Raw genomic sequence first — 50703 nt, 5'->3', positions numbered from 1 at the left:
CACGTGGATGAGCGCCGTCTGAAGTCATACCGGTTGCTCCGAATGAAAAGGGGTTTGGTCAAAAAATCGCCCCATGAGCCGTAAATTATGTATTATATATCAGATAGTTAGTTCCTGTACAGCGTCTCAAGTTTTTCGTTTTGGTCACCAATCGTGACGGTCTGAAGCCTGTCACTGTCAAACGCAGTGCCCGAGAACACGACCTCATGCGTCCCGGAAGGAACGGCGAGCTGATAACCGCCCGCATCTGATGTTCGGGTTTCCAGGCCTAAGTCGGGCAGGCTGATGGTGATATTGTCTAAACCTTCGCCTGGGGTGTAGAAATCATTATCATCGAAATCCTCATATACCACGCCTCCCAAGAAGACCTCGTCGCCTGAAGCGGCAAAGTTTTGGGTGATCATTGAAGTTTGAAAAGTCGCCTGGTTAGACGTGAACTCACCCAACGACTGACCGATACCGATCTCGCGGAAATCCTCGTTCAGGAGATTTCCCCGATGCCCCGGGCTGCGGAACAACCCTTCGTGCTGATCCAAAATGAAATCAGTGAGATCGCTCGGAAGCGCGCTCGTGGTTCCTGTCCAAGACAAATTTTCCCCCCAAGTCCAGGGCAAAACGAATGCATAGCCTGCAGCCTCCATCCGATCACCCGCCGATGATCCACCTTCACCCGTGTGACTGAAGATATCAGACGCCAGCATCCAGTCGCTATGAGCGCGCGCAGCGTCGATCAGTAACGAATGACTAAACACGGGTTGCATGGGAAGACCAGACAGTGTGCCGGCAGCTAAACCATCGTTCAGGTCATCGATATCATAGCGGGCAGCTTCTGCTAGAGGATCGGTACGAGCACGATTTACTAACTCGAGCATGAATTGCTCGTAAGACGTATGCTCGATGGTCTGTGCTGGCTCATCAGTGCCAAAGACCGCCTCCGAAGTCTGACTCTCGTCAACGCTTAGCGTGCTGCCGGCAACGCTGAGGCCGTCGGTGAAGGGTGTCCCGCCAAGGGTGATCTGATTGTCGACAACAGCGAGCTCCATGAAGCCGTCGGCGAAGATCAGGAGGCTGGTCTCGGTGGTGGAGGCGTTGAGCGAGGCGGTAAGGTTCCCAGCGGTGTCACGCACCTCAAGGGTGGTCCCGTTGCGGGCAAAGGTGAAGCCAGTGCTCATGCCTTCGAGATTGAGCGTCGTGGCAGGATCGACGTTGTCGACGCCGGCGCCGATGGGAACATTGAGGCTTTTGCCAGCGCTATTGCCCAACAGCGTCAGTACCAGCCCTGCGCCGAGAGTAAAAGTCTCTGGACTCGTATCGGTCAGCGTCAGGAAGGCGTTTGTTGTCTCACTACCAGGCAGGTCATTGGTGCCACTGAAGATTCCGCTGGAGGTGAGCGTGTCGTTGAGGGTCAGCGCGCTGCCGCCGATGTGCTCACCGTCGTTGAGCACGCTGCCGCCGATGGCGATGCGGTTGTCTTCGACCGCTAGCTGCACGGCGCCATCATGAAAGCGTAGACTGGAGGAGGTGGTGGTGGAGGCACTCAGGGAGGCAATCAGGCTGTCATCTCCCGCATCGCGCACTTCGATCGTGGTGCCGTTGCGTTGCAGGTTGTACTCAGCACTGGCGCCTTGGAGGTTGACGGTGGTCTCCGGATCGACTCCACGGGCGGCAGCTCCCGTGGGAATGTTGATGGTCTTGCCGGCAGTGGTTCCGAGGATCTGGGCATCCAAGCCCGGAGCCAGGAAGAATTCATTCGGTGTGGCGTCAGTCAGGGTGTAGAAAGCGGTGGGGGTATCGATGGGCGGAGACTGTGGATCATCGCGATCCGTCACGGCCGCATCCTTCTCTGCAAGGTAACGCATCGCTGCGTCGGCAAACCATACGCTATTCGAGCCCATTCAACTTCTCCGTATTTCAAGATTGCGCCGTTGTTGAGGTCCCGCACGGCTCATGGGCTCAACACCGCGCCTATCGTACCGCTTTATCCTCTGGCGGTCGCAACCGGAGCGACCCCCTCGCCCAACTGCTGCATTATGTAGTGCGTGACAGAGAAGCCAGTTTAGTTATTTCTCGGCTGGCCGCCGAGATCGCACGCACCTCCGAGGGGCTCGATATCGCCGTTGAGGAGGAACACTGGAACGTCTTTGCGCAGGTCGACCAGGTGCGCTTCTGTGCCATGCTGCTGGTGTTGGCCCAGGGCGTCGACCTGAAGCGGCTGCGCAAGACCCCCCGCGGACCGAAGAAACCGCGTACGCCGCGAACCAAGCACACCGGCAAGCCGCATGTCTCGACGGCTAAACTCTTGGCGGGAGCGCTCGGCCTCGGCCCCTCCTGCGGATCACCTTAAAAGGGCTGGTGCTGGGATCTAAAGATGGGAGATGTCCGTAGGCGCTAGGAGTGCTCGCGGTGCTGTAGCCATTCGCGCAGTGCCGCGTTGGCTCGCGTCTGCCAGCCTTTGCCGGTCGCGCGCAGTCCCGCGAGCACGTCCGGGTCGAGTGGGATGGTGGCTGGGATCTTGGTCGGTGCCTTGCGTGGACCGCGCAAGAGGCGTTGTTCAGCTAACGCGGCCTTGACCGCTTCCGGCCCACCACCCGCGACGAAGACCGCGTTCTCCCAGAATTCAGGGTCAAGCGGCGGGTTATCTGGGTCGAACACGGCCTCCTCGGGAGCCGCATCGATCATCGCCTGTATCTGCTCAGGGCTGAAGCTGTTTGAAGAAGTCTCGGGTTTCACGCTTGTCACCATATCGCAGAGAGATCAACTGCAGGTCGTCGTCCCGTTCGGTCCAGACGAGCACGATGACGCGGCCGTGAAGTACGCCCAGCGTCTTAAACCGTGGCTCGCCGTAGGCTTCGCGAGTGTCCTGCTCGGTAAAGATCGGTCCATCGAAGATCGCCTCGGCTTCGGCAAAGTCCAAGCCGTGCTTGGCGAGGTTGCTGCGCCGCTTGGCGTCATCCCAGGTGATCATGTCTAGACCTGTCTTAAGAGCCTTCCGGATGCCATGATCTCGTTCCCTATTTGCTCGTTGCTCAGTCTGAGGCAATCCTAGGGTACTGGCGTCAGAGCGAGCCCGCGCGGAAGATAATCAAAGCACCTTCGCCAGCAACGCCTCCGCCGCGAGCGGTTGCTCCGGCAGCGGGATGCGCACCGTCCAGCCATCGCCCGGGGCCACCTCAAGAGGTCGGCCATCGGTCGCGCTCAGCTGTTCGAGCCGAAAGCGCCACAGGCCCGCCGGGGTGATCCATTCCAGCTCATCACCGGGCGCGAAGCGATTCCGCACCCGCACCTCGGCCAGACCGCTGGCGGTATCGATCCGCACGAACTCACCGACGAATTGGCGGTGCGCGCTGACCGAACTGCCGGCGGCATAGTTTTGCAGCTCCGAGGGGGCATGTCGGCGCAGGAAACCCTCGGTGTAGCCACGATTGGCCAGACCGTCGAGTTCGTCGAGCAGGTCGCGATCGAAGCCCCGTCCGGCGGCGGCATCATCGATCGCCCGGCGATAGACCGAGGTCGCGCGCGCGGTGTAGTAATGCGACTTGGTGCGGCCTTCGATCTTGAGCGCATCGACGCCGATGGCGCTGAGACGCGCGACATGCTCGACCGCGCGCAGATCGCGCGAGTTCATCACATAGCTGCCATGCTCGTCCTCGAACATGGCCATGTATTCGCCAGGCCGCTCGGCCTCTTCCAGTAGCCAGACCTGATCGGCCTCGGGATGGCGCTCGGGCGACGCCACCGGCTGCCCCATCCGATAGGACCAGCGGCAGGCATTGGTGCAGCTGCCCTGATTGGCATCGCGATGGTTCAGATAGCCCGAGAGCAGACAGCGACCGGAGTAGGCGATGCAGAGCGCACCGTGGACGAAGACCTCGAGTTCCATCTCCGGGCAAGCCTCGCGAATCGCGGCGATCTCATCGAGCGAGAGTTCGCGCGACAGGATCACTCGCCGCAGCCCCTGCTGCTGCCAGAAGCGCACCGCCGCGGCATTGGTGGTATTGGCCTGCACCGAGAGGTGGATGGCGACCTCGGGCCAACGCTCACGCACCAGCAGGATCAGCCCCGGATCGGACATGATCAGCGCATCCGGCCCGAGCGCGATGACCGGCTCCAGATCGGCCAGGAAGGTGCCCAGCTTGGCACCGTGCGGCATCAGGTTCGCGGCCAGATAGAACCGCTTGCCGGCGGCGCGCACCGCAGCGATCCCTTCGGACAAGGCAGCGAGCGAGCCGAACTCGTTATTGCGCACCCGCAGACTGTAGCGCGGGATGCCGGCATAGACCGCGTCGGCGCCATAGGCAAGCGCGTAGCGCAGGTTGCGCAAGGTTCCCGCCGGGGCGAGTAGTTCCGGCGCCCGGATCGGAGTCGAAGCCAGCGTGGAACCACCCGATCGGTCGTGCGCGGACATCATTGCAAGGTGATCTCGAAGCGCAGCGGCTTGGCACCGCCGACGAGCAGATCGCGCAGCACGGCGACCGGCATCTGTTGGCCGGGCTGGCTGTCCATCAGCGCAATGCGGATATCGGCATAGGCGTCGATCGCGACATCACCGATCGCGATGATGCGATCCCCCGCCTTGAGGCCGGCCTCACGCGCCCCGCTCTGCTGCGCGAAGCCTTGCACGGCAACGCCCTCGCCCTCCGAGTCGGTATCCAACATCACCCCCATGAGCCCGATCTGCGGCAGATCGACCGGGCGCGGATAGAGCAGGTAATCGGCCATCGCCGGATCGAACGGACGCTGCCGGCCGCTCATCACCACCGACATCGACACCGGCAGACGCCGCTCGACCCGCTTCGGGATGCCGCGACCGTACTCGACATGACCGGTACCGGCGAGCACGATCAGCTGCGACTCCGGATTGTCCCGCAACCAACGCACGGCGCGTTCGGCCATGCCCTCGTCCCAGAGCAATTGCACCTCGAGGAAATGCTCGAACGAGGCGTCATCGCCCTTCGGATGCAGCTCGAAGATCCGCTTCAGGTGGGCCAGATACGCGGTATCCTCGCGATCGATCTCGGTCGGGATCAGCGCGGTCTCCTCGGCAGTGAGAGAGGCGATCCCACCATCGCCGACCTGATCGGTGATCTCGCGCGGCAGGTTGAGCGCGATCAGCGCGATACCTTGCTCGCGCGCATAGCGTAGGATCGGGCGATAGAGCCGGTAATCGAAGCGCCAGCGCTCGAAGTATTCGGTCTCGCGCAGCAGTTGCGTCTCGCTGAGATCGCCCGCAATGTAGGCATCGAGCTGGTCCTGGAACGGTTGTTGGAAGCTCTCCATACCGATCGCGATCGGGTGGCCGCGCTCGTGTAGACCGCGAATGATCGCAAGCTGATTGAGATGATCCTCGTAGCGGTCATGCGTCTCGCCGATGAACACCACCCGGTCATCGGCAAGCTGCTCGATGAGGTCATCGAGTTCACCGAGACTGGAGACATCGAGCACCTTGGTCTGCGGATCGGTGTCGTCAGCGCTGGCGACCGACACGCTGCTGATCGCTAACATCAGCATCAGCACCAGCGCCTTCGGCAGGGAGGTCGGAATTCGAGAGAATAGAGGCGATCGCAGCGTCATTGTGATCTCTTGGGTTGGGCCTGAGGTTCGAGCCGTTCGCACTCGACGCGCTGGGCAACATCGATTCATCTTCTCAAGTGACAGCGACCATGCAAGATTCCAACAGGTTCCGATGGCTGGCAGGCGTCTCGCTCGGCGCCCTCTTGGGCCTCGGCCTGCTCGGGCTGAGTGTGCTCCCGCTTGCGGCGGCCGAGACGAGCGCCTCCACGCCGGTCGTCGAGCATGCGATCGAGGTGACGCTCGATCCGAACGCCGGCACCTTGAGCGCCACTGACTACCTGAGCCTCCCGCCCGATGCGCCAGCCACCCTCTTCGTGCAACTGCATCGGGCGCTGGAGCCCGAGATCATCGCCGGCGATGCCCAACTGGAGCCGGTGGCGAGACGCGGCCATCTGCGTCAATATCGGCTCGAGACCGACCCCGAGCCCGGCGGCGCGCGGGAGATCAGGCTGCGCTATCAAGGCCGCATCCGCCACGATCTCGATGCCGTGCGCGAAGGCATGGGCCGAGAGCGACAGCAGTCGCTCGGCACCATCAGCCCGGAGGGCGTCTTCCTGAGCGGCCACAGCGGCTGGTATCCGCGCGTGCTGGGGACGCTCGAAACCCTCTCGCTCAGGGTGAGTCTACCCGCCGGTTGGCTCGCGGTCTCGCAGGGCGAGGGTCCCAGTATTGAAAGAGACGATGAGCGCGTGCGCGTCGGCTGGCGCGAGACGGCACCCCAGGACGGGCTCTATCTGATCGCGGCCCCGTTCACGCTCTATCGCGAGCCCACCGAGGTCGCCGAGGCCCAGGCCTTCCTGCGCCGCGCCGACGAGGCGCTCGCCGCGCGCTACCTCGAGGCCACCGCGACCTATCTCGCGCGCTACAGCCAGCTGATCGGTGACTATCCCTATGCCAAGTTCGCGCTGGTCGAGAACTTCTGGGAGACCGGTTATGGCATGCCCTCGTTCACCCTGCTCGGCCCCCGGGTGCTGCGGCTGCCGTTCATCCTGCATTCGTCCTATCCACACGAGATCCTGCACAACTGGTGGGGCAACGGCGTCTATGTCGACCATGCGCAGGGCAACTGGAGCGAGGGGCTGACGGCCTATCTGGCCGATCATCTGAATCAGGCGCTTGCCGGCAAGGGCAGCGATTATCGCCGAGACCAGCTCAAGGCCTACGCGGACCATGTCCGCGACCACCAGGATCAGCCATTGAGCGCCTTCCACGGCCGCCACGGCGCCGCCTCGCAGGCGATCGGCTACGGCAAGGCGTTGATGCTCTTCCACATGCTGCGCATCCAGCTCGGTGAGCAGACCTTTGTGCGAAGTCTTCAGCGCTTCTACCGCGATAACCGCTTCTCCGAAGCCAGCTGGGACGCGATCCAGGTTGCCTTCGAGGCTGAATCCGGGGCGGATCTCGACGCCTTCTTCGAGGCCTGGACGACGCGCCCCGGCGCCCCCCGCTTGGCGCTCGCGGCGGTCACCGTGGAGCCGCTCGAAGACGGGCGCTGGCGCCTGAGCGGTCGGCTCGAGCAGACCCAAGCCGCCGAGCCCTTCCCGCTGCCGGTGCCGATCGCGCTGCTCGATGAGACCGGCGCCGCCAGCGAGCTGCGGGTGACGATGGACGCGCGCGAGGCGAGGTTCTCGACGATGCTGGATGCGCGCCCAGCCCGGATCGCCGTCGATCCGCGCTTCGATAGCTTCCGCACGCTGGCCGAGGGCGAGGCGACCCCGACCCTGAGTACCCTGTTTGGGGCCGAGCGCGGGCTGATCCTGGTGCCGAGCGAGGCACCGCCCGCGCTCCGCGCCGCCTATCGGCAACTGGCCGAGGCCTGGCAGCGCGGTCAGGCGGGCTGGTCCGTCGCGCTCGATAGCGAGCACGAGGCGTTACCCTCGGATCGAGCGATCTGGCTGCTGGGTTGGAGCAACCGTTGGCTGCCCACGCTGGCTGCGATCGGTGCCGAGCAGCGCACCTTCGCGCTCGATCCCGCGCGGCGGCGCTTCAGGCTGCTCGATACCGACTATGCGGAGCAAACCCCTGTGCTCAGCACGCGTCGCGGCCCGCAGGCCTTGGGTTGGATCGGCGCCGACAGCGCCGAGGCGGTCATCGGCCTGGCGCGCAAGCTCCCCCACTACGGCAAATACGGCTATCTGCGCTTCGAAGGCTCGGCGCCGACCAACGTCGGCAAAGGTCAATGGCCAGCGGGCGAGTCGAACCTGACACGCTGGCTCTCCGAGGCGAGGCCGCCACTGGCCTATCCAAGCCGCCCGAGCTTGCTCGATGCCACGCCTGGGCACCCTGCGGCGAGCAGCGCGGCGCCATCCAATCCTTGACCTAGACCGCTTTCACGAGCCGATTCGTGCTGCTAGGCTCGAATCGAAAAAACCAACCACTGGAGGTTACATCAATGTCACGCATCGTCATCCTCGGCGCGGGCATCTCAGGCCACACCACAGCACGCTGGCTCGGCAAGTGGGTCGGCCAGGAGCACGAGATCGTCGTCGTCTCGCCGAACGAGACATGGAACTGGATCCCATCGAACATTTGGGTCGGCGTCGGTGAAATGACCGAGGGCCAGGTCACCTTCCCGCTCGCACCGGTCTACGACAAGCTCGGCGTCGTCTTCAAGCAAGCCAAGGCGCTCTCGATCCACCCCGAGGGCGGTGATGCCGCCGATCAACCCTATGTGACCCTCGAATACACCGAGGCGGCGCGCGCCGGTCAGAGCGAGACGCTCACTTACGATTACCTGGTCAACGCGACCGGCCCCAAGCTCAACTTCGGCGCCACGCCGGGACTGGGTCCAGATGAGGGCTACACCACCTCGGTCTGCACCCCGGGCCATGCGCTGCATGCCAATGAAGAGCTACAGGCCAACATCGCGGCGATGAAACGCGGCGAGACCCGCACCTTCGTCATCGGCACCGGCCACGGCATGTGCACCTGTCAGGGCGCGGCCTTTGAGTACATCTATAACATCGAGCACATGTTCCGCAAGGAGAAGATCCGCGACAAGGCGCGCATGGTCTGGATCAGCAACGAGTACGAACTCGGTGACTTCGGCATGGGCGGCGTGCATATCAAGCGCGGCGGCTACATCACCAACGGCAAGGTGTTCGCCGAGTCACTGATGGTCGAGCGCGGCATGGAGTGGATCGTGCGTGCGGCGGTCAAGCGCATCGAGCCCGGCAAGATCCACTACGAGATCCTCGACGGCAGCGAGCACACGCTGGAATTCGACTTCGCGATGCTCATACCGCCCTTCGCCGGCCAACCGATGAAGGCCTACGGCAAGGACGGCGGCGACATCACCAGCGAGCTGTTCGCGCCCAATGGCTTCATGAAGGTCGACGGCGACTACACGCCCAAGCCCTATGAGGAATGGCACAAGGACGATTGGCCCAAGACCTATCAGAGCCCGCGCTACGAGAATCTATTCGCGATCGGCATCGCCTTCGCGCCGCCGCACCTGATCAGCAAGCCGATGAAGAGCGCGAACGACACCCCGATCAACCCTGCACCACCGCGCACCGGCATGCCCTCGGCGACCATGGGCAAGGCCGTCGCCGAGAGCATTCGCGACATGCTCGGCGGTGCCGCAGAGCCCACCCATACCGCCTCGATGGCCGAGACCGGCGCTGCGTGCGTGGCCTCGACCGGCATGGATCTCTTCCAGGGCTCGGCCGCCACCATGACCGTGTTCCCGGTGGTGCCCGACTACGAGACCTATCCCGAGTACGGTCGCGACATGAACCTGACCTTCGGCGAGATCGGCCTTGCCGGGCATTGGATGAAGTACATCCTGCATCATGTCTTCATCTATCAGGCGAAGATGAAACCGGGCTGGTCGCTACTGCCGCACTAAGCATCCTGCCTAGTCCGATATGCCCACGACCCTCAATAGCGAGATATCCTGATGAGCAGCGAAGCAACCACGAGCGCGGCCGCCGCCTCGGCCAAGCCGAAGAACAAAGAACCCTATCAGCAGGCCTATTACCCGCCGGTCCCGACGGGCTTCACGCGCTATATGCGCACCAGCCTGCTGTGGCAATTTTGGCGGTTCATCGTCATCAATCTGAAGATGTTCAAATTGATGTTCAGCTCGCACCACTAACTGCCAAAACTCATCAGCCATCGACAAGGCCTGAGCATGGAGTCGCTCAGGCCCCATCGACCCATCAAGAGATGCGCTGGTAGTAGAGATTCTGCGGATGCTCGGCCTCGGCGAAGAAATACCAGCGCTCGGCAAGCAGGCCGACATACTGGATCGCGAAGGCGACGATGGGCAGGGTGGCCGACTCCATCGCATAGGCCAAGATCACCAACGCCACGGGTACCGGGAACACCAGGACCAAAAAGGCATTGCGGATCAGCGCCAGGGTCGCCGGATTCTGATGGTGGAAGAACTCGCGGGTATTGAATGAATCGGCCGAGAAGCCTTGCGAGGTCTGCTCGATGCGCGGATGCCAAACGCCAATCGCGGTCTGCAGGCTGCTCTTGTGCTTGAGCGAGGCATTGCGCAGCAGCGAGGCCAGACGCGTGGCCAAGCCGAGGAGCGTGGCGATCACCGCCCAAGTGCCGAAGAACCCGACCAAGGTGTTGCCCAGCAGCGCGGAATAGGCCGCAGCCAACATGAACCCCGAGGCGGTCCCCAGAAAGGTGAAGTTACCGATCGTATAGGGTGAACTCCACTCCTGCAGGAACTTGACGCTCGCGTAGATCATGCCGGTACTGATGAACAGCGCCAGCGCCACCAACACGCCGAGCAGACCGAGCACGAAGGTGGGGTCGATCGGCAGGGCGCCATCGCCGAGGACGATCAGCGGCCGCGTCCAGCCGGCCCAATGGAACACCCCGTAGAGAAACACGATCCCCATCATCACCGGCAGCACGATGACCTCGCGCGAGAGCCAGGAGGTACGCCACATCGAGGCGGCCCGCCAGGCCCGCTCGGGGCGCCCGAGATGGAAGAACGAGGCGGCCAGGCCGCCGATCAGCAACGCCAGCGACAGCGCGCTGCCGAGCGCATAGAACGAGGCCGGCTGCGCTTCGACCAGATGAATGGTCGAATACAACTGCCCGGTGAACAGGGCGAGGAACAGTCCTTGGCCGGCGCCGATGAGCGTGGTCAGGAAGATAACGGAGAAAGCTGGATGCATGGTTCTGATATCGCGTTTCAGGTTGCGTAAAGCGCGCTCGGGCTACCAAGAGACGTCGTCGAGCGTCTCTTCTCCGGAGTAGACGGTGATGTCTTCCTTGGTGAGCGGATTATTGGAACGCTGCAGGTCTTCTTCAGTGACGTGCATGCGGGTCTTTTGCCGCGGCAGATAATGATTGGCCGGCTTGGTGCCCCACTCCGGCATCAGCGCATAGCCGCCGCGCTCGCGGATCGCGATCGAGACCTCGGAGTCCGGATCATGCACATCGCCGTAGAGGCGCGCGTTGGTCGGGCAGGCGATCACACAGGCCGGCTTGCGTTCGGCCTCGGGCAGGGTCTGATCCGTGATGCGGTCGATGCACAGGGTGCATTTCTTCATCACCTGCTGCTGCTCATCGAGTTCACGCACGCCATAGGGGCAGGCCCAGGAGCAGTATTTGCAGCCGATGCACTTGTCGTAATCGACCAGCACCACGCCGTTGTCCTCACGCTTGTAGGACGCCCCCGTCGGGCAGACCGGGACGCAAGGCGGGTCTTCGCAGTGCAGGCAGCTCTTCGGGAAATGCACCGTCTCGGTGCTCGGGAAGCTGCCCACCTCATAGGTCTGCACCCGGTTGAAGAAGGTGCCGGTGGGGTTGGCGTCGTAGGCGTTCTCATCCACCATCGGGCCGGCCCAACCGGAGGTGTTCCATTGCTTGCAGGAGGTCACGCAGGCATGGCAGCCAACGCAGACGTTCAAATCGATGACGAGGGCGAGTTGGGTCATGGATCTATCGCGGGTAATGCTGGCCCGGAGGCTTGATGGTCGCCGGTGGGCGCCCGCTCCTGGTTCGGAACGCACGCGCCACCGGCCTGTCTTGTCGGCGTCGGCGCCGTCTCACTTGCGGCCGAACAGGCCAGCGACATAGGCCTGCCAACGCTGCCGGGGGCGGTTGAGCTGACCCGGCAAGGGCTTCATGGTCGCGAACTGGGGCTCAGAGGCCTGTCCCTCCTGCTGCTCGACTTTCTCGATGCGCACGCGCACGTCATACCAGGCCGCCTGGCCGGTGAGCGGATCGGAATTGGACAGATGCTGGCTGCCGTCGGCCGTGGTCAGCGGCAGCTCTTCGCCGATGAGGTGATTGAGCAGGAAGCCCTTCTGCGATTCATCGGCCTTCGCGCTCAGCCCCCAGGCACCGGAACTCTTGCCGATCGCGTTCCAGGTCCACACGGTGCCCGGCTCGACCGCCTCCGAGAAGCGGCACATGCACTTGACACGGCCCAGATGTGACTCAACCCAGATCCAGTCGCCATCCTCGATGCCATGCACTAGCGCCATCTGTGGATTCACGAACAGATAGTTGTGGCTGTGGATCTGGCGCAGCCAGGCGTTCTGACTGTCCCAACTGTGATACATCGCCATCGGCCGCTGGGTCAGCGCATTGAGCGGAAAGCGCTTCTTGTCGATGCGCTGGGTCTCCAGCGGCTCGTAGTAGAACGGCAGCGGATCGAAGTAGGTCTCGATGCGCTCGCGGTAACGCTCCGGCGGTTGGCGCCCGGGCCACTTGCCCTGGGCGGCGGCACGAAAGCGCTGCAAGACCTCGGAATAGAGGTGCAGGGTGATCGGCTCGGCCCAGCGCGTCAGTCCATGCGCCCGCGCCCAGTGCAGGTAGCCCTTGTTCCAGTTGCGCATGAACTGGTAGCTGCGCGGCAGCTCGTGATGGAAGACGCAGCCATTGGCGGCATACTGCTCCCACTGCTGCGGGTTGGGCTCGCCCTTGAGGTACTTGTCGCCGAATTTGCCGCGCCAACCGGCGAGGAAGCCGATCCCGGAGCCCGGCGAGGTCTCGTAGTTGACCACGAAGTCGGGATAGTTCTTGTACTTCGCCGTGCCATCCTGGTTGGTGAACGCCGGCAAGCCGATGCGCGCACCGAGTTCGATCAGGACATCCTGGAACGGCCGGCTGTCGCCCTTCGGCGGCAGCACCGGCAGGCGCACCGAGTCGACCGGGCCATCGAACTCCGAGATCGGCCGATCCAGCATCGAGAGCACATCATGGCGCTCCAGATAGGTGGTGTCGGGCAGCACCAGATCGGCGAAGGCGACGGTCTCCGAGGCGAAGGTATCGCAGACGACCAGGAACGGGATTTTGTACTCCCCGTTCTCGTCCTGATCGGCCAGCATCTCGCGCGTCGCCACCGTGTTCATCGCCGAGTTCCAGGCCATGTTGGCCATGAACAGGAACAGGGTATCGATCGGATAGGGATCGCCGCGCCAGGCATTGGTGATGACGTTGTGCATCAGACCATGGGCCGCGAGCGGATATTCCCAGGAGAAGGCCTTGTCGATGCGCACCGGCTCGCCGTCATCGTCGACGAACAGATCCTCGGGTTTCGCCGGCCAGCCCAGCGGCAAGCCGTCGAGCGGGGTGTTCGGCTGCACCGCCTCCGGGCCGTGCGGTGGCTTCGGGCAGGGCGGGATCGGCTTCGGGAACGGCGCCTTGTGGCGGAAGCCGCCGGGGCGATCGATGGTGCCGAGCACGCTCATCAGGATGCTCAGCGCGCGGATGGTCTGAAAGCCGTTCGAGTGCGCCGCGAGGCCGCGCATGGCATGGAAGGCGACCGGGTTACCGGTGACCGTGTCGTGCTCCTTGTCCCAGGCGTCGGTCCAGCTGATCGGCAGCTCGATCTTATGATCGCGGGCCATCACGCCCATCTCGTGGGCGAGGCGGCGAATGGTGTCGGCCGGAATCCCGGTGATGCCCTCGGCCCAATCCGGCGTGTAGGACTCGACCCGCTCCATGAGGAGCTGGAACGAGGTCTTGACCGGCGTGCCGTCCTTCATCGTGAAGCTGCCGAGCATGCGCGGATCGGCCCCCTCGGCGTGGGTCAGCACTTCACCCTGGTTGCGATCCCACCAGAACTTGTCTTGCGGATCGGTGCAGCCGCGGGTCACCTCGACGCTCTCGTCGCGGTAGAACATGCCGTGATCGTCACGCGCCGGGTCGTCGATGACCAGCTCGGCGGCATTGGTGTACTGGATCAGGAAGTCGCGGTCGTAGAGGCCGAGCTTGATGATCTCATGGGTCAGGGCCATGAACAGCGCGCCATCGGTGCCGGGCTTGATCGGCACCCATTCATCGGCGATGGCACCATAGCCCGAGCGTACCGGGTTGATCGCGATGAAACGCCCGCCCTCGCGCTTGAACTTGGAGATGGCGATCTTGAGCGGGTTCGAGTGGTGATCCTCGGCCGTGCCGATCATGATGAAGAGCTTGGCGTGGTCGAGATCCGGCCCGCCAAACTCCCAGAACGAACCGCCGATCGAGTAGATCATGCCGGTGGCCATGTTGACCGAGCAGAAACCACCGTGGGCGGCATAGTTCGGGGTGCCGAACTGCTTGGCGAACATGCCGGTGAGCGCCTGCATCTGATCGCGGCCGGTGAACAGCGCGAACTTCTTCGGGTCCTCGGCGCGCAGCTTGCCGAGCCGCTCGCTGAGCAGGGTCAGCGCCTCGCCCCAGGAGATCTCCTCGAACTTCGACTCACCGCGCTTGGCGTTGGCCTTGCGCTTCAGCGGCTTGGTCAGGCGCGCCGGCGAGACCTGCTTCATGATGCCCGACGAGCCCTTGGCACAGAGCACGCCCTTGTTGAGCGGATGGTTCGGATTGCCCTCGATGTAGCGGACCTGCCCATCGCGCAGGTGCACGCGGATACCGCAGCGACAGGCGCACATGTAGCAGGTGGTCTCTTTGACCTCGGTCCGGCCAATCTCGGCATCGTGGTGCACAGCAGGGTCTTTCATGGGGGTGTCGTTCGTCTGGCCTCGGGGAATGACACGATATTCTAATAGTTGAGAAGCCCGAGCGGTACGCGCCGAGATCAATGACAACGCTGTTGCTGTTGGGGAAATCCAACCTCGTCGACGACGGCTTACGCCAGCGCTAAAGCGCTCGCCCCGGACCCGCTGACACCTATAACCCCTTGTTAAACAAACAACCGAAGGCGTTTCCCGCATCCATGATCAGCGCCTGGAAAGCCAAATCATAGACAAAAATCAAGGTTTTAGCGGCGCGCACAGGGTATGCTATCCGCATGATTTGAATTCCTTTATGGACTGATAAAGGTTTTTTGACGGCTAGATCGAGCACGGCGGCGAGACCATCTGCCGCTTCTGATCAGACCTCACTCGCCCCCGCGCTGCCGGCAACTTCGGCTGAGCAGACAGCGCTCACAGGCCGGTGTACGCGCGCGGCAAACCTCCTTGGCATGGCGCACGATCAATGCGTGATATTCATTGAAGCAGGCCGTATCCGGCCCGATGGCCCCCTCGACCTGCTGGCGAATGCGCTCATAGCCCTCATCCCCGTCGATCATCCCGAGACGGCGAAACAGCCGTCTTGTATAGGCATCGACGACGAACACCGGCCGCTCGAAGGCATAGAGCAGGATATCGTCGGCGGTCTCGGGGCCGATGCCGTTGATCGCCAGCAGCCAGTGCCGCAGCGGCTCGGTGGGCATGGCCGCCAATGCGGCCTCGCCACCAGCCTCGATCAGCGCCGCGCAGAAACAGCGCAACCGCCGTGCTTTCACGTTGTAATAACCGGAGGGCCGAATTAGCTCAGCGAGCACCGGCTCGGCAAGCCCGAGCACCGGCTCCGGCCTGAGCGGGATCCTTGCCCGCAACTGATCCAACGCCCGCTCGACATTCGTCCAAGCGGTATTCTGAGTCAGAATGGCGCCGAGCATGACTTCGAACGGCGTTTCGGCGGGCCACCAGCGTTGCTCAGCATACGCCGAGCCGAGACGCTCATAGAGCGCCCGAATGGCCCCATCGCCACGCTCCGCGAGCGAGTCAGCCAGGCCCAAAGCCCCATCGGGATCGGTCTCGCGGCTGGTCGTGAGGCTGGTGTCCCACACGGGCGCTCGACTCAAAGCGACTGCCCCTTGCGGATCACCACGATGCCCTCATCGGAGACCGCGAAGCGCTCGGCATCGGCGCGGCGATCCTCGCCGACGATGGCGCCCGCCGGGATCACCACCTCCTTGTCGCAGATGCAGCGCCGGATGCGCGCATTGGCCCCCACCCGCACACCCTCGAACAGGATCGCCTCGTCGACGATCGCGCCGTCCTCGACCTGCACCTGTGGATAGAGCACCGAATGGCTGACGCCGCCGCCACGGATCACGGTGCCGGCCGCCAGCATCGAGTTGACGAAGATGCCCTCGTTCCCGGAACTGGGTCCAGGCACGGTGCGCGCCGGTGGATACTGCCCCTGATAGGTCAGGATATGCCAGTCGGCCTGATAGAGATCCAAGGGCGAATCGGCCTTGAGCAGATCCATGTTGGCGCGAAAGTAGGCATCGGTGGACCCGAGGTCGCTCCAGTACCGATCCTGACTGACGCGCCCGCGCTCGCCGCCAAAGCCATAGGCGACCGGCGGGCTCGGCGTGAACGCACGGCCATCGAGAAACGGCGACAGGAGCTGGGTGACCAGATCCGCGCCTGACTCCATGCTTGACTCCATGCCTGCCGCCATCTCCGCCTCACCGGCCTCGGCCAGGGTCTCGAGCCGTTCGAGCAGCAGGGCCTTGTCGATCAGCACCACGCCCATCGTCGAGCGGTAGGCATCGCCCGCCTCGGGCGGGGGGCGCATGGCGATGATCCGCCCCTCGGCATCGACCTCCACCGCCATGCCGCCGCTGGCGGTGCCGGGTCCGGCCTGGCGCAGCGGGCAGCTGATGCCCCCGCCCTGCTCGCGGTGGGAGCGGATCAGCTCGGCATAGTCCATGCGATAGACCAGCCCGCCATCGAGCAACAACAGGCTATCGGCCGGGCTGCGCTCGATCAGGTAGCGATTCTGGCGCAAGGCATCCATTGCATTGCGATACCAGTCGCTGTGATAGCGCATCTGCGGCGGTACGGCGGTGATGAACTCACCCAACTCGGCGTTGAACAGCGACCAGCCATCGCGCAGATGCTTATGCAGCGAGTGTGATTTGTACTGGGTCAGCACCAGCACCTGGCGCAGCCCCGAGTGCAAGCAGTTGGCCAGGGTGAAATCGATCACCCGATACTTGCCGGCCACCGGCACGGCGGCCTTGCAGCGATGCTCGGTCAGTGGCGCGGGCGCGCCACGCTCGGCGGCGAATACGAAGGTGAGCGTCTTCGAGGGCATGAACGATTCTCGGGTGTTTGGACAACGACACCCGCATCACCAGCTGAGCTGCGTCATCCTGGCGCATACGGGCGGGTAGACGCCCCACATTGGGGCAAAAATCCGCCGATCAGCAAGCGGCCTGCCCGATTGAAAGCGACTTAGCCGGTGCGCGCAAGCCCGAGCCGGTCGTGCGCGACATTCGGCTGCGGTGCCAGGGCCTCGAACAGCAGCGACTGGCCCGACATCGCCTCCGCAGCCGGCAGCCCCATCAGTTCGAGCACCGTGGGGGCCACATCAGCCAGGGTTCCGCTCGGTCGCAGCACCCAGCGCTCCTTGTCCACCACCAGCAACGGCACCGGGTTGGTCGTATGCTGGGTGTGCGGCGCATCCGTCTCGGGGTCCAGCATCATGTCGCAATTGCCATGATCGGCCGTCAGCAGCGCCGAATACCCATTGGCCGTGGCCGCATCCAACACGCGACCGGCCTGCTGATCGACCACCTCGACCGCCCGCACCACAGCCTCCATATAGCCGGTATGGCCGACCATATCGCCATTGGCGAAGTTGACGACGATGAAGCCGTAGCGCCCGCTCTCGATCGCCTCGACGACGGCGTCGGCCACCTGCACCGCGCTCATCTCCGGCTTCAGGTCATAGGTCTTGACCATCGGGGACGGAATCAATCGATGCACCTCGCCGGCGACCGGCTCCTCGTTGCCACCGTTGAAGAAGAAGGTGACATGGGCATATTTCTCGGTCTCGGCGCAGTGAAACTGCTCGATCCCCTGCGCGCTGATGACCTGATTCAGGGTGATGGTCGGCACCTCTGGATCGAACGCATGCGCGAGCCCGAAGCGTTTGTCGTAGACCATCATGCAGGTCAGGTCAGCGCGCGGCGCCTGGCCCCGATCGAAGCCATCGAAGGTGTCCAACGCGAGCGCGGCGGCGATCTGCCGGGGCCGATCCTTGCGGAAGTTGAACAGCACCATCGGATCATCGGCCTCGAGCCCCCGCCAATCGCCGATGACGCTGGGATGGATGAACTCATCGCCCTCGCCTGCGGCATAGGCGGCATCGATCGCCGCGCGCGCGCTCGAGGCAGCGCGCCCCTTGCCAAGCACGATGGCCCGCCAGGCGCGCTCAGTGCGGTCGAAACGCCGATCCCGGTCCATCGCATAGTAGCGCCCGCTGACGGTGACGATGCGCCCGCCCGCGCCGTCGAGCGCCTCCTCGATCTCGCCGAGGCCGTTGAGCACCGACTTCGGTGGGGTATCTCGCCCATCGGCGACCAAATGCACCAAGGGGGTGACCTGCTCGCGCCGGCACAGCTCGATCAGGGCCAGCAGGTGGCGCGCGTGGCTATGCACGCCGCCCTCGGAGACCAGCCCGAGCAGTTGCAATGGTCGGCCCTTGGCTTTGGCCCTGTTGATCGCCTCGAGGAAAGCCGCGTTCTCGAAGAAACGGCCATCGGCGATCGCATCGTCGATCAGCACAAGGTCTTGGCGCAGCAGGCTGCCGCTGCCGAGCGTCATGTGCCCGACCTCGGAATTGCCCATCTGTCCGGTCGGCAGGCCGACGCCACTGCCGGAGGCGTTCAGTTGCGTGAACGGATACCGAAAGAAGTATTCATCGAGCCGTGGTGTCCTCGCCTGGGCGATGGCATTGTGGAGCTTGCTCGGGTTGATGCCGAAGCCATCGAGGATGACCAGGACAACCGGGCGCCTCGGGGTTGCCGACTCTGCGGTGGTAGTCATGATCGAAAAACCTTGGGTTGCGGGATGTCTCGGAGGATGTCTTGGAACATGAAGCAAACGGCGTTCCTTTTCTACCCGGGTTCGATGACAGCGACGAGACCACGGGGGGCAGACACCTCAAGTGCGCGCGTGCTGACCCAAGAGCGCGGCCTGCACCATCAGGCGTTTCATCTCCGCCACCGCGCCCTCGAGCCCCGAGAACAGCGCGCGCGCGACGATGGCATGACCGATGTTGAGTTCACGCACGCCGGGCAAGGCGGCGATCGCCTCGACGGTCGGGTAATCGAGCCCATGCCCGGCGTTGACCTGCAGCCCAAGCGCCTGCCCTCGCGCCACCGCCTCGGCGATGCGCCGCAGCTCCTCGGCGCGCGCCGCCAGCGAGCGGGCGTCGGCATAGCGACCGGTGTGGATCTCGACCACCGGCGCGCCGATCTCGGCGGCGGCCTCCAACTGCACCGCCTCGGCATCGATGAACAGCGACACACGCACACCGGCGTCGGTCAGCCGCGCGGTCTGCTCTTTGAGCATGTCGATATGGCCGGCGACATCGAGCCCGCCCTCGGTGGTCAGCTCCTCGCGCCGCTCCGGCACCAGGCAGCAGTCGCTCGGCCGCACGGCGCAGGCGATCTCGACCATCTCCGGGGTCGCTGCCATCTCCAGATTCATGCGCGTCTGCAGGATGCCCTTCAGCAGATGCACATCGCGATCCTGGATATGGCGTCGGTCCTCGCGCAGATGCAGCGTGATGGCATCGGCGCCGGCCTGCTCGGCGACCAGCGCGGCCTGGATCGGCTCCGGGTAACGGGTGCCGCGAGCGGCGCGAATGGTGGCGATATGATCGATATTGACGCCGAGTTGGATCGGCGCCCCGGTTGGCTCTGACATGATGGTTCCTGCGGTTGAGAATGGAGATCGAGCGATTGAACGGCAAACGGGTTGAGCGCGCACCGCCGGACGGTGCGCTGAGTGGATGACGGACAAGCGGTGGCGGATGGCAACGCGCCTCAGCCCGGGCGCCGGCGAAACAGCTCGCGGCTGCGTAGCGGCTTCGGCCCCAGATGCGGCGCGAGTGCCGCGCGCATCAGGCCGCGCGCCGCACGGCTCTCGCGCGGCGACAAGGCCGATCCAGCGGCGAGGCGTTGCAACGTGGCGCCGCTGACCAGCGCCGCTGGCGCGAGGCTCGACGCCACGACAGGCACCGGCTCCGGCACCGACTCCCACCTCGGGTCGAGCAGCGGCTCCAGCCCCACGTCGGGCCTGTAACCATAGTATCGACTCGGATCGATCGGCGCGCCATGACGATCCCGGCGCAGATCCAGCGCGTAGCCGAGTTCTTCCAGCAAGCGCAGCTCGAAACGGCGCAACACCGCGTCCATGGGCTCGGTCGCCAGATCCGCCAGCGCCTGCTGGTAGAACACGAACAGGGGTTCCTGGGGATCATCGCGCGCGAGCAAGCGCATCAGCAGCTCGTTCAGGTAGAAGCCGCAGTAGAGGCGCTCACCGCTGAGCGCGATCGCCGGGGCGGCGGCCTCGGCGCGGGTCAGGGTCTTCACCTCGCCACGGCCGACCCAGTGCAGCCAAAGTGGCTGAAACGGCTGCAGCAGCGAGGCCAGCGCACCACGCCCCTTCGGCGCCGCCTTCGCCCCCTTGGCGAGACAGGCCAGGCGACCGTGCTCTGCGCTGAAGACCTCGAGCAGCAGACTGCTGTTGCGATAATCCCGGCGGTGCAGCACGAAACCGCGCTTGAGTGCCTGCGCGCGCATGGCCAAGGCGGCCCGACGACCCTCGCCAGGGGCGGCGGCTCAGTATTCGCCGTAACCGAGGCTCGCGAGCGCGGCCTCGTCACTGCTCCAGCTGTCCTTGACCTTGACCCAGACCTCGAGATGCACGCGCCGGCCGAACAGTTTTTGCATCTCCAGCCGCGCCTGTGAAGCAGCCGCCTTCAGCGCCTCGCCGCGATGGCCGATGATAATCGCCTTTTGGCTCTCACGCTCGACCCAGATCAGCGCATGGATGCGCGCCCTGGGGTCTTCGGCTCGATCCGTCCCCTTCGATGGCCCTGCCTGGGTCTGCTCGAGGGTGAAGGACTCGATCTCGACCGTGGTCCGATAGGGCAGTTCCTGGCCATAGCGCTGCATCAACTGCTCGCGCAGCAGCTCGGCGGCGAGGAAGCGCTCCGAGCGATCGGTGAGCTGATCGGGCGGGAACAGCGGTTCGCCCGCCGGCAAGGCGGCCAGGATCTCGGCCTCCAGCGGCTCCACCTGATGCCCCTTCAGCGCCGAGACCGGGACGATCGAGACGAAGGCATGGCGCTGCGACAGCGCTTGCAGGAAGGGCAGCAGGCGTGACTTATCGGTGATGCGATCGGTCTTGTTGACGGCGACCAGGGTTGGCGTGCCGGCCTTGGCGATCTCGGCCAGTGCCAGCGCGTCCTCATCGCTGAACTGCAACGCCTCGACGACGAACAGCACCAGGTCGACATCGGCCAGAATGGCGCGCGCGGCCCGATTCAGATAGCGATTGAGGGCATTGCCACCGCGTTGATGCAGGCCCGGCGTGTCGACATAGAGGATCTGGCCGCAGGTCAGGGTCGAGACGCCGAGGATGCTGTGGCGCGTCGTCTGCGGCTTGTGCGAGGTGATCGCCAGCTTTTGCCCAAGCAGCCGGTTGAGCAGGGTCGATTTGCCGACATTGGGGCGACCGATGATCGCCACATAGCCACAGCGATGAGTGCTGCGGTCGGGGGGGGGCTGCACGGTAGCGACGGCCGCATTGGTGGGCGCAGCGACCTGATCGTCCAAAGGCTCATCAAGCGGTTCATCCAGAGGCTGGCTCATGCGATCAATTTGTCTCGGTCAAAAGGGCAAGCATGGTCTCGGCCGATTGCTGCTCGGCTCGGCGCCGGCTGGAGCCATCCCCAAGACATTCCCGGCCGTCATCGGGCAGCCGGCAGCGCACCTCGAAGCGTTGCGCGTGCTGCTCGCCGGTGACCGCGGTCACCTCGTACTCGGGCAAGGTACGCCGCCGCGCCTGCAGCCATTCCTGCAGCCGGGTCTTGGGGTCCTTGCGCGCCTCCTGATTGGCTACATCAGCCAACGATTCGGCGAAGACCTCGAGGATCATCTGCTTCGCCCGCGCAAAGCCCTGATCCAGATAGATAGCGCCGATCAGCGCCTCCAGCGCATCCGAGAGCACCGAGTCGCGCGCATGGCCGCCGGAGCGCAATGCCCCCGAGTCCAGACGCAGATAATCGCCGAGATTGAGCGCGCGCGCGATCTTGGCGAGCGCCTCGCGATTGACGAGGGTCGCGCGACGCCGGGTCAGATCGCCCTCGCTGGCCTCGGGGAAGCGTTGCAGCAGCACCTCGGCGATGACGAAACCGAGCAAGGCGTCACCGAGGAATTCGAGGCGCTCATTGTTCACCGGGCCCGCGCTGCGGTGAGTCAGAGCCTGCTCGATCAGCGCCAGCGAGTCGGGTGGGTGACCGATGAGCGCCATCGCCAGGCGCTTGGGATCAGATGTCATGGCGGACTCAATGAATCACATCGCCAATGCGGTCGAACGCGATCGGCAGACCGTCACGATTGCCATCCCAGCTCATCCAGATCGCGAAGGCCTTGCCGACCAAGTTCTCCTCGGGCACGAAGCCCCAGCAGCGGCCGTCGTTACTGTTATCGCGGTTATCGCCCATGACGAAATACTGGCCCTCGGGCACCGTCACCGGGCCGCGCGCGAGCACGCCGCAGGAGCGTGGGAAATCACCCGTGCGCGGATTGATCAGGATCTCGTGCTCGTGTTCGTCGTTGACCTGTTCGACAGCCTCGATCAGCCCGGTTGGCTGTTCGTTTTCCCCGACATAGTCGCCGAGCGGGGTCTGCTCCAAGGGCTCGCCGTTGACATAGAGCGTCTTGTCGCGATAGTGAACTTGATCACCTGGCACCGCGATGACGCGTTTGATGTAGTCGACCGACTCATCGCGCGGGAAGCGGAACACCATCACATCACCGCGCTCGGGCTCGCCGATGTCGACGAATTTCTTATTCAGCACCGGCCAGCGCAACCCATAGGCGAACTTGTTGACCAGGATGAAGTCGCCGACCAGCAAGGTCGGCATCATCGAGCCCGAGGGGATGCGAAAGGGCTCGACAACGAACGAGCGCAGCAGCAGCACGACCAGAATCACGGGGAAGAACGAGCGCGCGTACTCCACCAGCACCGGCTCCTTGTAGCCGCCGCTCTGGGCTGAGGCGCTCTCCGCCGCAGTACGGGCAGCGAGACGGCGACGACGCTTGGGCGCGAACAGCAGCGCATCCAACAGCCAAATGCCGCCGGTGAGAAAGGTCGCGGCAACGAGGAAGGTCGGGAAGTCGAAGCTCATGGCGCGGTGGCGTCTCCTGGTCCTGTGACGGCGCTTTGAACGCCGCACGCAGCACGACGATCAGGTCTGGGATGCAAAATCGGTCAATTATCCTTGCTGGACTGAAGCACCGCAAGGAAGGCCTCTTGCGGGATCTCGACCCGGCCGACCATCTTCATGCGCTTCTTGCCGGCTTTCTGCTTCTCGAGCAGTTTGCGCTTACGCGTCACATCACCGCCATAGCATTTCGCTGTCACATTCTTGCGCAGCGCCTTGACCGTAGTGCGGGCGATGATCTTGGTGCCGATCGCGGCCTGGATGGCGACCTCGAACATCTGCCGTGGGATCAGATCCTTCATCCGCTCGGCAAGCTCGCGGCCGCGATGGACCGAGTTGGAGCGATGCACGATCAGCGATAGTGCATCGACCCGCTCGCTATTGATCAACAAGTCGAGTTTGACCAGATCGGCCGCCTCGAAGCGCTTGAGTTCGTACTCGAACGACGCATAACCTCGGCTCACCGACTTCAGCCGGTCGAAAAAGTCGAGCACCACCTCGTTCAGCGGCATCTCATAGGTGACTTGGACCTGACCGCCGAGAAACTGAATATTCTTCTGTACCCCGCGCTTCTCGACGCAGAGGTTGATCACGCCGCCGAGTAGATCCTGGGGAACGAGGATATGGGCCTCGATGATCGGCTCGCGGATCTCTTGAATCTTGGTGGTCTCCGGCAAGTTGGTCGGGTTATCGACATTGATCACCTCGCCATCGTGCAGCACTACCTCGTAGATGACCGTCGGCGCCGTGGTGATCAACTCGAGATCGTATTCGCGCTCGAGCCGCTCCTGGATGATCTCCATGTGCAGCATGCCGAGGAAGCCGCAGCGGAAACCAAAGCCGAGCGCCTGCGAGGTCTCGGGCTCGTAGAACAGCGCCGATTCGTTGAGCCGCAGCTTGGCGAGCGCGTCGCGCAGACCCTCGTAGTCGTCGGACGAGATCGGATACAAGCCAGCAAACACGCGCGGGCGAATCTCGCGGAACCCCCCGAGCCGCTGGCTCGCTGGGCGATCAACGCCAGTGATGGTATCGCCGACCGGCGCCCCATCAACTTCCTTAATGCCGGCGGCGACGAAGCCGACCTCGCCTGGGCCGAGCTGCTCGCGAGGGGTCTTCTTCGGCGTGAAGATGCCAACATTATCGGCCTGATGCGCGCGACCAACCGACATGACCTTGATCTTGTCGCGACGCTTCAAGGTGCCCTCCTTGACTCGGATCAGCGAGACGACGCCGACATAGGGATCGAACCAGGAGTCGATGATCAAGGCCCGCAAGGGTGCATCGGCATCCCCGACCGGCGGTGGCACCTTGGCCACCAGCATCTCCAGCAGTTCCGGGATGCCAAGGCCGGTCTTGGCGCTGACCCGCAAGGCATCCTGCGCATCCAGGCCGATGATCTCCTCGATCTCGTTGATCACCCGTTCCGGCTCGGCCGAGGGCAGGTCGATCTTGTTCAGCACCGGCAGCACCTCGAGACCGAGGTCGATGGCGGTGTAGCAGTTAGCAACGCTCTGCGCCTCCACGCCCTGCGCCGCATCGACCACCAGCAGCGCCCCCTCACAGGCCGCGAGCGAGCGCGAAACCTCGTAGGAGAAGTCGACATGGCCGGGCGTGTCGATGAAGTTCAGCTCGTAGACTTGCCCGTCCTTAGCCGGGTAATCCAAGGTCACGCTCTGGGCCTTGATAGTAATCCCGCGCTCGCGCTCCAGATCCATGGAGTCAAGCACCTGAGCGGACATCTCACGATTGGTCAAACTGCCGCAATGTTGAATAAAGCGATCGGCAATCGTCGACTTACCGTGGTCGATATGGGCGATGATGGAAAAATTACGTATATGACTGAGGTCGGCCATCGGCGGCTGTGATCCTTGGCTATCCGAGCAAAAAGGCAGGTAAGATTATTCTGGCGGCAAGCGCAACGCATAGAACATGCGTCCATCGCCCCGTTGCACGAGCACGGCCACCGACTCTCCCGCCGGCGCCGTGTCCACGAGCCGCTCGAACTGAGCCAAGTCCCGAACCTGCTCGTCGTGGAAGTTCAGGATGAGATCACCAGCGCGCAGACCGGCCCGTTCGGCAGGCCCGGTCTCGACGCGATCGACCAGAACACCACCTTCCTCGAGCGCGAGCAACTCGCGTTGATCATCCGGCACCTCCGTGACTACCAGGCCCAGCCGATTAGCCGCCGGCGCCGATCCATTACCGGACTGAATAGAGGTCATCTCGTCCTCGGGCAGTTCCGCCAAGGTCACCGCCACGGTACGCCGTTCGCCATGGCGCAAGAGTTCAACTTCCACCGTGACATCGACCTTGGTCACCCCAACCAACGGCGGCAGATTACTCGAGGTCGGGACATCGATGCCATCGAACGTCAGGATGATGTCGCCGGCGCGCAGTCCCGCCTTCTCGGCCGGACTATTGGGCAGCACCTGCGAGACCAGCGCACCGGTCGGATGCACCAGGCCGAAGGGTTCGGCAAGATCACGGGTTACGTCCTGGACCAAGACGCCGAGCCAGCCGCGACTGACCCGCCCCTTCTCCTTGAGCTGCTCGACCACATCGATAGCCACATCGATCGGGATCGCGAACGAGAGCCCCATGAAGCCGCCCGTGCGGCTGTAGATCTGCGAATTGACGCCGACCACCCGTCCTGAGAGGTCGAACAAGGGCCCACCCGAGTTGCCTGGGTTGATCGCCACATCGGTCTGGATGAAGGGCACATAGTTCTCGGAGGGCAGCGAGCGCCCCTTGGCGCTGATGATGCCCGCTGTGGCCGAATGCTCGAAGCCGAACGGGGAGCCGATCGCCAGCACCCATTCTCCCACCTCGATGGCCGATGAGTCTCCGAGTTCGACCGCCGGCAAGTCGGCCGCCTCGATCTTGAGGAGCGCGATATCGCTGCGCTCGTCGGCGCCGATGACCTGGGCGACGAACTCACGGCGGTCGCTCATGCGCACGATGATCTCATCGGCGGCCTCGACCACATGGGCATTGGTCAAGATGTAGCCATCCGGGCTCAGAATGAAGCCCGAGCCCAACGAGCGCCCTTGCTCCCCGTCCTCGGGCAAAGGACCGCCTTCCTCGCCGAAGAAACGGCGAAAGAAGTCGTACAGTGGGCTGTCTTCCGGCAGGCCATCCTCGGCGCCGAAGTCCTGCGGCCCCAGCCCATAACCCTGCTTGCTACTGATATTGACCACCGACGGGCCACAGCGCTTGACTAGGGGGATAAAGTCCGGGAGCCCGGACACCATCTCAGACGCCGCCTGTTCGCTAGCGGGCTCAGCGGCCCGCCCGATCCCCTCCGCAAGGCTCGATTGCCCCAAGGCGAATCCGAGCACACCAACGGTAGCGAGGATGAACAGGAACAGAGACCGATGATGCATGCGGGTCCTAGAGCAAGACGATAGACGGATGAAGGCCGATGGAAACCAACAACGATAACCAGGCACCATAACAGATGCGGGCTTTACCCACCGCACCGCTTGTAGACTAGTGCATGTTCGCGAGGCCCACCGGAAGCGACTGAGTGACGCGCCGCAGCAACACCGCGCGCCAACGCGGATCGGCGGCGAGTCGTCGGCTATAGAGACGCGTGCCGAGCAAACCGACGACAAAGCCAAAGGCACCGAACAGCAACGGTAGCCCTTGATCGGCGGACTGATCCGCGATCATCAGGTCGCCGGCGATGGCGCCGGCCAAAAGGCCAGCCAACGGCATCATATAAGCCGCCAGGGCAGCCTTGAGCAGCGCCGACTCCGGCATACCGATGACAACCTCATCACCTGGACGGGCAGCGACCTTATTAGCGAGGAGTAAACGCTGTGGTCGTCGGCCGAGCACCTGATCAAGCAGCGATACACCACAGCCCGAACGGGCGTTACAAGCATGACAGCCCGAACGGCGCATAATCTCGACCTCGGCGATGCCAGCTTCAATCGAGGTCACGATGGCATGTTCTTCTATCATGGTTGAGTCCTGAGCGCATCGGCAATGGCTTGAACGGTTGGCAGGGGTGCTTCCCCGACCACGGTAACCTGATGCCCATCCACGAGACGCCCCGCCGCATGCACGGCACCGACGCGTTTGTACCCCGTAAAGCCATGCTCCTGATCGGGCTCCACATAGACCGATACCGTCGAGAGTCCATCGCTGATCATGAACCAGCGTCGTCCCCCCTCAACCTGAGCCTCCGCCTGGGCGCGAGGCGGATCAGCGGCGACGAGCCGGTACCCAGCGGGTAACGCCGTAAAGTGCCAAGGGGCTGCATCAACGATTTTCGAGGGATCGGCTGGCGTTGTCGAGGTCGCCGTCTGGGCGCTCAAGGCCGCAACCGGGCGCGTTCTCTCCGGGGTGCTGACAAGCGCTTGCTTGTCAGCCTCCTCGAGAAACTCGATCTCGGTGAACATCACCTGCTCGATCGGGATCGCAGCGCTATCCATCAGGTCGGTTTTCAACGGCAGACCGGTTTCCTCGTCAACGAAGAAACGATAACCATAACGCAAGTCGTCCCTGGGAATAATACCCACGACCCGGGTATCACGACCAGCGATACGCGAACGCCCGAGCAGGTGGATGAGATAATGCGAGCGCAGCCGTTCAATATCGAGCGCGCCTGAATGCAGGGTCGCCGCCGATGCCGGATGCCGCGGAACCGAGATGGCACGTGCATCGGGTAGGACGCAGGTCACCGACTGATGGCCGCGGGCAACAGCCCGGATCGGTCCACTCAGCGCCAACAGGCTCTCGCGGGTCTGACCGCCATCGATACGATGGGCAATGCGCAGCGTCGATAATTGATGGCCATTCAGGTAGACTAGGGTGCCTTCGTATTCGCGCTCCGACAGCGCCTTCGCCATGCGACCGAGCAGCTCGAGCGAGGAACGCTCCTGGCCGCTATCGACAGCACCGACCGGTAACGCAAGCCAGCAGACACCGACAACAATGATGAGCAAGCGCGTATCGCGCGGTAACAGCCGCCACATCGGATCAACGCAGGCCACTTTGACCAACCACGGCGGCATACGGAATAAAGCCAGTCAGCCCCGAGGCCGAGGCGCGCTCGCGATGATCCACTAACAGGGCATCCAGCGCGGTCGAACCAGCGGGCTCCTCCATCGTCCAGCGCTCGACCACCTGTGCATCGGCTTGCGCATCATCACTGCCAGCAGGCTCGGCAGTACCCTGCTGGGCGATGTTGCGGGCCATGCCGGGCGACTCCATGGCCGGGCCGCTCAAGAGCCCCGGGCCCACCAGAACAGCAACGGCAACCAGGCTGGCGGCGATGGCCAGGGCCGCCGCCGGGCGGTTGATCGAGGCCGGGACGCGCTGGCGCCGCGCTGGGCGCATCGGCACCGGCTCGGTCGCCAGCGCCGCCGACACCCGCGCGCTGATGGTACGCGCTGCGGGCGTTGACGTCTCGCCACGCAGCACCTGACCAATGAGCAGGCCGCGCTCAAAGCGTGCACGGAGGGTGGCGTCTTGTTCGAGCGCGCTGATCGCGACCTCGAATCCGCCAGGACCGGGCTCGCCGTCGAGCAGTGCCGTCAGATGCCAGTGGTCCGGTGTTGCTGTTGTCATGATGTCGCCTTTGCTCGTCAGTCATTCATGATACGGATTCAGCTCGAGGCCATGCTACGACCATCAGGCCTCGAGCAGCGGCCGGAGCCGTTTATCAATTGCCTCCCGCGCCCGGAAGATCCGCGAACGCACCGTTCCGATCGGACACTCCATCGCCATGGCGATCTCTTCGTAGCTCATGCCATCGATCTCTCGAAACATGATCGCCGCGCGCAGATCATCGGGCAGCGCATCCAGCGCCTCCTGCACGGTGTTGGCGATCTCATCGCTGAGGGCCTCACGCTCCGGGGTCGCGCTGTCGCGCAGTCGCGCGCCCATCTCCATCTGCTCGGCGAGTTCGGCCTCGACATCATCCCCGGGCGGCCGCCGGCTCTGTGCGACCATGTGGTTCTTCACCGTATTGATGGCGATGCGATAGATCCAGGTATAGAACGCCGACTCGCCACGAAAGCCGGGCAGCGCTCGATAGGCCTTCAAGAACGCATCCTGGGTCACGTCCAGGACCTCGGCGCTGTCGCGCAGATAGCGCCCGATCAGCGCGGCGATCTTCTGCTGATATTTCAACACGAGCAGATCGAATGCCCGTCGATCTCCGGCCTGCGCGCGCTCGACGAGCGCTTGATCGACCTCGCGCTCAGTCACGTGGCCTACCCCATGCTCGTCGATCCTTGCTCACCTGGCGCATTGACACCACCCCTTCGATGAAAGTTCTATGTTCAGGGCGTCGCGCCTTGATGTATCGCAAGGCGATGCGACGCGTCATGAATTGCCCGTTGGCTTGCCGATTCATATCGGTCTAATCTAATCTTTGTCCATGCTCAGGCATAGACAAGCCCAAACAGAAGCCCCGCAGCCATGCCTCACCTCAACCACCACGACGTTCTCATCATCGGCAGCGGCGCAGCGGGCCTCGGTCTCGCGCTGCGGCTGCCGGACAACCTTTCGGTCGCCGTGGTCTCCAAACGCGAACTCCAGGAAGGCAACACCCTCTATGCCCAGGGCGGCATCTCGGCGGTGCTCAACGCCACCGACTCCATCGACGCCCATGTGCAGGATACCCTCAAGGCCGGTGACGGGCTCTGTGATGAGGCCATCGTGCGGCTGGTCGTCGAGCGCGGCCCGGATAATATTCAATGGCTCCTCAACGCCGGCGTTCAGTTTACCCGCGACGACAGCGCGGCCAGCTCCAGCGGGTATCATCTGACACGCGAAGGCGGGCACACTCATCGTCGCGTCATCCACGCCGCCGATGCCACCGGCCTCGCGGTCGAGACCACCCTGACCAGCCTGGTGCGCGCGCGCGCCAACGTCGAGCTGTTCGAGCATCATGCGGCGGTCGATCTGATCACCGATCGCAAGCTCGGCGGTCGCGAGAACCGCGTGCTCGGCGCCTATCTGCTCGACAACCGCGACAACCAGGTCAAGACCTTCCTGGCCCGCTTCGTGGTCATCGCCAGCGGCGGCGCCAGCAAGGTCTACGTCTACACCAGCAATCCGGACGTCACCACCGGTGACGGCATCGCCATGGGCTGGCGCGCCGGCTGCCGGGTGGCGAACATGGAATTCATGCAGTTCCATCCGACCTGCCTCTACCACTCCAAGGCCAAATCCTTCCTGATCAGCGAAGCCCTGCGCGGTGAAGGCGCCAAGCTGCTGCTCACCCATGGCGATCGTTTCATGCCGCGCTTCGATGCGCGCGCCGAGCTGGCCCCGCGCGACGTGGTGGCGCGCGCGATCGACCACGAGATCAAACGCACCGGGAGCAAATTCGTCCATCTGGATATCTCGCACCGCCCGGCGGCGTTCATCACCGAGCACTTCCCGACCATCCACGCGCGCTGTCTCGAACTCGGCATCGACATCACCCGCGAGCCGATCCCGGTGGTGCCCGCCGCGCACTATACCTGCGGCGGACTGCTGGTAGATGCGCGCGCGCGCACCGATCTCCCCGGCCTCTATGCGATCGGCGAGACCGCCTACACCGGGCTGCATGGCGCCAACCGGATGGCCAGCAACTCCTTGCTCGAATGCCTGGTCTTTGCCGAACTCGCGGCCAAGGACATCGCCGCACGCGCCACCGACTGGGCCACGCCGCCCGAGGTGCCGGCCTGGGACGCCAGCCGCGTCACCGAACCGGATGAGGCGGTGGTGATCTCGCACAACTGGGAGGAATTGCGCCGTTTCATGTGGGATTATGTCGGCATCGTGCGCACCAACAAGCGCCTGCAACGGGCCAAGCGCCGGGTCGATCTGCTGCGCCAGGAGATCATCGAGCACTACAGCAATTTCCACGTCGAGGCCAACCTGCTCGAGCTGCGCAACCTGGTCGATGTCGCCGACCTGATCATCCAGTCCGCGCAACGCCGCCGCGAGAGCCGGGGCCTGCACTACACGCTCGATTTTCCGCAACAAGACCCGAGCCAACTGCGCCCGACGATCCTGATCCCGAACCGTTATCGGCCCCGCAGCGGGGATTGGGCATAAATGGGTGGTGCAACGGCAGCGATCGCCGCCTGCCCGAGCGCCAGACCGCCATCGTTGGCCGGCACGCGCGTGTGCGTGAGCACCTGTAGGCCGCGCGCGCGCAGGGCCTTGAGCGTCGCCTCGAACAGCGTGCGATTCTGGAACACGCCACCCGAGAGCGCGACCGTCTCCAGCCCGTGCCGCTGCGCCGCGCGCGCCGCCAGCTCAGCGACGGTCTCGGCAAGGCCGGCATGAAAGCGTGCCGCGATCATCGCCGCCGGTACCCCCGCCGCCAAATCATCGAGCAGGGCCGACCACATCGGCGCCGGGTCCAGTTGCCAGGGCTCGGCACGCGTGTCGATCGCGAACGCATAACCGCCCTCGCCCAGCGCGCGCCGCGCCAGGGTCTCGAGTTCGATCGCGGCTTGCGCCTCATAGGCGATGCCATCGACGCAGATCCCGAGCGCGGCGGCGAGCGCATCGAACAGCCGCCCGACCGAGGTGGTGCGCGGCGCATTCACGCCCTTTTGGATCATCTCCGCGAGCAGGGCGATCGGTCGCTCCCGTAGCGCGCGCAGCGATTCCAGGTCGCCCCAACGCTCGACGCACTGCGGCCAACCGAGGCTGCTCTCGAGCTGGGCATAGAGACAGCGCCAGGGCTCGCGGATGGCGCGCTCGCCACCGGGCAGAGCGAACGGGCGCAGATGGCCGATCCGCTGCCATTGGCGATAGTCGCCGAGCAGGCATTCACCGCCCCAGATGGTCTGATCCGCTCCATAGCCCAAGCCATCGAAGATCACCCCGATGACCGGACCGGCGTCGAGCGGCCACTCGGCGTCGGCCAGAACGGCGCCCAGATGCGCGGCATGGTGCTGCACCTCGACCAGGCGAGCACCGGTCTCGGCGGCCAGCCGGCGCCCGAGCGCAGACGAGCGGTAGTCGGGATGACAGTCGACGGCGATGATCTCGGGCGCGTGTTCGAACAGCGCCTGATAGAGATCCACCGTGCGCTCGAACTCACGCGCGGTGCGCGCCTCCTCGAGATCACCGAGGTGTTGCGACAAGGTCGCCTGCCCCTGGCTGAGCAGACAGAGGCTGTTCTTCAGCTCACCACCGAGCGCCAGCACCCTGGGCGCGGCCTCGAAACCGGCCGCGAGCGCGAGCGGCATCGGCGCCGCGCCGCGTGCTCGGCGCAGCCAGCGCGTGCGAACCTGGATCACGCGCGCCACCGAATCATCGACCCGATTGACGATCTCGCGGTCATGGAGCAGCCAGGCATCGGCGATCCCAGCCAGTCGCGTCAGCGCATCGGCATTGTCGATGCACTGCGGCTCGTCGCTCAGATTGCCGCTGGTCATCACCAGCGGCCGATCCCAGTCCTGCAGCAGCAGCCGATGCAACGGGCTGTAGGGCAGCATGAAACCCAGGGCTGACTGGCCCGGCGCGACCTCGGCCGCAACCGGACCTGAGGTCTTCGCAGCGCCATCCACCCGTTGGTCCAACAACACGATCGGCGCCACCGTCGAACTCAGCAGCTCCGCCTCGGCCGGGCTCAGCTCGCAGAGCGCGCGCACCACGTCCAGATCCCGCGCCATCAGCGCGAAGGGTTTGGCCGCGCGTCGCTTGCGCTCGCGCAGCGTCGCCACCGCCGCTGGATTCGTCGCATCGCAGGCCAGATGAAAGCCGCCAACGCCCTTGATCGCGACGATGGCGCCGCGCTCGAGCAGCCGGCTCGCAGCCTCGATCGCATCGCGCGGCGCACGATCAGCCGCAGTGGCCGCCGCAGCCTCCGCAAAGCCAGGCGTCTCGTCATCAGCTGCGACTACATCAGGCTTCAAGCCATCGGCTGCCAGCAGGTCGCGGCCCTCGGCATCGGTCAGCCAGACCTTAGGGCCACAGACCGGACAGGCATTCGGCTGGGCATGGAAACGCCGATCGGCCGGATCGGCATACTCGGCGGCGCAGGCCGGACACAGCTGGAACGCGGCCATGCTGGTGTTGGCGCGATCGTAAGGGATCGCGCGGATGATGCTGAGCCGCGGCCCGCAGTGCGTGCAGTTGGTGAAGGGATAGCGATAACGCCGATCGCCAGGATCGGCGATCTCAGCCGCGCAGGCCTCACAGGTTGCGGCATCGGCGACGACGCCGGTGCGCACTAGACCCGCCTCGCTCTCGACGATGCGGAAGCTGTCCGGCGCCGGCGCCTCGCAGGGTCGTCGCTCGATGCCATCGATGCGCCCAAGCGGCGGGCACTCGATCATCAGCGCGTGGCAAAAGGCATCGATCTCGGCACTGGTGCCCCAGAGCCGGATCAGCACGCCCTCGCCGTCGTTGCAGACATCGCCGGCGAGCCCAGCAGCGCGCGCCAGGCGCCAAACCGTGGGCCGGAAACCCACCCCTTGCACCAGACCACGCACCCGGATCGACTCGCCTTCGGTCTCGGTGTGCAGACGCAGTCGCTGACTCGATGAATGGTGATTCGACATAGCCTCGCGCTCGTTGCGGGCGAGCATAAAAAACGCGGTAACAGCGCTGAGCCATTACCGCGTTCTCGAAGATGGTCCGGGCGGCAGGATTCGAACCTGCGACCCCCACAACCCCATTGTGGTGCGCTACCAGACTGCGCTACGCCCGGAAAGCTGACCAGCATACCCCCAGAGACGATCGGGGTCAATGCGGCCGACGGCGAAGATCATGCAACACCTCTTCGAGTTCGATCCGCACCTGCTTGATGATCTGATGCGCCTGGGTGCTGTCCTTCTTCGCCGATTCGCCACTCAACTGTTGGCGAGCACCGCCGATGGTGAACCCTTGTTCATAGAGCAGCCCTCGAATCCGGCGCACCATCAGCACATCATGATGTTGATAGTAACGACGGTTACCGCGCCGTTTCACCGGCTTGAGCTGGGGGAATTCCTGCTCCCAGTAGCGCAGCACATGGGGCTTGACATCGCAGAGTTCGCTGACCTCACCAATGGTGAAGTAACGCTTGGACGGGATCGGTGGCAGCTCCTTGAGGCTAGCGCTCGGGTCCGACATAGGCTTCGACCCGCGATTTCAATTTTTGTCCGGGCCTGAAGGTGACCACGCGCCGCGCGGTGATCGGAATCTCCTCTCCGGTCTTCGGGTTCCTGCCCGGGCGCTGCTTCTTCTCGCGCAGATCGAAATTGCCGAACCCGGAGAGCTTCACCTGCTCGCCTTCTTCTAGGGCGACGCGGATCTCCTCGAAGAACATCTCGACCACATCCTTGGCCTCGCGCTTGTTGAGCCCAAGCACCTCGAACAGATGCTCCGCCATGTCCGCCTTGGTGAGTGCCATAGACCTACTTTGCTCCTCTAAACCCATTCAGGTGCGCAGCCGAGCGCCGAGCGTTTGTTCCAGCCGCTCGATCACGCGCTGCACCACGGCGTCAACCTCGGCATCCACCAGTGTCTGAGAAGATGCCTGTAAAATCAATCCGAAAGCCAGACTTTTTCGACCCGACTCGATGTGTTCGCCTTGATACTGATCAAACAGGATCAGTTGTTTGAGGAGATCGCCGGCGGCCTCGGTCACGGTTTGGCGGACCTGTTCGAACGACAGCTCGGCGGGCACCAGGGTGGCCAGATCACGGCGAATCGATGGAAACCGCGACAGCGGCTCGAAGGCCGGCCGCTCGCCAAGGCCGAGGGCGTCGAGATCGATCTCGCACAACTGCACCGCAGTGGGCAGCTCGAGCCGCTGGGCCAGCAGCGGATGCAGGGTACCGATCCAGCCAATCGGCTGCTCGCCGAGCCGCAGCGCCGCGCTCTGCCCTGGATGCAGCGCCGGATGCGCTTCGGCATCGCTGGTCGGTGCTTGCAGGCACAGCGCCTCGAGCCGTCCGGTTTGCGTCAGCATCGCCTCGAGGTCGGCCTTGAGATCATAAAAATCCGTCAGCCGACGTTCCTGGCCCCATTGCTCGGGCACCACCGGGCCCACCGCCACGAGCGCCAGACTCGGGGTCTGGCGCAGCGCCTCGGCCCCGCCGAGAAAGCGTAAGCCGGTCTCGAACAGACGCACGCGCGGCTGCTGGCGGGCCAGATTCTGCCGCATCACCTGGATCAAGCCGGGCCAGAGACTGCCGCGCATCACCGACAGCTCGGCCGAGAGCGGATTGGCCAGGGTCAGTGGTGCCGCGGAGGTTGGGCTTGGATCGAACCAGGCATTCTGCTCGGGGCTGACGAAGCTATAGGTGATGGCCTCGGAGTAGCCACGCGCGACCAGGGTCTGGCGTGCGCGATCGAGATCGAAGGCCATCTCGCGCGGCGCCCGGGTGAAGGCCGCCGAGCGCGCATGGGTGACCGGGATCGCGTCATAGCCATGGATGCGGCCGATCTCGGCGATCAGATCGACCTCGCGCTGGATATCGAAACGCTGCGAGGGCGCGCTCACCTGCCAGCCCTCGGCATGCGGCTCGAGCGTCATGCCGAGGCGGCCAAGGATGTCGGTCACCTCGGCGTCATCGGGTGCGATGCCGAGCACTTGCTGGATGCGCTGGCGGCGCAGCAGCAGGCAGACCGGCTGCGGCAGATCGGCCTCGGAGACAGCCTCGACCACCGGCCCCGGCTGGCCACCGGCGATCGCGCACAGCAGCGCCGTGGCGCGCTCGATGGCGCGCTGCTGCAGCATGGGATCGACGCCGCGCTCGAAGCGATGCGAGGAGTCGGTATGCAAGCCATAGCGCCGTGCCCGACCGGCGATCGCCTGTGGCGCGAAGAAGGCGCTCTCGAGCAGCACGTCTTGGGTCGTCTCCGAGACCGCGCTCGCGGCCCCGCCCATGATCCCGGCCATCGCCAGCGGGCCGTTGTCATCGGCGATCACCAGCGTGTCGTCATCGAGTTCGACTTGCTCATCGTTGAGCAGCGCCAGGCGCTCACCCGAGCGCGAGAGACGAACCTGAATCGCGCCCTCGAGTCTGGCCAGATCGAACCCATGCAAGGGCTGGCCGAGCTCGAGCAGCACATAGTTGGTGACATCGACCACCGGCGAGATCGGCCGCAACCCGCTGCGGCGCAGCCGCTCGGTCATCCAGAGCGGGGTTTCGGCGTTCGGGTCGAGCGCACGCACGATGCGGCAGAGGTAACGCGGACAGGCTGCAGGGGCGTCCAGCTGAACGCTGTGGCGCTCATCGTGCACCGGCGGCACGGGCTTTGCCGCCGGCTCGGTCACGGGCAGCCGGTTGAGCACCCCGACCTCGCGCGCGACCCCGGCCAGGCTCAGGCAATCACTGCGATCGGGGGTCAGATCGAGTTCGATGGCCTGGTCATCGAGCGCCAGCCAGTCGCGCACATCCTCACCAACCGGGGCATCGCCCGGCAAGACCATGATCCCCTCGGAGGTCTCGGCCAAGCCGAGTTCGGAGGCCGAGCAGATCATCCCTTGCGAGGCGACGCCGCGCAGCTTGGCCTTCTTGATCTTGAAGTTACCCGGCAGCACGGCGCCAACGCGCGCTACCGCCACCCGCTGCCCGGCTGCGACATTGGCCGCGCCGCAGACGATCTGCAGTGGCTCATCGTCACCGACATCGACGCGGCAAACGCGCAGCTTGGTCGCATCCGGATGCGGCTCGACGGTCTCGACCGCCCCGATGACCACCCCAGAGAAGGCCGGCGCCACCGCTTCGAGCGCATCGACCTCGAGCCCCGCCATGCTCAACTGATCGCAAAGCGCCTGCGCGGCCAGCGGGGGATTGACCCATTCGTGCAGCCAGGATTCACTAAAACGCATCGGTCACTCCGCAGGAACAGACAGCTAAGCGAACTGCGCCAGGAAGCGCAGATCGTTTTCAAAATAGAGCCGCAGATCATCGACGCCATAGCGCAGCATGGCGAGTCGTTCCACGCCCATGCCGAAGGCATAGCCGAGCCACTGCTCGTCATCGATGCCGACCTGGCGGAACACCTCCGGATGGATCATGCCGCAGCCCAACACCTCCAGCCAGCCGCTCTGCTTGCAGACGCGACAGCCGCGACCACCGCACTTGACGCACTGCACATCGACCTCGGCGGAGGGCTCGGTGAACGGGAAGTAGGAGGGGCGAAAACGCAGCTTGAGATCCTCCTGCTCGAAGAAGTGGCGCAGGAAATCGTAGAGCACGCCCTTGAGATCGGCGAAGGTCGCCTCGCGATCGACCAGGAAGCCCTCGACCTGATGGAACATCGGCGTGTGGGTCAGATCGGAATCGCAGCGATAGACGCGCCCGGGCGCGATGATACGCAACGGCGGTGGCTGGGTCTCCATAACCCGAATCTGCACCGGCGAGGTGTGGGTGCGCAGCAACCGACCATCCGGGAAGTAGAAGGTGTCGTGCATCGCACGCGCTGGATGATGCGCCGGGATGTTGAGCGCCTCGAAGTTGTGATAGTCGTCCTCGACCTCGGGCCCCTCGGCGATGCTGAAGCCGGCGTTGGCGAACAGCCGCTCGATGCGCCGCATCGCGCGCGTGACCGGATGCAGGGCGCCGGACGGCTGACCCCGCCCCGGCAGGGTCACATCGATGCACTCATCGCGCAGGCGCGCTGCGAGCCGTTGTTCCTCGAGCGTGGCGCGGCGCGCCTCGAGCGCCTCCTGCACCACCCGCTTGGCCTCATTGATGCGCTGGCCGGCCGCTGGCCGCGCGTCCTTGGGCAAGGCGCCGAGCGCCTTGAGCTGGGCGGTGAGCTGTCCGCTCTTGCCCAGATAGCGCACCCGCACCTCATCGAGGGCGGCCAGATCCGCAGCCGCGGTCACGGCCGCGAGCGCGGCGGACTGAAGCTCGGCCAGCGCGGTCGAGGAATCAGCCGCCGTCGTCGCATCGGCATCGGGGCGTTGCGTCATCAGTTCCTCCGCGAGAAACCCCGTCCTTCAAGGCGGGAAGCATTGCGGCCGCAGGCACGCGGCCAACCACAGTCGAGGCAGGCTTCCACCCGCCAGGTCATCAGGCGCTACCCGCGACGGGCGAGCGACAGCGAATGTCTCGTCGCTTCGCCTCGGGCGGCGCGCCGATCGTCGCCGCGACTCAGGAGGTCTCGGCCAGGGCGGCCTTGGCCTGCTCCGCGATCGCGCCGAAGGCCGGCTCGTTGTCGAACGCCAGCTCGGCGAGCATCTTGCGATCGACCTCGATCCCGGCCTTGTTGAGGCCTGCGATCAGGCGGCTGTAGGACAGCCCGTGCAGGCGCGCGGCCGCATTGATGCGGGTGATCCAGAGCGCGCGGAACTGGCGCTTACGTTGACGGCGGTCGCGATAGGCGTACTGACCGGCCTTGATGACGGCCTGTTTGGCGACCCGATAGACCTTGCTGCGGGCACCGTAATAGCCCTTGGCTTGGTCGAGGACCTTCTTGTGGCGGGCGTGTGCGGTGACGCCGCGTTTGACGCGTGGCATAACTTCTTCTCCGAACGGTTCAAATCATCATCGTGGAGCAGGGCTCGCTTGCGTGCCCTGCTCGCAATCAGGTCATCGTCGGCGAGACCTCAGCAATACGGCATCATGCGCCGCGCGGCCCGATTGTCGGCCTTGTGCAGCAGATGATTCTTGCGTAGCTGGCGCTTCCGCTTGGTGGCCTTCTTGGTCAGGATATGCCGCCGATGCGAGGCATTGCGCTTGAACAGTCCGGATGCCGTGCGCGCAAAGCGCTTCGCGGCACCGCGATTGGTCTTGATCTTGGGCATTTTTTACTCCGTCATGTCTGTGCCGCCGACGTGGTCGGCAACTTTATTGGATACGGCGCCTCGGAAGCCCGGCCCGAGCGCCGCGTATCGGGACTGGTCTCTAGTGCTTCTTCGGTCCCAGCACCATGATCATCTGCCGCCCTTCCATCTGCGGCTGCTGCTCGACGATGCTGATGTCGGACAGATCGTTCTCGACCCGCCGCAGCAGCTCCAGACCGAGTTCACGATGGGCATGCTCGCGGCCGCGAAAGCGCATGGTCACCTTGGCCTTGTCGCCCTCGTGCAAAAACCGGCTCAGATTCTTGAGCTTGACCTGGTAATCGCCGATATCGGTGCCGGGCCGGAACTTGACCTCTTTGACCTGAACCTGCTTTTGCTTCTTGCGCGCCTCGTTCTGCTTCTTTTTCTGATCGAACCGAAAGCGCCCGTAATCCATCAACCGGCACACCGGCGGATCAGCATTGGGAACGATCTCGACGAGATCAAGGCTCACATCGGTGGCCCTCTGTTTGGCCTCGGCCAAATCGAGGATGCCCACCTGTTCGCCGTCCTCGGCGATCAAGCGAACCTGGGGAACCGAGATCTCATCATTGACGCGGTTGCGTTTTGGTGCAGCGATAGCAGACTTCCTCCGAACTACGAAAAGATCGACAGCGTCGCGCCGTGCCGCCAACCCCGGCTCCGGGGGCGGCGCAGCGCGACACCTGATGACAGGCCCATCGAGCCAAGCGCGGGTCTGAGGATCAGCCCCGTCGCTTCAGGCCAGGCGAGCACCCCGACGACACAGACCGCCGCCCTCAAGCGGGTGGACAGCCCGTGGCTCACACCGTCAAGCGCCGCTGGAGGCGACCGGGGCGGTTGCTCCGTGGCCGCGCCGGGCTACCTCGTCGCCGAGTGTGTGCACCAGCGCATCCAGAGCAACCACGCCCAGATCCGTCCCCTGGCGATCGCGGAGCGCCAGGGTCTGGTCCTCCATCTCACGATCGCCGACCACGAGCAGGTACGGCACCTTGCGCAGCGTGTGCTCGCGAATCTTAAAGCCGATCTTCTCGTTCCTCAAGTCTGCATCGACACGGAAGCCCTTGTCTCGCAAGACCTTAGCCACCTGCTCGGCATAATCACGCTGATGATCGGTGATGGTCAGCACCACCGCCTGCACCGGCGCCAGCCACAACGGCAGCGCGCCGGCGTAATGTTCGATCAGGATGCCGATGAACCGCTCCATCGAACCGAGGATGGCGCGGTGGATCATCACCGGCACCTGCTTGGCATTGTCCTCGCCGATGTAATAGGCGCCGAGTCGACCCGGCATCGAGAAATCGACCTGGATGGTGCCGCACTGCCAGGTGCGGCCAATGCTGTCGCGCAGCGTGAACTCGATCTTCGGGCCGTAGAAGGCGCCCTCGCCCGGTTGCACGCGAAAATCCAACCCCTTGTCGCGCAGCGCCTGATCCAGCGCCGCCTCGCCTTTGTCCCAGAGCGCATCGGCACCGACGCGTTTTTCCGGCCGCAGCGAGAGCGCCAGCTCGATCTGATCGAAACCGAAGTCGCGGTAGGTCTCGAACACCATCTCGATCAGGATCGCGACCTCTTGCTGCAGCTGATCCTCGGTGCAGAACACATGCGCGTCATCCTGAGTGAAGCGGCGCGCGCGCATGAGCCCGTGCAAGGTGCCAGATGGCTCGCTGCGATGCACCACACCGAACTCGGCGATCTTCAGCGGCAGCTCGCGATAGCTCTTCAGCCCCTGATTGAAGATCTGGATATGCCCCGGGCAGTTCATCGGCTTGATCGCGTAATCGCGCTCATCGAGCTGCGTGGTGAACATATCATCGGCGAACTTCTCCCAGTGCCCGGAGCGCTCCCAGAGCGAGCGGTCGAGCACCTGCGGGGTCTCGACCTCCTGGTACCCATACTCATCGAGCTTGGCGCGCATGTAGTCCTCGACCTGGCGATAGATGATCCGGCCCTTTTGATGCCAGAACGCCATGCCGGGCGCCTCGTCCTGAAAATGGAACAGGTCGAGTTGCTTGCCGAGCTTGCGGTGATCGCGCTTCTCGGCCTCTTCCAGCCGTTTCAGATAGGCCTTGAGTTCCTTCTTGTCGCGCCAGGCGGTGCCGTAGATGCGCTGCAGCATGGCGTTGCTCGAATCACCACGCCAGTAGGCGCCGGCGAGCTTGGTCAGCTTGAAGCCGTTGCCGAGCTTGCCGGTGCTCGGCAGATGCGGTCCACGGCAGACATCGAACCACTCGCCCTGGCGATAGACCGAGACCTCCTCGCCCTCGGGAATCAGGTCGTCGATGATCTCGACCTTGTAGTGCTCGCCGAGGTCGCGAAACACGGTCTTGGCCTGCTCGCGCTCCCAGACCTCGCGCTCGATCGGCAGATCGCGCTTGACGATCTCCTGCATGCGCTGCTCGATCGCGCTCAGGTCATCCGGCGTGAAGGGCTCGGCGCGCGCGAAGTCGTAGTAGAAGCCGTTCTCGATCGCCGGCCCGATGGTCACCTGGGTGCCCGGATACAGCTCCTGCACGGCCTGCGCCATCACATGCGCGGCATCGTGGCGCAGCAGCTCCAGCGCATCCTCGTCGCGCTTGGTGACGATGGCGAGCTGGGCGTCGTCGGCGATGCGATAGGACGTATCGACCAACTGGCCATCGAGGCGACCCGCCAGGGCGGCCTTGGCCAAACCGGTGCCGATATCGGCCGCGACCTCCCGCACCGTGATGGCCTGCGGGTATTGGCGCTGGGAGCCATCGGGAAGCGTGATGGTTGGCATCTCGAAACCTCTCGGTGTCAGTGGTGGCCGATACGAGGGACCACATGAAAAGGGACGACAGCCGCAACGCGCCCGCCTGAAACCAAAAACCGCCAGCCTCGGCGCCGAGGCGCACTGCGCTTCGGCCAAGACTGACGGCTCGGAAGGCCCGGCACCCTCCATGCTGCCGATGCCCCACTGTTTGGTAGGCGCGATTGGACTCGAACCAACGACCCCCACCATGTCAAGGTGGTGCTCTAACCAGCTGAGCTACGCGCCTGTCGAAGCCGTGCAGAATATAGCTTCAGTGCGTGGTTTGCAAGCGTCGATTGCAAGCAATCGACTATCCTGGATAGCCAGGCCCACCAAATAGGACGACAACCATGGACAATCCCCTTCTCGAAGATCATCCCCACCCGGCTTTCAGCCGCATCCGACCCGAGCATGTCGAGCCCGCTATCGATGCCCTGATCGCCGATGGCCGACGACTGATCGACCGCCTCACCGCAGCCACTGATGCCCCGACCTGGGACACGTTCGTGCAGCCGCTCGAGGAGGAAGACGATCGACTAGAACGTGCCTGGTCGCCTGTGAGCCACCTCAACGCGGTCATGAGTTCGGACGCGCTGCGTGCGGCCCATAACGCTTGCCTTCCGAAGCTCAGCGAGTATGGCACCGAGGTTGGCCATAATGAGGCGCTGTATCGCGGCTATAAACAGGTCCATGACACCGATGCGCTAGACCCCGCGCAACGCACGATGCTCTCTCATGCCTTGCGGGACATGCACCTCGCCGGCGTCGATCTTCCGCCCGATGCCAAGGCCCGTTTCAAAGAGATCAACACTGAACTCTCACGCCTCGGAAGCACATTCGAGGAGAACCTGCTCGATGCCACCAATGGCTGGCATAAGCAGCTCACCGATGATACGGATCTAGCGGGATTGCCGGAGTCCGCGCGCGAGCTTGCTCGACACTTGGCTGTCGAACGCGATCTCGAGGGCTGGGTACTGACCCTAGACTCACCGTCCTATCTACCGGTGATGAAGCATGCGCACAGCTCCGAGCTACGACGCGAAGTCTATGAAGCCTATGCAACCCGCGCCTCCGATCAGGGCCCCAACGCCGGCCGCTGGGATAACACGCGGATTATCGAGGATTTACTGGCATTGCGACACCAACAGGCCAATATCCTCGGTTTCGGCAATTTCGCTCAAGTCTCGCTCGAGCCGAAAATGGCACGCTCGACCGAGGAGGTCATGGGCTTTCTGGAGGATTTAGCCCGTCGCTGCGCACCGCAAGCACGGCGCGAGTTCGAACAGCTACAAGCCTTCGCAAGCGCCAATGGCGGCCCTGCTCAGCTTGAGGCATGGGATGTTCCCTATTGGTCGGAACGCTTACGCCAATCGCGACATACCATTAGCGACGAAGAACTCAAACCCTATTTCTCGCTCGACCGAGTCCTCAGTGGGATGTTCCAAGTCGCCGAAAGACTCTTCGGTGTGTTCATTTCATCCGCGGCTGGCGAAGCTGACATCTGGCATCCTGATGTGCGCTTTTATCAAATCGCCGATGAGAATGGCGAACGAATCGCCCAATTCTACCTGGACCCGTTCTCGCGTCAAAAAAAACGCGGTGGCGCCTGGATGGACGTTTGCACCAACCGACTGATCAGTCCACGCCGCCGTCAACTGCCAACGGCTTATCTCGTTTGTAACTTCACACCACCGGTGAATGGTCAGCCAACGCTGCTCACCCATGACGAGGTGCAGACCTTGTTCCACGAGTTTGGGCATGGCCTCCACCATATGCTCACCCGGGTAGACTACCCTGCGGTCGCCGGCATCAATGGTGTCCCCTGGGACGCCGTTGAACTGCCGAGTCAATTTTTAGAAAACTGGTGTTGGGAACGCGAGGCGCTTGACCTCTTTGCCTATCATTGGGAAACCCATGAACCCCTGCCTGAATCACTCTATCAGGGCATGCGTTCGGCGCGCAATTTTCAGTCAGCCATGCAGACCGTGCGGCAGCTGGAATTCGCCTTATTCGACTTTCGGCTTCATCTCGAGTACGACCCTGAACAAGGGAGTCGTCTCCAGCAGATCCTCGACGAAGTCAGAAACCAGCTCTCTCCCATTCAGCCACCGGCGTTCAACCGCTTCGCTCATGGCTTTTCACATATCTTCGCCGGTGGTTACGCGGCGGGTTATTACAGCTACAAATGGGCTGAATTGCTAGCCGCCGATGCCTTTTCATTGTTCGAGGAACGTGGGATTCTCGATGCAGCCAGCGGACGCGCTTTCCGAGAACACATCCTCGAGCGGGGAGGCTCAACCGAGCCCATGGAGCTCTATATTGCCTTTCGTGGACGCGAGCCAAGCATCGATGCACTATTAAGACAGACCGGCATCATCGCTACCAGCGATCTCTCGCAAACACTTTGAAGGAACATCAAGGTTAGCGTCGGCATGCCCGGCTTCTTATTGCTGCGCTTCGAGGAAGGCAGCATCGCTGAGGCTGTCGGGGGCTCGATCACTCAGTCGGTCCCGCAGGTAGGCACCGGCCTGGACCAGACCCTGCTCGGCCAATTGCTGGCGGTCGGTCGCCACTGCGCGGGCGTTGTCTGGATGCAACAGCCACTGATAGGCGGGCTTGTGTTGGGTGGGGTCAGTCATGGGTTGCCGGACCGGACAGGCAGTGGCGATCAAACGCATCAGGCCGACAGTCGGCGCCCGGCGCGCAGCAGCGGCAACACCAGCAGCGAGCCCAGGACCATGGCGGCGGCGGCCAGGTAGAGGACGGCATCGAAGCCGTAGCGGCTCGCCAGCACACCGGCGCCGAAAGCGGCGGCGACGCTGGCAAGCGCTGTGGTGGAATTCAGAATGCCCACGGCCTCGCCCTCGTTCATGGTGGATAGCTGCGCCGCCCAGGCCGTACCAGCGACGATGAGGGGTGACCAGGCCACCGGCAGCAGCAAGAAGGCAAGCGGACCCAGCAACCCTAGCCCCGCCGGCTGCCAGAACACCAACGCCGCCATGGCGCCGACGGAGAGCAGGCTCATGAGACTGCCGATGAGCACCACGGCGCCGTCGCCGATGCGCTGGCCGAGCAAGCCTGAGGGCGCATAGGCGAAGACCCCGATGCCGGCGCCGACGGCGTAGTAGATCGATGAGACCCCAGCGCTGACGCCATAGACGTCGTGCATCAGCAGCGGATAGAGATTGTAGATCAGCCAGGTGCCGAGCATCACGAGCAGCCAGCACAGCATAAACAGCGCGTAGGGGCTGCGCAGATCCGCGAAAAAGCGTCCCAGCAGCGCGCCAGTGGCAGGCCCGATGTGACCATGCGGCAGGATCTGCCGCGGCGGGGCATGGCGGCAGGATGTGGCGCCATCGCTGATCGACGCCCCGCGCATCGAGGTCTGCGCAACCGCCGCGCCAGGGCCAACCCGCCGCCCCCGGGGCGTTCCTAGCAGACCGATCAGCAGCCCCGGCAGCATCAGTGCCGCCGAGGCCAACATGCCCCAAGCCGGCGCCTGCTGGAGCAATGCGGCAAGCCCCAGCCCCGCCGCCTGACCGATACCGTAGCAGGTCTGCATCCAGCCGATACGCCGGTCCCATTCGGCCTTGGGGCGAAACTCCACGATGAACATGGATGCCACCGTGTTGGTCGCGGCCACACCGAGGCCCTGCATCAGCGCTAGGATGAACCACTCTAGGACCGTCTCAGCCAGCGGGAAGACCCCGAGACCCACGGCCAGTAGCAGGTAACCTGCGGCGTAGATGAGGCGATGGCGTCCGCTGCCGTCTGCGAGCGCACCGAACATGGGCGCTGTCAACTGGCCGATGTAGAGCGCCGCAACCACGAGTCCCGCCTGCGCCGGGCCGGCTGCCCCACCGACGATGAGCGGCAACAAAATCGGGGCGGTGCCGAGCACCACCACTCCCTGAAAGGCATAGCCGCCGTACCAGGGGGACATGGATGCAAAGGGTTCCCGGGCCATCAACAACTCCAAACTACCTGGAAGACTATCAGGGCATGAACCCTGCCACAGGGATCAGCCGTTGTCGACGGGCTCGGAGCGCAGGTAGTCTTGCTGGTGATTCCGGCGCTCTATGTGTTGCTTAATGATCTTGGGTTGGTACGATCGCCGGGCGAAGCCGAAGGATCATAGTTCGCGATGTTCGTCAGGGAGCGCGGCGATTCACCGGTGTCCAAGTTGCGCGACCCACAGAGCAAAAAACAGATGTCCACTCCCATCGCCGACGACCTTGCAAGCGACGCGCTTCAACAGTTCCATGCCGATCTGCGACTCGCCTTGCTGATGCAGCATAAAGCGCGACTCTATCTGCTCTTTCGCCTGCAGTTTCCAACCTCCGAGATCGAGCCGTTCCACGATTCTGACGACGTCGAGGAGCTTGATTTCCGGGCATTCTTATCCAGCCCACCCCCTGAGCTGATCGCCTCGCACGGCGCCTACCACAAGCTCTTGCGGGCGCAAAATCGGCTGAGCCAGCGCGCTCAAGAGACCATGACATCAGCGGGAGACGATGTCCTATCCGCCGAGCAAGTCGCGCAACTGCTGCGTGAGATGCACAACTTCGACCGGGTGGCCGACCGCCTCGCCGCAGGCATCACGGCGTCCCTCACCGACATCGATGAACTCACCGGACTGCTGAATCGGGTCGCCATGGAGCGTGATCTCGAACGCGAGCAGGCCCAGGCCCGGCGAACCGGGCGCCGTTTCACCATCGCGATCGTCGATGCCGACCATTTCAAACCCGTCAATGATCAATTCGGCCACAGGTTCGGTGACCTCGTGCTCGAGGCCCTGGCCGAACGCTTGATCGCCAGCCTGCGTCCTCGTGATGCCGTCTACCGATACGGCGGTGAAGAATTCTTGGTGCTACTGCCCGAGACGACACTCGAGGCCGCCGCGCCAGTGATTGAGCGGCTGCGTGTCCAGGCAAGCGCGCATAAGATCGGTGACGGCGACAACCGCATCATCCAGACCGTCTCCATCGGGGCCGCCGAGGTCTCCGCCGAGGCTGATCTGGAAGCGGCCATCGAGCGCGCCGACACCGCCCTGTACCGCGCCAAACAGGCCGGGCGCAACCGGATCGAGCTTGCGCGCGCGTCATCGGCGGCTTGACCGAGCACGACGCCTGAGCAAAACAGCATCGTTTTTTGGGGGCGTTCATCTCACTCAGGCGATCCTCGCTGATATGTTGGGCATGAGCCAAGTGCATGCGAATCGCAGCTTCCGGCAGCTGGTACAGGATGGCCTGGTGGCGTGGCGCGGCGGCCGGATTCAACTGCTCGATATCACCGCACTCTCGCAGCGAGCCGGCTTCGACGCCGGCTATCTGGAGCAGGACTCCCTGCCGGCGCCGATCAGCCAGGCGCTGGCGCTATGAGTCCAGCGCTCGGCGCTCTCTTCAGCGAGGCTATCAAATGTAATAGCTTGGTTCTGCAGATGACGCTATGCTCGTTGGGCTGAATCGCCTCTGCAGCGCTGCAGCCGCGGCCAGCGAAACGGCTCATCACGCAGGGATCGTCAACCTGCTGAGTATGAAGACTCAACTACCCATCAGGAACAACCAACAATGAACGATAAAAACGCCTACATCGACAAGCTCAAGGCCCAGCTCGACCAATGGGATTCCGAGATTGACAAACTCCGCGCGAAGGCGAACGAGGCGAGCGCGGATGCCAAGATCCAGTATCAGGAGACCATTGACGAGCTACAGTCGCGTCAAGACGAGGCGAAGCAGAAGCTCGAGGAGCTTCAGTCTGCAGGTGATGACGCCTGGGAAGACATGAAGGCCGGTGCCGAGGACGCCTGGAACAAGCTCTCTGCCTCGGTCAGCGATGCCGTTGCCCGCTTCAAGTAACTTTTGCACGATCACCTCAGTACGACACTCAGCACAACAATTAATAAGGAACCGTAACGATGTCACTGAAACACCAGCTGTTTGCGATGTTATTGGCGGCCGGTCTCGTCGCTCCGGCGTTCGCCTTCGCGGCCAACGAGGGTGACGCCGCGAGCATGAGCGCGGATCAGGTCCAAAAGGAGGCCACAGAGGCGATGCAAGCGCTCGCCGAGTATTCGGCGCAGGAGCGCGACCAGGCCCTGAGCGCGGCACGGGAAGCGATGGCGCACCTCGACCAAGAGATCGATGCGCGCGAGGAGACGCTGCGCGAGCAGTGGGCCGAGATGAGCACGAGCGCGCGCGAGCAAGCGAAGGCCTCACTGGCCCAATTACGGGACACGCGCAACGCACTTGGTGAGCGCTACGGCGCGCTTGAGTCGGGTATGGACAGCGCCTGGGATGAACTCAAGGCCGGCTTCGCGGCGGCCTACGAGGAGGTCGTCAAGGCTTGGGAGTCCAGCGGTTCGTCATCCGACCCGAACGCACCCGAGTAGTCATCGCCTCCGGCTCCCCGGCCGGGAAACACTCGCCCCGCGCATTGCGGGGCACGGCCGCCGATCAATGCCAACGGCTCTTGCGACTCGCTTCTCCAACACCCCCGACTCAGCAGGTACTGCCCCTCATGAAAAAAAACCTGAAACTCGGCCTCGTGATCCTCATCGTACTGGTTCTCGGCTTTTTGCATCTGCGCTGGGGTCCGAAATCCTGGGAGGTACAGATTACCGGCGCGACTGGCGATGGCCGCAATGTCCAGTACCGCATCGAAACGGTCAAGGCCGGCACGTCGGACACCTTGATCTTCAGGAACGAGGACGCCGGCTTCATGCCGCCTTATTTCAAGTTCGACGCCGCTCGGCTGCAATCCATTGCCCGCAGAGTGAGTGAAAACTGCCCCCAAGAGGCCGTCGATCTCAATGGCTATGGCCTTCGCATCCCTTGGTTGAGCATGTTCCCTAACGCGACCTCCATCGACGCGCCGGAGCGTTGCCGCATGGCGCGGTCTGCTGAATCACCGCAATGAAGAGCGCCCCGAGCGTCAAGAGCGGGACCGACGCTCCCGGTGATCGCGCGAGCAGCGCCTGAGCGACGAACGCGAGGACCCCATTCGATGTCGCATCAAGCAGCCAATCTACTCGTCGGCATCGGCGTGCTGTCCTTGGCGGCGCACTGGCTCGCCTGGCGGGTGCGTATCCCGGCCATCGTCTTCCTGCTCGCCGCCGGCATCGCCGCCGGTCCGCTCACCGATTGGCTGCATCCGGATGCCTTGTTCGGCGACCTGCTGTTTCCGATCGTCTCACTGTCGGTCGCGATCATCCTGTTCGAGGGTGGGCTGACGCTGCGTCTGCATGAGGTGCGCGGGCTGCAAGCGCCGGTGCGCCGGCTGTTGACGCTCGGGGTGATGATCACCTGGGCCAGCACCACCGCCCTTGCCTGGGTCTTCCTCGATCTCTCGCCCGGACTCGCGGTGCTCTTTGGCGCCATCACCGTCGTCACCGGACCCACCGTCATCGGCCCATTGCTGCGCAGTGTCCGCCCAACCCAGCGCGTGGCCCGTGTGCTGCGTTGGGAAGGCATCGTGATCGACCCGATCGGGGCGCTGATCGCGGTCCTGGTCTTCCAGTTCTTACTCAGCACGGAAGCGGCGGCGAGCCTCGGCGACTCCTTGTTGACCTTCGCGCTGTTGCTGGTCGAGGGCGTCATCATCGGTGCCGTCGCCGGCTGGGTGACCGGGCTGGTCCTGCGCCGCTATTGGTTGCCGGCCTACCTGCACAGTCTGGGCACCCTGGTCGCGGCGATCACGGTCTTTCATCTCGCCGATCAGATCCATGCCGAATCGGGTCTGCTGGCGGTCACGGTGATGGGGATCTGGCTGGCGAATATGAAACGGGTGCCCTTGGACGACATCCTGCCGTTCAAGGAGAACCTGAGCCTGATGTTGATCTCCGGCCTGTTCGTGTTGCTGGCGGCACGCCTGGAGCCATCAAGCCTCCTGGCACTGGGCTGGGGCGCGCTGGCGGTGCTACTGGGGATGCAGCTGATCGGGCGACCGTTGGCGGTGCTGGTCAGCACCTTGGGCACCTCGCTGTCCTGGCCCGAGCGTGGCCTGCTGGCCTGGATCGCGCCGCGCGGCATCGTCGCGGCGGCGGTCTCCGCCCTGTTCGCGCTGCGTCTCGAAGAAGCCGGCTACCCCGGCGCCGAGACCTTGGTCCCACTCACCTTTCTGGTGATCTTGTTCACCGTGATCCTGCAGAGCGCGACCGCCAAACCGCTGGCCACCTATCTCGGTGTCCACGAGCCCCCACCGCGCGGCGTCTTGATCGTCGGCGCCAATCCAGTCGCGCGCGCGATCGGTGCCGCCGTGCAGCGACTGGAGTTCCCGTTGCTGCTCGCCGATCCCAACTGGGACAATGTCGCCGAGGCGCGCCTGCGGGGGCTGCCGACCTATTACGGCAATCCGACTTCCGAGCATGCCGAGCAGCACCTCGAACTCACCGGCCTCGGGCTCTTATTCGCGCTCTCGCCAAAGACCGACCTGAACACCCTGACCAGCCTCGAGTTTGGCAAGGAGTTCGGCCGCAACAAGGTCTTTCGGCTCCCACCCGGCGAGCGCGACCTGCGCTTGCCCACCGAGATCCGCCGCCGCCATCGCACCGACCAGACCCTCTTCGGCGCCCAGATCACCTACGCCAAGCTCGCGAGCCTGCTTGGACAGGGTGCCGAGATCCGCATCACCGGTCTGACCTCGGTGTTTACCTGGGAGGACTACCTCGAGGAACATGGCGATGGGGTGACCCCCTTGTTCGCGGTCGATCCGCAAGGCCACATCGCCCCCTTTGGCGAGGCCGATCATCCAACGCCGGGTGCGAGCTGGCAGGTGGTTGGGCTCATTCATACGCCCGAGCCGCGAGAGCCTGCTGGTTCCGCCTGATGACTGCTGATCGACTGTGTGCTCACATCAATGCCCCCCGGAACCTCGGATGCAGCGGGCGCATCGGCCCATTGCCGCCGGTTGATCGCATAGTCGGTCACTTGGCCGACGAAGGGCAGCAGCAACATGCCATCGAGGCGATCAACCCGCTGGGGCTCGCGATGCTGGCGGATGCCGATGGTCATGCCCTGCTGGCCAGCGCGCGGCTGCGCGCGGTAGGTGCCGAGCAGCCGATCCCACCAGGAGAGGTTGAAACCAAAGTTGGAGTTGGTCTCGTCGTCCTCGATCGAATGATGCACCCGATGCATGTCTGGCGTGACGACGAACCAACGCAACATGCGATCGACCTGGG

At 64.0% G+C, this 50703-nt stretch carries 46 protein-coding genes and 2 tRNA genes; 12 read left to right on the top strand and 36 right to left on the bottom strand.

Going from position 1 to position 50703, the window contains the following annotated elements:
* Positions 1 to 107: 107 nt before the first annotated feature.
* Positions 108 to 1895: a CAP domain-containing protein gene (locus tag CCR82_RS16985; protein WP_201247000.1), complete on the bottom strand. Its 1788-nt coding sequence runs from the start codon at positions 1893 to 1895 to the stop codon at positions 108 to 110.
* A 140-nt stretch (positions 1896 to 2035) separates the two neighbouring features.
* On the opposite strand from CCR82_RS16985, the gene CCR82_RS16980 reads away from it, so the two are divergent.
* Positions 2036 to 2344 (top strand): hypothetical protein, encoded by a 309-nt coding sequence (locus CCR82_RS16980; RefSeq protein ID WP_201246999.1) that lies wholly within the window; start codon positions 2036 to 2038, stop codon positions 2342 to 2344.
* Between the two features lie 44 nt (positions 2345 to 2388).
* On the opposite strand, the gene CCR82_RS16975 is transcribed toward CCR82_RS16980, so the two are convergent.
* The 4 genes from CCR82_RS16975 to CCR82_RS16960 all read right to left on the bottom strand — a co-directional run bounded on the left by CCR82_RS16975 (position 2389) and on the right by CCR82_RS16960 (position 5571).
* Positions 2389 to 2679 carry a BrnA antitoxin family protein gene (locus CCR82_RS16975; RefSeq protein WP_201246998.1) on the bottom strand — a complete coding sequence of 97 codons (291 nt, stop codon included), beginning with the start codon at positions 2677 to 2679 and terminating at the stop codon, positions 2389 to 2391.
* Between the two features lie 13 nt (positions 2680 to 2692).
* Entirely contained in the window at positions 2693 to 2965 is a 273-nt protein-coding gene (locus tag CCR82_RS16970) for a BrnT family toxin (protein WP_201246997.1), read from the bottom strand.
* A 117-nt stretch (positions 2966 to 3082) separates the two neighbouring features.
* A complete protein-coding gene (gene trhP, locus CCR82_RS16965; protein ID WP_242513569.1) occupies positions 3083 to 4408 on the bottom strand; it encodes a prephenate-dependent tRNA uridine(34) hydroxylase TrhP in 1326 nt (441 codons plus the stop codon).
* Positions 4405 to 5571, bottom strand: coding sequence for a ChaN family lipoprotein (locus tag CCR82_RS16960; protein ID WP_201246996.1), 1167 nt, complete (start codon positions 5569 to 5571; stop codon positions 4405 to 4407). Before CCR82_RS16960 ends, trhP begins: the two co-directional genes overlap by 4 nt.
* 89 nt (positions 5572 to 5660) lie before the next feature.
* Here CCR82_RS16960 and CCR82_RS16955 point away from each other — a divergent pair, with 89 nt between their 5' ends.
* From CCR82_RS16955 to CCR82_RS16945, 3 genes are all read left to right on the top strand, one after another.
* Complete coding sequence (locus CCR82_RS16955) at positions 5661 to 7889, top strand: M1 family metallopeptidase (protein WP_201246995.1); 2229 nt, start codon at positions 5661 to 5663, stop codon at positions 7887 to 7889.
* Positions 7890 to 7963: 74 nt separating this feature from the next.
* On the top strand, positions 7964 to 9421 hold the full coding sequence (locus CCR82_RS16950; protein ID WP_201246994.1) for an NAD(P)/FAD-dependent oxidoreductase: 1458 nt from the start codon (positions 7964 to 7966) through the stop codon (positions 9419 to 9421).
* Between the two features lie 51 nt (positions 9422 to 9472).
* On the top strand, positions 9473 to 9670 hold the full coding sequence (locus tag CCR82_RS16945) for a hypothetical protein (protein WP_201246993.1): 198 nt from the start codon (positions 9473 to 9475) through the stop codon (positions 9668 to 9670).
* Positions 9671 to 9734: 64 nt separating this feature from the next.
* Here CCR82_RS16945 and soeC read toward each other — a convergent pair whose 3' ends face one another.
* The 17 genes from soeC to rpoE all read right to left on the bottom strand — a co-directional run bounded on the left by soeC (position 9735) and on the right by rpoE (position 29241).
* On the bottom strand, positions 9735 to 10715 hold the full coding sequence (gene soeC, locus CCR82_RS16940) for a sulfite dehydrogenase subunit SoeC (protein ID WP_201246992.1): 981 nt from the start codon (positions 10713 to 10715) through the stop codon (positions 9735 to 9737).
* 42 nt (positions 10716 to 10757) lie between these two features.
* Positions 10758 to 11480 carry a sulfite dehydrogenase subunit SoeB gene (gene soeB / locus CCR82_RS16935; protein ID WP_201246991.1) on the bottom strand — a complete coding sequence of 241 codons (723 nt, stop codon included), beginning with the start codon at positions 11478 to 11480 and terminating at the stop codon, positions 10758 to 10760.
* Positions 11481 to 11591: 111 nt separating this feature from the next.
* Entirely contained in the window at positions 11592 to 14498 is a 2907-nt protein-coding gene (gene soeA, locus CCR82_RS16930; protein ID WP_201246990.1) for a sulfite dehydrogenase subunit SoeA, read from the bottom strand.
* A 380-nt stretch (positions 14499 to 14878) separates the two neighbouring features.
* Positions 14879 to 15556, bottom strand: a complete 678-nt coding sequence (locus CCR82_RS16925) for an endonuclease III domain-containing protein (RefSeq protein ID WP_242513570.1) — start codon at positions 15554 to 15556, stop codon at positions 14879 to 14881.
* A 68-nt stretch (positions 15557 to 15624) separates the two neighbouring features.
* Positions 15625 to 16872: a GlgC family sugar phosphate nucleotidyltransferase gene (locus tag CCR82_RS16920; RefSeq protein WP_201246989.1), complete on the bottom strand. Its 1248-nt coding sequence runs from the start codon at positions 16870 to 16872 to the stop codon at positions 15625 to 15627.
* Between the two features lie 140 nt (positions 16873 to 17012).
* On the bottom strand, positions 17013 to 18608 hold the full coding sequence (gpmI, locus tag CCR82_RS16915; RefSeq protein ID WP_201246988.1) for a 2,3-bisphosphoglycerate-independent phosphoglycerate mutase: 1596 nt from the start codon (positions 18606 to 18608) through the stop codon (positions 17013 to 17015).
* A gap of 117 nt (positions 18609 to 18725) precedes the next feature.
* Positions 18726 to 19493 (bottom strand): pyridoxine 5'-phosphate synthase, encoded by a 768-nt coding sequence (pdxJ, locus tag CCR82_RS16910; protein WP_201246987.1) that lies wholly within the window; start codon positions 19491 to 19493, stop codon positions 18726 to 18728.
* 119 nt (positions 19494 to 19612) lie between these two features.
* Positions 19613 to 20371: a DNA repair protein RecO gene (gene recO / locus CCR82_RS16905; protein ID WP_201246986.1), complete on the bottom strand. Its 759-nt coding sequence runs from the start codon at positions 20369 to 20371 to the stop codon at positions 19613 to 19615.
* A gap of 39 nt (positions 20372 to 20410) precedes the next feature.
* Positions 20411 to 21445 (bottom strand): GTPase Era, encoded by a 1035-nt coding sequence (gene era, locus CCR82_RS16900; protein ID WP_201246985.1) that lies wholly within the window; start codon positions 21443 to 21445, stop codon positions 20411 to 20413.
* Positions 21446 to 21449: 4 nt separating this feature from the next.
* Positions 21450 to 22133 carry a ribonuclease III gene (gene rnc / locus CCR82_RS16895; RefSeq protein ID WP_201246984.1) on the bottom strand — a complete coding sequence of 228 codons (684 nt, stop codon included), beginning with the start codon at positions 22131 to 22133 and terminating at the stop codon, positions 21450 to 21452.
* A gap of 7 nt (positions 22134 to 22140) precedes the next feature.
* The gene (gene lepB, locus CCR82_RS16890) at positions 22141 to 22986 is read right to left on the bottom strand and encodes a signal peptidase I (protein WP_201246983.1); all 846 of its coding nucleotides are present in this window, start codon (positions 22984 to 22986) and stop codon (positions 22141 to 22143) included.
* 83 nt (positions 22987 to 23069) lie between these two features.
* Positions 23070 to 24875, bottom strand: coding sequence for a translation elongation factor 4 (lepA, locus tag CCR82_RS16885; protein ID WP_201246982.1), 1806 nt, complete (start codon positions 24873 to 24875; stop codon positions 23070 to 23072).
* A 45-nt stretch (positions 24876 to 24920) separates the two neighbouring features.
* Entirely contained in the window at positions 24921 to 26405 is a 1485-nt protein-coding gene (locus CCR82_RS16880) for a DegQ family serine endoprotease (protein WP_242513568.1), read from the bottom strand.
* Positions 26406 to 26511: 106 nt separating this feature from the next.
* Positions 26512 to 26988, bottom strand: a complete 477-nt coding sequence (locus CCR82_RS16875) for a SoxR reducing system RseC family protein (RefSeq protein WP_201246981.1) — start codon at positions 26986 to 26988, stop codon at positions 26512 to 26514.
* On the bottom strand, positions 26985 to 27974 hold the full coding sequence (locus CCR82_RS16870; RefSeq protein WP_242513567.1) for a MucB/RseB family sigma factor regulatory protein: 990 nt from the start codon (positions 27972 to 27974) through the stop codon (positions 26985 to 26987). The genes CCR82_RS16875 and CCR82_RS16870 overlap by 4 nt, the downstream gene beginning before the upstream one ends.
* Positions 27975 to 28008: 34 nt before the next feature.
* Positions 28009 to 28599: a sigma-E factor negative regulatory protein gene (locus CCR82_RS16865; protein ID WP_201246979.1), complete on the bottom strand. Its 591-nt coding sequence runs from the start codon at positions 28597 to 28599 to the stop codon at positions 28009 to 28011.
* Between the two features lie 63 nt (positions 28600 to 28662).
* Positions 28663 to 29241: an RNA polymerase sigma factor RpoE gene (rpoE, locus tag CCR82_RS16860; protein ID WP_201246978.1), complete on the bottom strand. Its 579-nt coding sequence runs from the start codon at positions 29239 to 29241 to the stop codon at positions 28663 to 28665.
* A gap of 213 nt (positions 29242 to 29454) precedes the next feature.
* Between rpoE and nadB the strand changes: the two genes are divergently transcribed.
* On the top strand, positions 29455 to 31083 hold the full coding sequence (gene nadB / locus CCR82_RS16855; RefSeq protein ID WP_201246977.1) for an L-aspartate oxidase: 1629 nt from the start codon (positions 29455 to 29457) through the stop codon (positions 31081 to 31083).
* Here nadB and hypF read toward each other — a convergent pair.
* The 11 genes from hypF to CCR82_RS16800 all read right to left on the bottom strand — a co-directional run bounded on the left by hypF (position 31053) and on the right by CCR82_RS16800 (position 41772).
* Positions 31053 to 33548 (bottom strand): carbamoyltransferase HypF, encoded by a 2496-nt coding sequence (gene hypF, locus CCR82_RS16850; RefSeq protein WP_201246976.1) that lies wholly within the window; start codon positions 33546 to 33548, stop codon positions 31053 to 31055. The two genes, nadB and hypF, sit on opposite strands and share 31 nt — an antisense overlap.
* 72 nt (positions 33549 to 33620) lie before the next feature.
* Positions 33621 to 33697, bottom strand: a tRNA-Pro gene (locus CCR82_RS16845).
* 35 nt (positions 33698 to 33732) lie between these two features.
* Positions 33733 to 34101: a MerR family transcriptional regulator gene (locus CCR82_RS16840; RefSeq protein ID WP_201246975.1), complete on the bottom strand. Its 369-nt coding sequence runs from the start codon at positions 34099 to 34101 to the stop codon at positions 33733 to 33735.
* Positions 34082 to 34381 (bottom strand): integration host factor subunit alpha, encoded by a 300-nt coding sequence (gene ihfA, locus CCR82_RS16835; protein WP_201246974.1) that lies wholly within the window; start codon positions 34379 to 34381, stop codon positions 34082 to 34084. The genes CCR82_RS16840 and ihfA overlap by 20 nt, the downstream gene beginning before the upstream one ends.
* A gap of 27 nt (positions 34382 to 34408) precedes the next feature.
* Positions 34409 to 36811: a phenylalanine--tRNA ligase subunit beta gene (pheT, locus tag CCR82_RS16830; protein WP_201246973.1), complete on the bottom strand. Its 2403-nt coding sequence runs from the start codon at positions 36809 to 36811 to the stop codon at positions 34409 to 34411.
* A gap of 24 nt (positions 36812 to 36835) precedes the next feature.
* Entirely contained in the window at positions 36836 to 37900 is a 1065-nt protein-coding gene (gene pheS / locus CCR82_RS16825) for a phenylalanine--tRNA ligase subunit alpha (protein WP_201246972.1), read from the bottom strand.
* Between the two features lie 181 nt (positions 37901 to 38081).
* Positions 38082 to 38447: a 50S ribosomal protein L20 gene (gene rplT, locus CCR82_RS16820; protein ID WP_201246971.1), complete on the bottom strand. Its 366-nt coding sequence runs from the start codon at positions 38445 to 38447 to the stop codon at positions 38082 to 38084.
* An 89-nt stretch (positions 38448 to 38536) separates the two neighbouring features.
* A complete protein-coding gene (gene rpmI, locus CCR82_RS16815) occupies positions 38537 to 38734 on the bottom strand; it encodes a 50S ribosomal protein L35 (protein WP_201223326.1) in 198 nt (65 codons plus the stop codon).
* A gap of 100 nt (positions 38735 to 38834) precedes the next feature.
* Positions 38835 to 39353 carry a translation initiation factor IF-3 gene (infC, locus tag CCR82_RS16810; protein ID WP_201247001.1) on the bottom strand — a complete coding sequence of 173 codons (519 nt, stop codon included), beginning with the start codon at positions 39351 to 39353 and terminating at the stop codon, positions 38835 to 38837.
* Between the two features lie 210 nt (positions 39354 to 39563).
* Positions 39564 to 41513: a threonine--tRNA ligase gene (thrS, locus tag CCR82_RS16805; RefSeq protein WP_201246970.1), complete on the bottom strand. Its 1950-nt coding sequence runs from the start codon at positions 41511 to 41513 to the stop codon at positions 39564 to 39566.
* 182 nt (positions 41514 to 41695) lie between these two features.
* A tRNA-Val gene (locus CCR82_RS16800) sits at positions 41696 to 41772 on the bottom strand.
* 103 nt (positions 41773 to 41875) lie between these two features.
* On the opposite strand from CCR82_RS16800, the gene CCR82_RS16795 reads away from it, so the two are divergent.
* A complete protein-coding gene (locus tag CCR82_RS16795; RefSeq protein WP_201246969.1) occupies positions 41876 to 43933 on the top strand; it encodes a M3 family metallopeptidase in 2058 nt (685 codons plus the stop codon).
* A 36-nt stretch (positions 43934 to 43969) separates the two neighbouring features.
* Here CCR82_RS16795 and CCR82_RS16790 read toward each other — a convergent pair whose 3' ends face one another.
* Together CCR82_RS16790 and CCR82_RS16785 are read right to left on the bottom strand one after the other, a co-directional pair.
* Complete coding sequence (locus CCR82_RS16790; protein WP_201246968.1) at positions 43970 to 44164, bottom strand: hypothetical protein; 195 nt, start codon at positions 44162 to 44164, stop codon at positions 43970 to 43972.
* Positions 44165 to 44202: 38 nt separating this feature from the next.
* Positions 44203 to 45492: an MFS transporter gene (locus tag CCR82_RS16785; protein WP_201246967.1), complete on the bottom strand. Its 1290-nt coding sequence runs from the start codon at positions 45490 to 45492 to the stop codon at positions 44203 to 44205.
* Between the two features lie 243 nt (positions 45493 to 45735).
* Here CCR82_RS16785 and CCR82_RS16780 point away from each other — a divergent pair, with 243 nt between their 5' ends.
* From CCR82_RS16780 to CCR82_RS16755, 6 genes are all read left to right on the top strand, one after another.
* On the top strand, positions 45736 to 46641 hold the full coding sequence (locus CCR82_RS16780; RefSeq protein ID WP_201246966.1) for a GGDEF domain-containing protein: 906 nt from the start codon (positions 45736 to 45738) through the stop codon (positions 46639 to 46641).
* Positions 46616 to 46906: a helix-turn-helix domain-containing protein gene (locus CCR82_RS18985; protein WP_276570597.1), complete on the top strand. Its 291-nt coding sequence runs from the start codon at positions 46616 to 46618 to the stop codon at positions 46904 to 46906. The genes CCR82_RS16780 and CCR82_RS18985 overlap by 26 nt, the downstream gene beginning before the upstream one ends.
* Before the next feature lie 189 nt (positions 46907 to 47095).
* Positions 47096 to 47383, top strand: a complete 288-nt coding sequence (locus CCR82_RS16770) for a sll1863 family stress response protein (protein WP_201246964.1) — start codon at positions 47096 to 47098, stop codon at positions 47381 to 47383.
* A gap of 59 nt (positions 47384 to 47442) precedes the next feature.
* On the top strand, positions 47443 to 47916 hold the full coding sequence (locus tag CCR82_RS16765; protein WP_201246963.1) for a hypothetical protein: 474 nt from the start codon (positions 47443 to 47445) through the stop codon (positions 47914 to 47916).
* A 128-nt stretch (positions 47917 to 48044) separates the two neighbouring features.
* Positions 48045 to 48443 (top strand): DUF1523 family protein, encoded by a 399-nt coding sequence (locus tag CCR82_RS16760; protein WP_201246962.1) that lies wholly within the window; start codon positions 48045 to 48047, stop codon positions 48441 to 48443.
* Between the two features lie 87 nt (positions 48444 to 48530).
* Entirely contained in the window at positions 48531 to 50351 is a 1821-nt protein-coding gene (locus CCR82_RS16755; RefSeq protein WP_201246961.1) for a cation:proton antiporter, read from the top strand.
* Here the strand turns inward: CCR82_RS16755 and CCR82_RS16750 are convergent.
* Positions 50312 to 50703: sterol desaturase family protein (locus CCR82_RS16750; RefSeq protein ID WP_201246960.1), on the bottom strand; the 392-nt coding region annotated here is incomplete at its 5' end. The two genes, CCR82_RS16755 and CCR82_RS16750, sit on opposite strands and share 40 nt — an antisense overlap.

This window comes from Halochromatium salexigens (assembly GCF_016653295.1).
GTDB classification, from domain to species: domain Bacteria; phylum Pseudomonadota; class Gammaproteobacteria; order Chromatiales; family Chromatiaceae; genus Lamprobacter; species Lamprobacter salexigens.
The sequence above is the reverse complement of the archived record's forward strand: the minus strand, read 5'-3'. Positions and strand labels throughout refer to the sequence as shown.

Coding starts and splice junctions, on each gene's coding strand:
- CCR82_RS16985 (WP_201247000.1), bottom strand. CDS start 1,895: ATGGGCTCGAATAGCGTATGGTTTGCCGACGCAGCGATGCGTTACCTT.
- CCR82_RS16975 (WP_201246998.1), bottom strand. CDS start 2,679: ATGATCGATGCGGCTCCCGAGGAGGCCGTGTTCGACCCAGATAACCCG.
- CCR82_RS16970 (WP_201246997.1), bottom strand. CDS start 2,965: ATGATCACCTGGGATGACGCCAAGCGGCGCAGCAACCTCGCCAAGCAC.
- trhP (WP_242513569.1), bottom strand. CDS start 4,408: ATGATGTCCGCGCACGACCGATCGGGTGGTTCCACGCTGGCTTCGACT.
- CCR82_RS16960 (WP_201246996.1), bottom strand. CDS start 5,571: ATGACGCTGCGATCGCCTCTATTCTCTCGAATTCCGACCTCCCTGCCG.
- CCR82_RS16955 (WP_201246995.1), top strand. CDS start 5,661: ATGCAAGATTCCAACAGGTTCCGATGGCTGGCAGGCGTCTCGCTCGGC.
- CCR82_RS16950 (WP_201246994.1), top strand. CDS start 7,964: ATGTCACGCATCGTCATCCTCGGCGCGGGCATCTCAGGCCACACCACA.
- CCR82_RS16945 (WP_201246993.1), top strand. CDS start 9,473: ATGAGCAGCGAAGCAACCACGAGCGCGGCCGCCGCCTCGGCCAAGCCG.
- soeC (WP_201246992.1), bottom strand. CDS start 10,715: ATGCATCCAGCTTTCTCCGTTATCTTCCTGACCACGCTCATCGGCGCC.
- soeB (WP_201246991.1), bottom strand. CDS start 11,480: ATGACCCAACTCGCCCTCGTCATCGATTTGAACGTCTGCGTTGGCTGC.
- soeA (WP_201246990.1), bottom strand. CDS start 14,498: ATGAAAGACCCTGCTGTGCACCACGATGCCGAGATTGGCCGGACCGAG.
- CCR82_RS16920 (WP_201246989.1), bottom strand. CDS start 16,872: ATGCCCTCGAAGACGCTCACCTTCGTATTCGCCGCCGAGCGTGGCGCG.
- gpmI (WP_201246988.1), bottom strand. CDS start 18,608: ATGACTACCACCGCAGAGTCGGCAACCCCGAGGCGCCCGGTTGTCCTG.
- pdxJ (WP_201246987.1), bottom strand. CDS start 19,493: ATGTCAGAGCCAACCGGGGCGCCGATCCAACTCGGCGTCAATATCGAT.
- recO (WP_201246986.1), bottom strand. CDS start 20,371: ATGCGCGCGCAGGCACTCAAGCGCGGTTTCGTGCTGCACCGCCGGGAT.
- era (WP_201246985.1), bottom strand. CDS start 21,445: ATGAGCCAGCCTCTGGATGAACCGCTTGATGAGCCTTTGGACGATCAG.
- rnc (WP_201246984.1), bottom strand. CDS start 22,133: ATGACATCTGATCCCAAGCGCCTGGCGATGGCGCTCATCGGTCACCCA.
- lepB (WP_201246983.1), bottom strand. CDS start 22,986: ATGAGCTTCGACTTCCCGACCTTCCTCGTTGCCGCGACCTTTCTCACC.
- lepA (WP_201246982.1), bottom strand. CDS start 24,875: ATGGCCGACCTCAGTCATATACGTAATTTTTCCATCATCGCCCATATC.
- CCR82_RS16880 (WP_242513568.1), bottom strand. CDS start 26,405: ATGCATCATCGGTCTCTGTTCCTGTTCATCCTCGCTACCGTTGGTGTG.
- CCR82_RS16875 (WP_201246981.1), bottom strand. CDS start 26,988: ATGATAGAAGAACATGCCATCGTGACCTCGATTGAAGCTGGCATCGCC.
- CCR82_RS16865 (WP_201246979.1), bottom strand. CDS start 28,599: ATGACAACAGCAACACCGGACCACTGGCATCTGACGGCACTGCTCGAC.
- nadB (WP_201246977.1), top strand. CDS start 29,455: ATGCCTCACCTCAACCACCACGACGTTCTCATCATCGGCAGCGGCGCA.
- hypF (WP_201246976.1), bottom strand. CDS start 33,548: ATGTCGAATCACCATTCATCGAGTCAGCGACTGCGTCTGCACACCGAG.
- CCR82_RS16840 (WP_201246975.1), bottom strand. CDS start 34,101: ATGTCGGACCCGAGCGCTAGCCTCAAGGAGCTGCCACCGATCCCGTCC.
- ihfA (WP_201246974.1), bottom strand. CDS start 34,381: ATGGCACTCACCAAGGCGGACATGGCGGAGCATCTGTTCGAGGTGCTT.
- pheT (WP_201246973.1), bottom strand. CDS start 36,811: ATGCGTTTTAGTGAATCCTGGCTGCACGAATGGGTCAATCCCCCGCTG.
- pheS (WP_201246972.1), bottom strand. CDS start 37,900: ATGACGCAACGCCCCGATGCCGATGCGACGACGGCGGCTGATTCCTCG.
- rplT (WP_201246971.1), bottom strand. CDS start 38,447: ATGCCACGCGTCAAACGCGGCGTCACCGCACACGCCCGCCACAAGAAG.
- rpmI (WP_201223326.1), bottom strand. CDS start 38,734: ATGCCCAAGATCAAGACCAATCGCGGTGCCGCGAAGCGCTTTGCGCGC.
- thrS (WP_201246970.1), bottom strand. CDS start 41,513: ATGCCAACCATCACGCTTCCCGATGGCTCCCAGCGCCAATACCCGCAG.
- CCR82_RS16795 (WP_201246969.1), top strand. CDS start 41,876: ATGGACAATCCCCTTCTCGAAGATCATCCCCACCCGGCTTTCAGCCGC.
- CCR82_RS16790 (WP_201246968.1), bottom strand. CDS start 44,164: ATGACTGACCCCACCCAACACAAGCCCGCCTATCAGTGGCTGTTGCAT.
- CCR82_RS16785 (WP_201246967.1), bottom strand. CDS start 45,492: ATGGCCCGGGAACCCTTTGCATCCATGTCCCCCTGGTACGGCGGCTAT.
- CCR82_RS16780 (WP_201246966.1), top strand. CDS start 45,736: ATGTCCACTCCCATCGCCGACGACCTTGCAAGCGACGCGCTTCAACAG.
- CCR82_RS16770 (WP_201246964.1), top strand. CDS start 47,096: ATGAACGATAAAAACGCCTACATCGACAAGCTCAAGGCCCAGCTCGAC.
- CCR82_RS16765 (WP_201246963.1), top strand. CDS start 47,443: ATGTCACTGAAACACCAGCTGTTTGCGATGTTATTGGCGGCCGGTCTC.
- CCR82_RS16760 (WP_201246962.1), top strand. CDS start 48,045: ATGAAAAAAAACCTGAAACTCGGCCTCGTGATCCTCATCGTACTGGTT.
- CCR82_RS16755 (WP_201246961.1), top strand. CDS start 48,531: ATGTCGCATCAAGCAGCCAATCTACTCGTCGGCATCGGCGTGCTGTCC.